At 69.1% G+C, this 48866-nt stretch carries 44 protein-coding genes and 9 pseudogenes; 33 read left to right on the top strand and 20 right to left on the bottom strand.

Annotated elements, in window-relative coordinates; translation table 11 throughout:
- The first annotated feature begins 204 nt into the window (after positions 1–204).
- Complete coding sequence (locus tag DTB53_RS07875; protein WP_069456231.1) at positions 205–519, top strand: helix-turn-helix domain-containing protein; 315 nt, start codon at positions 205–207, stop codon at positions 517–519.
- Positions 520–719: 200 nt separating this feature from the next.
- Here the strand turns inward: DTB53_RS07875 and DTB53_RS07870 are convergent, their stop codons facing one another.
- The 5 genes and pseudogenes from DTB53_RS07870 to DTB53_RS07850 all read right to left on the bottom strand — a co-directional run bounded on the left by DTB53_RS07870 (position 720) and on the right by DTB53_RS07850 (position 5865).
- Positions 720–1040 (bottom strand): STAS domain-containing protein, encoded by a 321-nt coding sequence (locus tag DTB53_RS07870; protein WP_079147528.1) that lies wholly within the window; start codon positions 1038–1040, stop codon positions 720–722.
- A gap of 429 nt (positions 1041–1469) precedes the next feature.
- Positions 1470–1664, bottom strand: a pseudogene (locus tag DTB53_RS07865) (IS256 family transposase); the annotation flags it as partial.
- Between the two features lie 579 nt (positions 1665–2243).
- Positions 2244–4544, bottom strand: a complete 2301-nt coding sequence (locus DTB53_RS07860; RefSeq protein WP_069455865.1) for an ABC transporter permease — start codon at positions 4542–4544, stop codon at positions 2244–2246.
- A 113-nt stretch (positions 4545–4657) separates the two neighbouring features.
- Entirely contained in the window at positions 4658–5398 is a 741-nt protein-coding gene (locus DTB53_RS07855) for an ABC transporter ATP-binding protein (protein WP_069455863.1), read from the bottom strand.
- Positions 5341–5865, bottom strand: a complete 525-nt coding sequence (locus DTB53_RS07850; protein WP_069455862.1) for a PadR family transcriptional regulator — start codon at positions 5863–5865, stop codon at positions 5341–5343. Before DTB53_RS07850 ends, DTB53_RS07855 begins: the two co-directional genes overlap by 58 nt.
- 568 nt (positions 5866–6433) lie before the next feature.
- Between DTB53_RS07850 and DTB53_RS37305 the strand changes: the two genes are divergently transcribed.
- Positions 6434–6739, top strand: coding sequence for an SDR family NAD(P)-dependent oxidoreductase (locus DTB53_RS37305; protein WP_308017996.1), 306 nt, complete (start codon positions 6434–6436; stop codon positions 6737–6739).
- Positions 6740–7254: 515 nt separating this feature from the next.
- Here the strand turns inward: DTB53_RS37305 and DTB53_RS07835 are convergent.
- Positions 7255–8385: a glutathione-independent formaldehyde dehydrogenase gene (locus DTB53_RS07835; protein WP_069455864.1), complete on the bottom strand. Its 1131-nt coding sequence runs from the start codon at positions 8383–8385 to the stop codon at positions 7255–7257.
- 275 nt (positions 8386–8660) lie between these two features.
- Here DTB53_RS07835 and DTB53_RS07830 point away from each other — a divergent pair, with 275 nt between their 5' ends.
- The 3 genes from DTB53_RS07830 (at position 8661) to DTB53_RS07820 (ending at position 10364) form a co-directional block, all read left to right on the top strand.
- Positions 8661–8900, top strand: a complete 240-nt coding sequence (locus DTB53_RS07830) for a DUF8825 domain-containing protein (protein ID WP_069455861.1) — start codon at positions 8661–8663, stop codon at positions 8898–8900.
- 282 nt (positions 8901–9182) lie between these two features.
- The gene (locus tag DTB53_RS37950) at positions 9183–9284 is read left to right on the top strand and encodes a DUF6233 domain-containing protein (RefSeq protein WP_219207110.1); all 102 of its coding nucleotides are present in this window, start codon (positions 9183–9185) and stop codon (positions 9282–9284) included.
- A gap of 228 nt (positions 9285–9512) precedes the next feature.
- A complete protein-coding gene (locus tag DTB53_RS07820; protein WP_236586273.1) occupies positions 9513–10364 on the top strand; it encodes an SGNH/GDSL hydrolase family protein in 852 nt (283 codons plus the stop codon).
- An 820-nt stretch (positions 10365–11184) separates the two neighbouring features.
- Here the strand turns inward: DTB53_RS07820 and DTB53_RS07815 are convergent.
- Positions 11185–11967 (bottom strand): sulfite exporter TauE/SafE family protein, encoded by a 783-nt coding sequence (locus DTB53_RS07815; RefSeq protein ID WP_069456211.1) that lies wholly within the window; start codon positions 11965–11967, stop codon positions 11185–11187.
- Between the two features lie 338 nt (positions 11968–12305).
- Complete coding sequence (locus tag DTB53_RS07810) at positions 12306–12821, bottom strand: MarR family winged helix-turn-helix transcriptional regulator (RefSeq protein ID WP_069456210.1); 516 nt, start codon at positions 12819–12821, stop codon at positions 12306–12308.
- Positions 12822–13122: 301 nt separating this feature from the next.
- On the opposite strand from DTB53_RS07810, the pseudogene DTB53_RS07805 reads away from it, so the two are divergent.
- From DTB53_RS07805 to DTB53_RS07795, 3 genes and pseudogenes are all read left to right on the top strand, one after another.
- Positions 13123–13905 (top strand): annotated as a pseudogene (locus tag DTB53_RS07805) (SDR family NAD(P)-dependent oxidoreductase).
- A gap of 189 nt (positions 13906–14094) precedes the next feature.
- Entirely contained in the window at positions 14095–15105 is a 1011-nt protein-coding gene (locus DTB53_RS07800; RefSeq protein WP_069456209.1) for an aldo/keto reductase, read from the top strand.
- 66 nt (positions 15106–15171) lie between these two features.
- Positions 15172–15591 carry an SRPBCC family protein gene (locus DTB53_RS07795; protein ID WP_069631185.1) on the top strand — a complete coding sequence of 140 codons (420 nt, stop codon included), beginning with the start codon at positions 15172–15174 and terminating at the stop codon, positions 15589–15591.
- Positions 15592–15915: 324 nt separating this feature from the next.
- Here DTB53_RS07795 and DTB53_RS37300 read toward each other — a convergent pair whose 3' ends face one another.
- From DTB53_RS37300 to DTB53_RS37290, 3 genes are all read right to left on the bottom strand, one after another.
- On the bottom strand, positions 15916–16188 hold the full coding sequence (locus tag DTB53_RS37300) for a transposase family protein (RefSeq protein ID WP_236586288.1): 273 nt from the start codon (positions 16186–16188) through the stop codon (positions 15916–15918).
- Between the two features lie 169 nt (positions 16189–16357).
- Positions 16358–16654: a hypothetical protein gene (locus DTB53_RS37295; RefSeq protein ID WP_069456076.1), complete on the bottom strand. Its 297-nt coding sequence runs from the start codon at positions 16652–16654 to the stop codon at positions 16358–16360.
- Between the two features lie 307 nt (positions 16655–16961).
- Positions 16962–17159, bottom strand: a complete 198-nt coding sequence (locus DTB53_RS37290) for a hypothetical protein (protein WP_075025152.1) — start codon at positions 17157–17159, stop codon at positions 16962–16964.
- A 623-nt stretch (positions 17160–17782) separates the two neighbouring features.
- On the opposite strand from DTB53_RS37290, the gene DTB53_RS07770 reads away from it, so the two are divergent.
- The gene (locus tag DTB53_RS07770; RefSeq protein WP_069456075.1) at positions 17783–18472 is read left to right on the top strand and encodes a GAF and ANTAR domain-containing protein; all 690 of its coding nucleotides are present in this window, start codon (positions 17783–17785) and stop codon (positions 18470–18472) included.
- 123 nt (positions 18473–18595) lie between these two features.
- On the opposite strand, the gene DTB53_RS07765 is transcribed toward DTB53_RS07770, so the two are convergent.
- The 5 genes from DTB53_RS07765 to DTB53_RS07750 form a co-directional block, all read right to left on the bottom strand.
- Complete coding sequence (locus DTB53_RS07765; RefSeq protein WP_079147529.1) at positions 18596–18916, bottom strand: STAS domain-containing protein; 321 nt, start codon at positions 18914–18916, stop codon at positions 18596–18598.
- Between the two features lie 362 nt (positions 18917–19278).
- Positions 19279–19659, bottom strand: coding sequence for a hypothetical protein (locus DTB53_RS07760; RefSeq protein WP_236586287.1), 381 nt, complete (start codon positions 19657–19659; stop codon positions 19279–19281).
- Complete coding sequence (locus DTB53_RS37285) at positions 19656–19787, bottom strand: hypothetical protein (protein WP_256090755.1); 132 nt, start codon at positions 19785–19787, stop codon at positions 19656–19658. Before DTB53_RS37285 ends, DTB53_RS07760 begins: the two co-directional genes overlap by 4 nt.
- Positions 19784–22498 (bottom strand): DEAD/DEAH box helicase, encoded by a 2715-nt coding sequence (locus DTB53_RS07755; protein ID WP_069456074.1) that lies wholly within the window; start codon positions 22496–22498, stop codon positions 19784–19786. Before DTB53_RS07755 ends, DTB53_RS37285 begins: the two co-directional genes overlap by 4 nt.
- Complete coding sequence (locus DTB53_RS07750) at positions 22495–23061, bottom strand: hypothetical protein (protein WP_236586286.1); 567 nt, start codon at positions 23059–23061, stop codon at positions 22495–22497. The genes DTB53_RS07755 and DTB53_RS07750 overlap by 4 nt, the downstream gene beginning before the upstream one ends.
- A 90-nt stretch (positions 23062–23151) precedes the next feature.
- Here DTB53_RS07750 and DTB53_RS07740 point away from each other — a divergent pair, with 90 nt between their 5' ends.
- From DTB53_RS07740 to DTB53_RS07695, 10 genes and pseudogenes are all read left to right on the top strand, one after another.
- On the top strand, positions 23152–24798 hold the full coding sequence (locus DTB53_RS07740) for a helix-turn-helix domain-containing protein (protein ID WP_075025151.1): 1647 nt from the start codon (positions 23152–23154) through the stop codon (positions 24796–24798).
- Positions 24798–25373, top strand: coding sequence for a hypothetical protein (locus tag DTB53_RS07735; RefSeq protein WP_069455707.1), 576 nt, complete (start codon positions 24798–24800; stop codon positions 25371–25373). Before DTB53_RS07740 ends, DTB53_RS07735 begins: the two co-directional genes overlap by 1 nt.
- A gap of 472 nt (positions 25374–25845) precedes the next feature.
- Positions 25846–26168: pseudogene (locus DTB53_RS37280) on the top strand (Tn3 family transposase); the annotation flags it as partial.
- Positions 26169–26335: 167 nt separating this feature from the next.
- A complete protein-coding gene (locus tag DTB53_RS07725; RefSeq protein ID WP_042497915.1) occupies positions 26336–27604 on the top strand; it encodes a sensor histidine kinase in 1269 nt (422 codons plus the stop codon).
- Entirely contained in the window at positions 27601–28275 is a 675-nt protein-coding gene (locus DTB53_RS07720; RefSeq protein ID WP_012382387.1) for a response regulator, read from the top strand. Before DTB53_RS07725 ends, DTB53_RS07720 begins: the two co-directional genes overlap by 4 nt.
- A gap of 224 nt (positions 28276–28499) precedes the next feature.
- Positions 28500–29699, top strand: coding sequence for an alpha/beta hydrolase (locus DTB53_RS07715; RefSeq protein WP_012382388.1), 1200 nt, complete (start codon positions 28500–28502; stop codon positions 29697–29699).
- A 35-nt stretch (positions 29700–29734) separates the two neighbouring features.
- Positions 29735–29896, top strand: a pseudogene (locus DTB53_RS37275) (DUF6192 family protein); the annotation flags it as partial.
- Between the two features lie 7 nt (positions 29897–29903).
- Positions 29904–30320 (top strand): annotated as a pseudogene (locus DTB53_RS07705) (RacP protein); the annotation flags it as partial.
- 77 nt (positions 30321–30397) lie between these two features.
- Positions 30398–30542: pseudogene (locus DTB53_RS07700) on the top strand (transposase); the annotation flags it as partial.
- Positions 30543–30589: 47 nt separating this feature from the next.
- Positions 30590–31195, top strand: coding sequence for a hypothetical protein (locus DTB53_RS07695; protein ID WP_012382390.1), 606 nt, complete (start codon positions 30590–30592; stop codon positions 31193–31195).
- Positions 31196–31510: 315 nt separating this feature from the next.
- On the opposite strand, the gene DTB53_RS07690 is transcribed toward DTB53_RS07695, so the two are convergent.
- Both DTB53_RS07690 and DTB53_RS07685 read right to left on the bottom strand, forming a co-directional pair.
- Entirely contained in the window at positions 31511–32101 is a 591-nt protein-coding gene (locus tag DTB53_RS07690; RefSeq protein ID WP_012382391.1) for a hypothetical protein, read from the bottom strand.
- Between the two features lie 186 nt (positions 32102–32287).
- On the bottom strand, positions 32288–33307 hold the full coding sequence (locus DTB53_RS07685) for an aldo/keto reductase (RefSeq protein ID WP_012382392.1): 1020 nt from the start codon (positions 33305–33307) through the stop codon (positions 32288–32290).
- A gap of 164 nt (positions 33308–33471) precedes the next feature.
- Between DTB53_RS07685 and DTB53_RS07680 the strand changes: the two genes are divergently transcribed.
- Complete coding sequence (locus tag DTB53_RS07680; protein ID WP_012382393.1) at positions 33472–34065, top strand: TetR/AcrR family transcriptional regulator; 594 nt, start codon at positions 33472–33474, stop codon at positions 34063–34065.
- Positions 34066–34536: 471 nt separating this feature from the next.
- Here the strand turns inward: DTB53_RS07680 and DTB53_RS07675 are convergent, their stop codons facing one another.
- Positions 34537–34890 (bottom strand): hypothetical protein, encoded by a 354-nt coding sequence (locus DTB53_RS07675; RefSeq protein ID WP_237528423.1) that lies wholly within the window; start codon positions 34888–34890, stop codon positions 34537–34539.
- A 671-nt stretch (positions 34891–35561) separates the two neighbouring features.
- On the opposite strand from DTB53_RS07675, the gene DTB53_RS07670 reads away from it, so the two are divergent.
- The 3 genes and pseudogenes from DTB53_RS07670 (at position 35562) to DTB53_RS07665 (ending at position 37399) form a co-directional block, all read left to right on the top strand.
- Positions 35562–36296: a hypothetical protein gene (locus tag DTB53_RS07670; RefSeq protein ID WP_075025150.1), complete on the top strand. Its 735-nt coding sequence runs from the start codon at positions 35562–35564 to the stop codon at positions 36294–36296.
- A gap of 114 nt (positions 36297–36410) precedes the next feature.
- Positions 36411–36542 (top strand): hypothetical protein, encoded by a 132-nt coding sequence (locus DTB53_RS37270; protein WP_256091023.1) that lies wholly within the window; start codon positions 36411–36413, stop codon positions 36540–36542.
- 169 nt (positions 36543–36711) lie between these two features.
- Positions 36712–37399 (top strand): annotated as a pseudogene (locus tag DTB53_RS07665) (HNH endonuclease).
- Between the two features lie 457 nt (positions 37400–37856).
- Here the strand turns inward: DTB53_RS07665 and DTB53_RS07655 are convergent.
- Positions 37857–39833: a heavy metal translocating P-type ATPase gene (locus tag DTB53_RS07655; protein WP_012382398.1), complete on the bottom strand. Its 1977-nt coding sequence runs from the start codon at positions 39831–39833 to the stop codon at positions 37857–37859.
- A gap of 95 nt (positions 39834–39928) precedes the next feature.
- On the opposite strand from DTB53_RS07655, the gene DTB53_RS07650 reads away from it, so the two are divergent.
- The 10 genes and pseudogenes from DTB53_RS07650 to DTB53_RS36815 form a co-directional block, all read left to right on the top strand.
- Positions 39929–40291 carry an ArsR/SmtB family transcription factor gene (locus DTB53_RS07650; RefSeq protein WP_012382399.1) on the top strand — a complete coding sequence of 121 codons (363 nt, stop codon included), beginning with the start codon at positions 39929–39931 and terminating at the stop codon, positions 40289–40291.
- An 825-nt stretch (positions 40292–41116) separates the two neighbouring features.
- A pseudogene (locus DTB53_RS07640) lies at positions 41117–41380 on the top strand (pyridoxal-5'-phosphate-dependent protein subunit beta); the annotation flags it as partial.
- Positions 41381–41726: 346 nt separating this feature from the next.
- Positions 41727–42884, top strand: coding sequence for an HNH endonuclease family protein (locus tag DTB53_RS36665; protein WP_012377542.1), 1158 nt, complete (start codon positions 41727–41729; stop codon positions 42882–42884).
- Positions 42885–43105: 221 nt separating this feature from the next.
- On the top strand, positions 43106–44056 hold the full coding sequence (locus DTB53_RS07635; protein WP_106431747.1) for a hypothetical protein: 951 nt from the start codon (positions 43106–43108) through the stop codon (positions 44054–44056).
- A gap of 80 nt (positions 44057–44136) precedes the next feature.
- Positions 44137–45045, top strand: coding sequence for a hypothetical protein (locus DTB53_RS07630; protein ID WP_106431661.1), 909 nt, complete (start codon positions 44137–44139; stop codon positions 45043–45045).
- Between the two features lie 24 nt (positions 45046–45069).
- Complete coding sequence (locus tag DTB53_RS37100; RefSeq protein WP_012377539.1) at positions 45070–46095, top strand: ImmA/IrrE family metallo-endopeptidase; 1026 nt, start codon at positions 45070–45072, stop codon at positions 46093–46095.
- A gap of 146 nt (positions 46096–46241) precedes the next feature.
- Positions 46242–46523, top strand: coding sequence for a DUF3892 domain-containing protein (locus tag DTB53_RS07620; RefSeq protein ID WP_012377538.1), 282 nt, complete (start codon positions 46242–46244; stop codon positions 46521–46523).
- 190 nt (positions 46524–46713) lie between these two features.
- A complete protein-coding gene (locus tag DTB53_RS07615; protein WP_146777717.1) occupies positions 46714–47418 on the top strand; it encodes a hypothetical protein in 705 nt (234 codons plus the stop codon).
- A gap of 116 nt (positions 47419–47534) precedes the next feature.
- Complete coding sequence (locus DTB53_RS07610) at positions 47535–47801, top strand: hypothetical protein (RefSeq protein WP_146777716.1); 267 nt, start codon at positions 47535–47537, stop codon at positions 47799–47801.
- An 862-nt stretch (positions 47802–48663) separates the two neighbouring features.
- A pseudogene (locus DTB53_RS36815) lies at positions 48664–48866 on the top strand (hypothetical protein); the annotation flags it as partial.

Genomic DNA, 48866 nt, shown 5'->3' with positions numbered 1-48866 from the left:
GGGTACCGCAGGACATCGATAGTGAGGTGGTCTCCGGTCAAGCAACCGCGATCCCCGCAGCCCTCGGCCTCTCCCGGGGCGGGCATGCGGAAACAGAAGGCCGGCACAGCCGATCATGGCCGGCCGATGGTGTAGCAGTTCCTTCGGGGCCCTGGTGCCATATGGCACCAGGGCCCCTCCAGCGTGTTCTACAGAGAGGTGCCAGTGACAGCAAACGACTCCTTCGGGCGACTCGACGACGACGACTACCCCGCCTACACCGTGGGCCGGGCCGCGGAAATACTCAACACCACACCCGGTTTCCTCCGCGCCCTCGGCGAAGCACGACTCATCACCCCCCTCCGCTCGGAGGGCGGCCACCGCCGCTACTCCCGCTACCAGCTGCGCATTGCCGCCCGCGCCCGCGAACTCGTCGACCAGGGCACCCCCATCGAGGCCGCCTGCCGCATCGTCATCCTCCAAGACCAGCTCGAAGAAGCCCGACGCATCAACGCCCAACACCACCGCAACGCCCGGTGACCCCACCTCGCGCAGCCTGAAGGGGAAGGCGTCCTACGAGCGTTGGCGGCCCCGACTGCTCGCCGGGACCGCCGCGGCTTCAGCGCCGGCGTGGCCCTGCGGCCTATTGCTTCCCCCCGGCGCAGCTGAAGTCGTCTGTCGTCCTTCGGCAGCAGCTGGTCCGGCTTCGTTGTCAAGGGGCCGGGGTCTCTGGCGGGCCTTCAGGCGGCGCGGGCCGCGTGGAGGGTGGGGTAGATGTGGAGGACTTGGTCCACGCCGTAGATGCTGAGGAGACGGGCGAGGCGGGGGGAGGGGTTCACGATGCGCAGAACGCTGCGCTGATGGGTTGCCAGGAGCATCGTGAGGAACATCGAATCGGTGAAGGTGATGTCCGATGCGTCCAGGATCAGGCCCTTGTGGGTCGCCACCGCAGCGTCGATCTGAGTCTGCAGGAGCGGCACTGTCCGGTAGTCGAACTCGCCGCGAGGTGTGATCACCGGCAGGGACCCGGGGCCGCTGTCCTGGAAGGCGGGGGACGTCATCCCCCGATTATGGTCCCTGCGGCCTGCTGGTATGACGGTCGGGCCGCAAGGGAAAACGGCCGGTTTTCGGGGAGGTTCGCGAAAGCCTTGCGACGCCCCGGCCGGGAGGGCAGGGGCCCGGGGTTTGAGCGCTGCGTTCCGAGAGACCTGAAGACCCGTCGGCATGTCCTCCCGCGCCGAAGGAGCCACGGCTTTGCTCGATAGGCTCAGGGGCGGACCGCGCCGTATGGGTGTGCGGGACAGGCCCGTGCCCCCGGAGTACGGCCCGGGCCCCTGGTGCCGGTGGCGGCCCTGCCACCGGCACCAGGCCCCCGGTATCAGTGACGGCACCTCAGGCGCAGCCGCCCGGCGAGCACGACCAGAAGCACGGGCACACCGCGGAGCCGGCCGCCCGGAGCGCGGCGCCTACTCGCCGCAGTGGCACCCCACGCTGACCACGGTCCTTGGCTTGCGGACCACGAGACGTTGGCCGTACTCGTCGGTCTCAGCCGACAACTCGGCTATGTACTGGTTGACTTCCGCTCCCAGCGCGGCGGCCGGCATCCGGCGGGCACCTTCCCGCACGATCTCGTCAGTCAGGGAGCCAGACTGTGTGGAGCCGTCGTCGGTGACTACGCTGAGCATGGGCGTACCTCCTCGGCCCGCGCTGCAACGCGGTCCTACTCGGAGATCTTAAGGATCAGCCGCACGCTTACGAAGCTGCGCACCTGCATGCTCACGCAGAAGTGACCCAACCGGTCTGTCACCCGGCGGCGGCGCGGGTGCTCGCGCCGGGTCCCGGATCATCAGGACGGGCACCCGGTCAGCCGGTCCCGACCTGGGGGCACCGGGCAACAAAGCGACGTCTGCGCGGCATTGTCCAGCCCTCCGCCGGTCAGGTCTATCGCCCTGCGGAGGTGACCGCCCGGAGCGCGTTGACACCCGCTCGGACGTCCGGACGCCCCTCCCGGTCGCCACGACGGCCGGGAGGGGCGTCCGGACGTCCGAGCCCGGCGGCTCTCCAGACGTTCGCTCCGCTTGGGCAGCGACGCGCCCCAGCCGTCGGGGCCGGTCTGCCGGGTGTCCCGGGTGCCGATGTCGACACCCTTCACGGTGACCCCGGAAGGGGGCTCGATCCGGCTTCGTTCCTCACCGCAGGCGTACTCCTCTGTGGCCTCCGCCTGAGCGGAGGTGAGCCGCCGTTCTCCGAGCCCCCGGCTCGGGCTACTCCGTGCGTAGGCCGTCCGGGCGCATCAGGCGGAGCAGCGGAGGGATGCTGAGAGCTGTCACGGCCAGGACTGCTGCTGCGCCGATGGCCGTCATGGCCAGCACGCTCGTCCAGTCCACCCGGATCGCGGTGTCCGTCATCTTCTGAAGGACGCCGCCCAGAGTGAGGCCCACGACCAGGGCCAGGGCCAGGCCCAGGGCGACGGGGATCGCGGTCTGCCAGAGCACCGAGAGGCCTAGTGTGCGGCGCCGGGTGCCGATGGCGACCAGCGCCGACAGCAGTTTCCTCCGTTCGCGCAGTTGCTCCAGTTGGGAGACCAGCAGGCTCGCTCCGATCAGTGCGAGGACGCAGGCCGCGCCGACGAACAGGCCGGTGCGGATGGTGTCGTAGTTTTGCGACCGTTCGTTCGGCGCGTGCATCGTGGGGATCGCGAGGGGGTGGATCTCCGCGACGGTGTTGCGCACCATCTCGAGCGCCTCCGGGACCGATGGGTCGAGTCCGGCGTAGATGATTCCGCTGATGTCGGAGGCGACCGAGGTGGGCAGCGCCTTCGTGGTCATCAGGAAGCCGTTCCGTTCCCAGCCCGTCGGGTCCTTGTACGGGACGGCCTTCTTGATGTCCTGCGGTACCGTCCATGCCGCCTCTGTACCCTTTCCGGAGCCTTCGAAGGTCGGGTTGACGAAGAGTTTCCGGCCGGGTTCGGCGAGCTTCACGGTCTCCCCGTCGGGCCAGGAGCCGTGGAGGGTGAACGCGTCTCCCTCGCGGCATGAGAGCAGTTTCGCGAGCTCGCGCAGGGCGGCGCAGTCGCCGACGGTGAGTCCCACGGACGACTCGGGGTTCTTCCGGCTCATACCGATCACGGTGGTGGACACCGCGACGGCGCGGCGCACTCCAGGGGTGCCGGCGAGCTTGCGCTGTGCGTCCGCGAGGGAGACGGGAGCCGGTAGGGAGACTTCTACCCGGGCGCGCGAGACGTCCTGGGCGGTGGGCTCCGTGAAGTCGTCCTGGACGCCGGAGAACAGCATCTGCAGAGCGATGGCTCCGGCCACCGCCACCGCGATGCCGTTGACCAGGCGGGCCGCGGTGCCGCTGCTCAGCTGGAGCCTGCGCACGGCCAGCTGCCAGGAGACCGGGCCCGAGTTCAGGCGGGCCACGACGTTCTCCACGACCCACGGCAGCAGCGCGGTGACACCGACGAGGAGCAGGGTGACACCGCCGGCGACCATGTACTCGTTGAACGTGCCGTTGCCGTTGCCCTGGCCGATCATCGGGGTGAGCAGGCCGAGACCGCCCAGCGGCAGCAGCAGCCGCCACCACAGTCGGCGTCGTGCCGGCTTGGCCGTGCGCACCACGCCGAGCGGCTCGATGACCACTCCGCGCAGGGCCAGCAGCGTCACCGCGACCGCGGCCGCAGGGACGGCGACGGTGATCAGGAGGGCGAGCACGGGCGCCGGGTCGAGGTAGCTCGGGAAGACGCTGATCCCGAAGAGCTCGACCGAGCCGGCGATCTGGCGGCCGATCAGGAAGAATCCGATGCCGAAGGCCAGCCCGAGGAAGGCGCCGCCGAGTGCCTCGCCCGCGGCGATCCGGCGGGTCATCCGGCTGTCGGCGCCGACGAGTCTGAGCGCGGCGAGCCTGCGGTCGCGTCGTTCGCCGCCGAAGCGCACGCCCGTGGCGATGAAGATGCCGACCGGCATGAGCAGCACCACGAAGACGAGGAGGACGAGCAGGAGAAGGACCGGGTCCGTCTCCTGGGAGGGCCCCTTCGTCGCCTGGAAGGTGTCGATGCGTGAGATGGCGGAATCGTCGACGAACTCGGCCAGGCTCTGGCCGCCCGTGTAGTAGGCGAGTTCGGCCGAGCCGATCAGACCGCTCTCACCGATGCTGCCGGTGATGCGGTAGGGGATCCGTTCGCGCAACAGTCCGGCGTCCTTGGACTCCAGCAGTCTTTTCAGCGCGGGGGACACGAACATCTCGCCGGGCGCGGGGAACTTGTCGATCCCCGGCGGCAGCGGTGCCCGCAGGCCCTCGGGCTCCAGCTGGCGGCCGCGTACTTCCCGGTCGCGAAACTCGGTGTCGACGTGCGCGACGAGCACCGTGTTGCCGGGCTTGGCCGGCTCGGCGTCGCCTATCGCAAAGTCCATGCGCGCGTACTCGCGGTCCTCCCGCGCCTGCATCGCGTTCGGGATGGCGGCGGTGAGCAGCAGCAGCGCCACCCCGAGCCCCACGCCGACACCGGTGAGCAGGACACGTATCCAGCCCTCGCGGCCGCCGCTGAACGCGAACTTGAGGCCCATGGCCAGGTTTTCGGGCCACTGCCGGAGCTTGGACGCCTTGTCACCGGGCCCCTCCCCGGCGCACAGCTCCGGGGGATCCTCGGGCGGGGCGGCCGTGGGCGATGCGGGGATGCTCATATGACGCGCTCCATGGTTTGGGACTTTCCGTCCCGCACGTGGATCTCGCGGTCGGAGTACGCGGCCACCCGGGTTTCATGCGTGACGAGGACGACGGCCGCGTTGGTGGACCGGGCGGCGTCCGTGAGCAGTTCCATCACGCGCTCGCCGTTGAGCGAGTCGAGTGCGCCTGTGGGCTCGTCCGCGAACAGCACCCGCGGGCTTGTGACCAGGGAGCGGGCCACGGCGACGCGCTGGCCCTCCCCGCCGGAGACCTCGCCGGGCCGCTTGCCCGCCAGGAGGTCGACCTCCAGGCGCTCCATCCAGGCCAGGGCGGTGCCCTCTGCCTCCTTGCGCCGGACGCCGTTCAGCCGCAGCGGCAGAGCCACGTTCTCGATACAGGTCAGCTCGGGCACCAACTGGCCGAACTGGAAAACGAACCCGAATTCCGAGCGCCGCAGCGCGCTGCGCTGGGACTCGTTCATGGCCGCCATCTCCCGGCCACCGTAGGTGATCGAGCCCGAGTCGGGCGTCGCGATGCCGGCGAGGCAGTGCAGGAGGGTCGACTTGCCGGAGCCCGAGGGGCCCATCACGGCGACGACCTCGCCCGGGTGGATGGAGAAGCCAGCGCCGTCGAGGGCGTTGGTGGGGCCGTACGCCTTCCGCAGGTCGTGGGCCACGAGCAGGGAGCCTGCGGGGGTCACCGGGTCACCGCCTCGGCGAGCTTGCCGAGGCGCGCGGCGGTGAGCTCGAGCCATCGCAGGTCTGCTTCGAGATGGAAGAGAGCGTGGTCGCAGATCAGCTGGTCTGCGAGATCGCCCTTCAGTTTGCGGTGGGTGAGGGTGCGCATCATGCGCAGGTGCTCGGAGCGCTGGGTGTCGAGGATCTCGGCCGCGTCGCGGTGCGTCAGGAGGGCGAGGACGACCTTTGTGTAGAGCGTCGACTGTAGGTAGAGGTCGGGCTTCTCCGGTGTGGCGAGCCACCGTTCGACGTCGGTGACGCCCTCCTCGGTGATCGCGTAACGCTTGCGCTCGGGGCCTCCGCCCGTCTCTATCCCGTCGACCTCAACGAGGCCGTTCTTCAGCAGCCGGGACATCGTCGAATAGACCTGGCCGTAGTGGAGCGGCCGGTCGTGACCGAACTTCTCGTCGAAGGCCCGCTTCAGGTCATAGCCGTGTCGGGGGCCGGACTCCAGGAGCCCTAGGAGGGTGTAAGCGATAGGCATACTCGAGGACTCTACACCGTGCGTATACACGTCATGTATACGCACGGTGCATACTTCCTTTCTGGGGTGCAGCTCTGACGGGCCGCTCGGTCATGGTCCGAACCAGCCTGGAACGGCTTCATGGTCGCCGTGCACAACCGGACTTCGGGGCGCCGAAGTCCCTGATCAAGGACTTCGGCCGCGATTGCGGTTTGTCCCGGCACACTTGCAGGAGTGCGTGGTCGCGCTGGAATGTCCGCTGTTGATCATGGCTAAGGACGGTGAGGCCACCCCCCCCCGGAGCCATCGAGAAGTCCGCCCCGCCGCTGGAGGCAGGCGGACAGGATGATCGACGGTGACAACGCCAACTTCACTGACACTCAGCGCCGCGAGAGCGTGGCCTGCATTTCGTCATCCTCCAGGACGACGCGAAGCAGAAGGGCATCACACACTGGACCGTGCAGACCGCCCTCGATCTCGCTTCCCCCGTCGCCGCCATCGTCATCACCGAGGCCGCCTTCACCCCCGTCACCTCTTCAGGACCGGGCTGCGCACGGCCAACTGGCTGCTGCCCGGCGGCCGTGCCTGAATTAGGTGCGGCGGAGCTGTTCATGAAGGATGCCAGGCAGGCCCCGCACGCCTCCGAGGTGATCGAGGCATCCCCGACGAGGGCTGGCTGCGGATCTTCGAGGTCAACGTGCTCTCTGACGTGCGCCTGGCCCGTCACTACGCGCCGCGGGTGATAGGGCGCGGGTGGGGCCGCGTGATCTTCGTCAGCAGTGGAGCCGGCGTTCAGGCGCCGTCTGACTGGATCCATTACGGGATGTCCAAGACGGCGCAGCTGGCTGGGTCGCGCGGCATGGCGCAGGAGGTCGCCGGCGCCGGGTCACGGTGACCTGCGTGTTGCCCGGACCGACCATGAGTGACGCCTTACTGGCCGTGCTCGACGAGCTGCCCCGGTCTCGGTCCCGTCGAGCAGGAGCGGCGCTACCCAGCCGCGAACTTCCGACCGACCGCCGCGGCGTCTACACCGACGTCACTGAAGCCGGCCTGAAGCTCGTTGGGGAGGCCGGCCGGCGAGCGACGCCGCCCTCCGGGGGAGCGTTCGACCAGGCCGCCGCGAACCCGGAGCTGGCATCGTGGTCGAGGCGGTGAAAGCGGTGAAGCCCCTGGCGCTCAGTTACTGACGACCCACTCTTCTCCCCCCACCCCCCTCCTGCGGTCACTCAGTCCCCGGCCCGCGACACCAACCAGGGCTGAGGCGGTTCTGAAGCGTCCTGCCGCGCCGAAATCCGAGCGTGCTTCTGAACCTCGGTGATCGGCAGGTTCGCCTTTCGAATTGAGGGTCGATCGTCAACAGGCGGGGTGCGGGAACGCCTGGTGGGGGCCGTGGCGCGGGTCTGGGGGAGTTCAGGGCTTGAGGACCACCTTGGTCCAGCCGGGGTCGCGGTTGTCAAAGTGGCGGTAGGCGTCGGCTGCCTCGGACAGCGGCAGTTCGTGCGACACGATGAAGGACGGTTCCGCCTTGCCGCGGTGGATGAGGTCACCGAGACGGCGGTTGTACGCTTTCACGTTGGCCTGCCCGGTTCCGATGCGTTGTCCCTTGAACCAGAACTGGCCGAAGTCGAAGGGGAGTTTGCCCTGCCGGGTCAGTTCGGTCGGGGCTCCATCGTCCTGCGGAAGGAAGACGCCGACGACGCCGATTGCGCCGGTCGCCTTCACGGAGGCGACGAGGTCGTTCATGGTCGCTTCCGGGCGCTCTTGGCCCTGCGGGTCGTGAGCCTGGTAGCCGACGCATTCACAGCCCTTGTCGGCCCCGCCGCCGGTGAGTTCAAGTATCTGCTCGACGTGGTCTCCCTGGGAGTCGTCGACCGCGGTGGCGCCGGCTTCCTCGGCCAGCCGCAGGCGGTCGCTCTGGCGGTCCACGACCAGGACCTGGCTCGCCCCGCGCAGGTTCGCCGAGTACGCGGCCATCAGCCCCACTGGACCGCCTCCGTAGACGACGACGGATTCGCCGGGTGATACGGCCGCCAGTTCGGTGGCGTGATAGCCGGTGGGGAAGATGTCCGCCAGCATCACGTAGTCGTTCTCCTTCTCCACTGCGTCCTCGGGCAGGACCAGGCAGTTGAAGTCGGCCCACGGCACCCGCAGATACTCCGCCTGACCGCCGGCGTACGTGCCCATTTCCGCGAAGCCGTAGGCCCCGCCAGGGGTATCGGAGTCGACCGAGAGGCAGAAGCCGGTGAACCCCCGCTCGCAGTTGGCACAAAATCCGCAGCCGACGTTGAACGGAAGGCAGACCCGGTCGCCGGCCTTCACCCGGTCCACCCCGTCACCGACCTCAACAACCTCACCGAGGTTCTCGTGACCGAGCGTCCGCCCGGTCTCCATCGTCGTGCGCCCTTCGAACATGTGCAGGTCGGACCCGCAGATGTTGGTCGACGTGACCTTAACGATCACGTCCGTGGGACGTTCGATCCTCGCGTCGGGCACGTCGAGGACTGCGACATCGTGCGGACCCTGGTAGACGAGCGCCTTCACGCAGCTCACAGCCTTCCGGTAGAGCGCCCCCGGCTAGGTGCAGCCAGAGGGCGAGGGAATCGAGCTCCTCTTCCACCATGCACGCCAGTCGTGGCACGCGCAGAACCACTGCTCGTGAGCCCTACCGTTGTCTACGCGGTCGCGGCAGCACAGCCACCCAGCCAATCAAACTCTCGTGAGACCGATCAACCTTCCGTACGACAGCAGACCGACAGCTGGGGCCCGGTGAACGCTCGGGCTGGCATCAAAATTCGAACAGAAGTTCTAATAGGGGGATGGAGTCCTTCCCCTTCCCCGACGACCTTGTCCGAGCCCAGCGGGACTGGCACGCCGCCTATCGTGCGCTCGCCGTGCCGCGACCGCGCGGTGTCACCGAGCTGCGCCGCCGCCTGCTGGCCCTGTCGGTCCGGATCGAGTGGCATCCGTTCTGGTCGACCCCGGACGGGTGGAGCCCTGCGGCCCGGGTGGAGCTGCGGCGGCTGGCCGGCGGGCAGCGGCGGTCGGACGCGGCGTGAGCCGGCTGACGGGAAGGGGCTGATCGGCATGGGCGATCTGCCGCCCGACGTGGACCGTCTCCGGACCCTGGAGACCTGGCTGGCCCTCTCATTGAAGCGGGTCCGGGAGGAGATCGCGGCGACCGAGCGCCCAGCACAGCCCTGGCGGGCACTGCGGCCTCCGGTCACCGCGCGGGCCGCTGCGCCGCGCCGTGAGCGGACGCCCGACTGGGGTATCTCCTCCGCCGGTATCGGGGCGCCCGTTGCTGAGGTCCACCGGGGCGACTGCTTCGCAGGGGGGCGATGCAGTCGCTCAGTGCTGAGCGGGCGCGTGCGGAGCTGGCCGACGGGGTTCAGGCGTGCGGCGTGTGCCGCCCGGACCGGGTGCTCAACCGGTTTCTGTGATCTTCACCCTCCTCGAAAGGCTACTTTAAGTAATCCATCCCGCGCATTCAGTTACTCTGTGTATATGGTCGATGTGGCTTTGTTCCACCTGACTCTGGAGTTGCTGTGGCTCGCTTCTGTACCCGTTTCGCTTTGCTCGGCTCTGCTGTTGCTCTGACCGCTGGGGTTGCCGTTCCCGTCCAGCTCGCCGGTGCCTCGTCCGCTTCCGCCGCTGCGGAGTACCAGTGGGTGGCTCTGGGGGATTCGTACACGGCCGGGGTGATCCAGGCTGCGGGTGACGTCTTCGAGGTACCGCGTGACGGCTGCGAGCGTACCGACCGGTCCTACCCCCAGGTCATCGACCGTGATCTGGGCGGCCTGTTCGACCTGACCAACATCAGTTGCGGTGCCGCCACCATCGCGAACGTCACCGACGCTGCCCAGGAGCCGATCGGCCGCAACCTGCCACCGATTTCGCAGGACCCGGACTACCCCTTCCCCGCCGTTCCCCCGCAGTCGCAGGCCGTGGACGCCGACACAGATGTGATCACGGTCGGCGTCGGCGGGAACACCTTCGGCTTCGCGGAGATCCTCACCCGGTGCCAGGAACTCGGCGGTGGGAGCGACGGCGAGGGCACCCCCTGCAAGGATGCCCTGGGCTCCGGTGTTCGGGCCCGGCTGAACAAGGTGAGCACCGAGTACGACCGGATGCTCGCCGTGCTCCACGAGCGTGCCCCGAAGGCCAAGATCCGGGCCGTCGGCTACCCCACGATCGTCCCCAACGACACCACGAAGTGCACCTACGGCGACGTGACGCAGTTCGGCAACATCACTCGGGGCGACCTGGCGTGGCTGCGGACCAGCGTCCTGGAGCCCCTGAACAAGACCATCGAGAGGTCGACCACCACGCAGGAGACGGCCGGCTTCGTCGACCTCTACACCTCGTCCCGGGCGCACAGCGTCTGCGATGAGAACAAGTGGGTCGAAGGCTTCATCACCCTTCCCGACCAGCTGTCCTTCGTCCACCCCAACGCGGCCGGGCACCGCAACGCCGCCGACCACGTCGAAGAGGCCCTGCTGAACGCCATCAGCGGAAGCTAGCCACCCGAACCCAGGTCGGCCGTACTGGCTGGCAGCGCACTCTCACGGGAGTTCCAGCGGACACTCCAAGGGGCCCCGGACCGATACGCGGTCCGGGGCCCCTTGGAGTGTCCATACGTGTGGATAGGGTCGGGGGCGGACCGCGCCGTATGGGTGTGCGGGACAGGCCCGTGCCCCCGGAGTACGGCTCGGGCCCCTGGTGCCGGTGGCGGCCCTGTCACCGGCACCAGGCCCCCGGTATCAGTGACGGCACCTCAGGCGCAGCCGCCCGGCGAGCACGACCAAGAGCACGGGCACGCCGCGGAGCCGGCCGCCCGGGGCGCGGCGCCTACTCGCCGCAGTGGCACTTTACGCACACCGTGCAGCACCGGCACGCAAAGCACTGCTCCCGCCTCGCATCCCCGCACGGCTGGTAGGCGTCGTCGGCGGGCGCATGGCAGTAGCCCTCACAAGACGAGCCGCACATGGTCGACGCGGCGGTCCTCCAGGACGAGACTGCCCCGGCCCCTGCAGTCCGGCAGCGGCGCGGCACCACCGGAGCAGGCTCCGGCAGCCTGGCTCTGTCCGCGAGAACGGGCTCTGGCTCAACTTCTGTGACCTGGCGTGGTCGCCTGGAACGGCCAACCTGAAGCGAGGGGAATCGGCAGCTCAGTGCGTCACGCGCACCCGAGCGGGCAAGCACCTGACCCGACAACCACAGAAGCTGGGCCAGAACTCGAGAACGGACAGCACTTCGACGCGCCAAGGGCTGACGTCGGGACCGGAATGTTCACGAGTCTCGACAGCGCGCGGTCCTTCGGCACGGCTGGACACCGCACGGTCAGTGAAGGATCTGGACTGCATAGAGGGCGCCGATGCCAGCGGCGAGGGTTCCGAGCAGGAGCCGGAGGGCTGTCTCGGGCAGGTGCGGCTGGAGGTGCGCGCCCAGGTATCCACCGAGGAGGCCGCCGGCACCGCAGGACAGGCCCAGCAGCCAGTCGGGGGCGACCTCGCCAGAAGCCGCCAGGGAAAGCAGCGCGTACGTGGCGGCGCCGACGACGGAAGTAACGAAGGTGGACGCCAGGGCGGCGGGCGCGACGGTGGCGACCGGTGCTCCCCTGCCGACGAGTATCGGGCCGAGAAGCGAGCCACCCCCGATTCCGTAGATGCCTCCGGCCACGCCGACGGCCAGGGCCAGCGCCGTCGTCGCGCGGGCCGACGGCAGGTCCCTGGCCCGGGGCGGGGTCGGGCGTACGGTCCGCAGCCACAGCCACACCCCGAGCGGCAGCAGCAGCACCGCGATGAGGAGGCGGAAGACCTGCGGGCCGGGAACGGCGAAGACGCGGATCACGGCGCCGACGATGACGCCAGGCACAGTGCCCGCGATCAGCAGCCGGGTCAGCGGCCCGGCCAGCCGTCCGGCCCTCCAGTAGCGCAGGAGGGCGCCGGGGCCGGCCACGACGTTGTAAAGCAGGTTCGTGGGTGTCACGGCCGGGCTCGGCACACCCAGCACACTGACCTGGACGGGCAGCAGGAAGACCGCTCCGGAGACGCCCACGGGCGCCGTGACGACGGATATCAGGAGCCCGGCGGTGAGCCCGAGCAATCCCATCGACCACTCCACGACGTCCCCCTCGGCACTCTCTATCCGGCACCCGGAACAGGCTCCGGATCAGGTGCCTCCCGTTCTCGTGAACATCGACCCCGCCCGATCCAACCGCCTCCCGAGACGATGAACAACTGCCGTCCATACTCGTGAACACAGCCACTGAGCCCCCACGAACTTGAAGCCGCAGGTCAAGGGGCTGGTGTGACTGGTTCTCGGAACACTCACGCTTGTCGTGGGCGGAGGTCTGGCGGGGGATTGCTTGACGGGACCCGGTCTCGGTCAGCGATCTGACACGGGAGCAGGGGGAGGACTGAGAGGCCGTGTCGATCAACGGCCCCTCGCGTCCTCCCCTTTCAGCAGGGGCTGGTGGAAGACCCGGGCGAAGGCTTCTCACTGTGCCGGAAGGGGAGAGGGATGCCGGAGGGCATCGCCTTGACTGCTGCGACCAGGGGGGCGAGGTCGGGGTTGACGGCAGCTTCGTCGAGAGCCTGTCTGAGGGCGGTGTCGTTGGTGGGCCGGGCTTCATCCAGGAGCTTCAGGCCGGTTTCGGTGACGTCGGTGTAGATGCCGCGGCGGTCGGTCGGGCACAGGTAGCGGGAGAGCAGGCCACGGCCCTCCAGGCGGGCGACCAGGCGGGTGGTGGCGCTCTGGCTGAGGACGACCGCGTCGGCGACCTGCTTCATCTGCAGATGCCCTCCCTCACTGTCGTGCTGGCGGCTGAGTACGTCGAGCAGCGAGAACTCCCGCACGCTCAGATCGTGCCTGGCTTGCAGGGCACGCTCGATGTGCGCCTCGATCCTGCCGTGCAGCAGGGAGAGGGCTGCCCATCCGTTGGCGAGGGCGGTCAACGCGGGATCCGTGGCGGTCATGGGTCCGGTCTCCTTCCGGATGAGACTGAAATCCAGGATAAGCCCTGAACGAAATTACCCGCTTACTCCTGTATCCGGCGTATGCAAGTAAAATGGCGGTCGATGGCTGGAAGTTGCGAGGTGCGAGCCCTGCCATTTCGCCGAAGAGTCTTGTCTGCCCTGGTTTACCCCGGAGGATTCGATGCTGGCAGCGCTTGACGGTGCGAGGCGGGCGGCTTCCCCGCGCCGGGAGGGCTGAGATGGCGACCGGACGCGGCCCGCTGCCCGGCGGGCCGCGTCACTTCTGGGAGGTGCTCGCTCGATGCGCATCTATATCAGTGGGCGTGCCGAACTGGTCACCGGGCCGACGGCTCAGGCGCTGGCCGATGCCGGGGCCGACGTGGTGGTCAACGGCCGCGACGCCGACCGGGTCGCCCAGGCGGTGGAGCGGCTCGGAGCGCGCGGCGGCGCGGCAGACGTCGGGACGGCGGGAGGAGTGGCCGAGCTGGTCCGGCAGGTGCCCGACGTCGATGTCTTGGTCAACAACACCGGCGTGTTCGGCCCCCGGCCTGTCTTCGAGATCCTCCACGGGGAGTGACTACGGTTCTTCGAGGTGAACGTGCTCTGCGGCGTGCGTCTGGCGCGCCATTACGCGCCCCGGATGGCGGGGCGCGGGTGGGGCCGGGTGATCTTCGTCAGCAGTGAGGCGGGTGTCCAGCCCTCGACGGGCATGGTCCATTACGGGATGGCCAAGACGGCGCAGCTCGCCGTGTCGCGAGGGATGGCCCGGGAGCTGGCCGGTAGTGGGGTCACGGTGAACTGCGTGCTGCCCGGGCCGACGGTGAGCGGCAGGGTGCTGGCCATGTTCGACGAACTGCATCCCGGGCTCGACCCGGCGGAGCAGGAGCGGCGCTATCTGGCGGAGAACCGCGCGGCCGCGTCTCTGCTCAAGTGGCTGATCCGGCGTCATGAGGTGGCCAGCATGATCACTTATGTGGCGTCGGAGCAGGCTTCGGCGACCACGGACCGGGCACTCGGCGCGTACGGCGGCCTGGTCCCCACGATTGTTCCCTGGCGGGCGAGTGGTAGCCCTTACTTGCATTAGCCCGCGTCTGCAATTATTGTCTTAGCATGTAAGGCGCTAGCACAAGTAAATGCGGGACCGCCTGCACCGCCCAGTCGGGTGACCCCCGCCCCGTGCCCCGGCCCTCGTTCAGGCGGGCCGCCGCACCGGGGGCATCTGATCTTCCACGCCTCATCTCATACCGAGGCATCGATCGAAAAGGCACCATCCATGTCTCTGAAGAACATCCTTCCCGGCCGTCTCGGCTTCGGCACCGCCCCGCTCGGCAACATGTTCCGCGCGATCCCCGACGAGGACGCCCGCGCCACCGTCGAAGCCGCCTGGGACCAGGGCATCCGCTACTACGACACCGCCCCCTTCTACGGCGCCGGCCTCGCCGAGGAGCGCCTGGGTCAGGTCCTGTCGGCCAAGCCCCGCGACTCCTACGTGCTGTCCAGCAAGGTCGGCCGGGTCATCCTCGACGAGATCGAGACCGACGTCCCCGACTTCGGCGAGAAGGGCGGCCTGTTCGAGCACGGCAACGCCAACAAGGTCCTCCACGAGTGGACCGCCGACGCCACCGAGCGCTCCATCGAGGGCACCCTGCGCCGCATGGGCGTCGACCGCCTGGACATCGTCTGGGTCCACGACATCGCCCAGGACTTCCACGGCGACGCCTGGGTCAACAAGTTCGAGGAGGCCCGCACCGGCGCCTTCCGCGTCCTGTCCCGCCTGCGCGACGAGGGCGTCATCCGGGCCTGGGGCCTGGGCGTCAACAAGACCGAGCCCATCGAGATGACCCTCGCCCTGGACGAGCCCAAGCCCGACGGCTTTCTCCTCGCCGGCCGCTACACCCTCCTCGACCACTCCCACGCCCTCCAGCGCCTGCTGCCACTGGCCCAGGATCAGAACGTCGACATGGTCGTCGGCGGCCCCTACAGCTCCGGCATCCTCGCCGGCGGCACAAACTTCGAGTACCAGCAGGCCCCGCCGGAGATCATCGAGAAGGTCAAGCGCATCAAGGCCCTCACCGACCAGCACGGCATCTCCATCAAGGCCGCTGCCCTCCAGTTCTCCCTGGCTCACCCCGTGACCGCAGCCGTCATCCCCGGCGCGACCCGTCCCAGCCGCATTGCCGAGGACACCGCCGCCCTGAGCGAGGACATCCCGGCCGCGTTCTGGACGGACCTGCGCGCCGCGGGCCTGGTCAGCCCGGCCGCCCCGCTGCCCCACGGCGCCTGACCAGCACCCTCACCCGAACCCCCACTCCCAAACCCCCACGCCAGTAACACCATCCGGAGAAACGCCATGGCCTCGACATCCGTCAGCCGCATCGTCCCCGCCTCCCCCGACAAGGTCTGGAGCCTCATCGGAGGCTTCGACGCCCTGCCCGACTGGCTCCCCTACATCCCCGAGAGCACCCCGCTCGAAGGCGGCCGAGTCCGCCGACTGAAGAACAGCGACGGCGAGGTCATCATCGAACGCCTCGTCGACTTCAACGAGACCGAACGCCACTACAGCTACGCCATCCTCCAGGCCCCCTTCCCCGTCAACGGTTACGTCTCCACCATCCGCGTCCACACCGTCCGCGAACAGGAGAACGCCACCGAGGTCCAGTGGTCGGGACGCTTCAACCCTGACGGCGCCACCGAGCAGGAGGTCGTCGACCTGTTCACCGGCATCTACGCCGACGGCCTCGACGCCCTCCACCAGACCCTCACCGCCTGACCGGCACCGGCCTCACCCCAGGGAACCGGTCCCCGCACGGCCCGGGCACGCACCCCGCGTACCCGGGCCGCGGCGCGCCCTGACACAAAGCCGCCCGTGAGCCGGACCATGTACGCGACCGGATCCACCCCCCGCCGCCCACCGCAGTGCCGTGTACCGTCGACGGATCCTGAACCCGCCCCGACACACCACCAGCTCCGAGGACGGGCTGCCGACGACAGCCTGAAGTCCGTCAGCGGTTGACTTCGAGATTCGTCAGGACGAGGAGGGCGCACAGTAGGTGGCTAGCGCGGGCGGGATCGGTGCGGGCTTGGTCAGGCTCCGTCAGCTATTGAGGTGGGCGAAGCCGTGCTCGACCGGGGCGCGTCCAACGACGAGGACGCGGCTTGCGGTCTTCTGGCCGACGGTGAGCTTGTGGGTGCGGGTGGCGTGGTAGCCGGTGACGATCACGGGTTCGAGTACGCCGATGTCCAGCCCGCGAAAGCCCAAGTCCGCCAAGGCCCTGAGGCCGGCGGCACGCAAGTGGGCCAGGACGTGATCGTCCCGGGCGGCGGTGCTGTCGTGGGTGCCGCCGTGCCGGGCGGCGGATATCCAGATCAGCTGACCCCGCTTGTCGGTCAGGGCGAGGAAGTGCAGGCCGTGCCAGTGGCGCTTGCCTCAGTAGTCGCGTCGGTCGGCCTTCCCGGTGCGGCGCTGGGCGGCAATGAGGGCGCTGTCGATCAAGACCACTTTCTCACCCTGCCCAGCGGCCTTCTCCAGGTGTGGTCTAGGCGCGGTGCCTGCACGGCGAACAGGCGATCAGCTCGTCGCGCCAGCGCCGCACAGTGGACTCGGACACGTTGTTGCCGTCGGCCATGTCAGCCCGGCGTCGGTCACGGCGCAGCACAGCCAGGACGATCACCGCGATCTTGCCAGGCGGCAGGATCCGCCACCTGGACCGGATCACTTTCAGGTGACCTCGCAGCAGATCGGCGAGGTGGTTGACGGTGCGCGTGGGCAGCGGTAGGCGGCACTGGTAGACAAGCAGGCCGATGTCCTCAGCATGCTTCTTGGCTTTCGTCACGCAATTCCAACAGCCACCGGGGGCAGCGCAGTTACGCCCGCGCCGCGAAGTCCCTACCGGCGGAGCAGATCACAAGCGGGTGGTCCACGGGCCGTCGGGCAGTTTGCGCAGCCAGCGGTCGACGAGTCTGACCAGCTTCCCGCGCAGCGGCTCCAGCTTGGACCGCACACTGACATCGATTCCCAGGCGTCGCCGACCTGCCGAGCCATGACCGGTCCGGCCGCCTGCCGCACGGTGGCCAGGATGCGCTGGTAGGCCGGCGGGAGCAAATCCTCCCGCATGTCCGGCGCGCGGTGCGGGATCAGCATCACCGCTCGCCCGCCCACCTGCCCGGGCGCAGCGCAGCTGCGGCGCGTTCGTTGGCGAGCTGTTCGCTCACCTGCTCAACAACCCGCTCCGCGACGGCGAGCTCGTCCCGCTCGTCCCGCACTTCCGCCAGTTCCTCACGTGCGTCCAGCTCCGCACGCCGCGCGGTGATCCGTTCCAGCAGCTTGGGTCCATGCATCGGATGGTAGAAGGCGCCTGACCCCAGCGAGCAGGAATCAGCGAACCGTCCGGCTCTGGCAAACGACCTACTGCGCAGACTGTCGCCGACGCCCAGCACGAGCACCCCGAGAGTCAGTCACACCAGCCCTTCAACCTGTTCTTTCAAGTTGACGGAGGCTCACTGCTGGGCACTCGCGGCCCTGGTGCGGTTTCTGCCCGCTGCGGCCCCCGGCCGCCGTCCGGCCCGCCTGACCGCGCCGTCCGTCGACGCGTGACGGGGGCATCTCTTCCTCCGGCATCGGGGCGCCCGTCGCTGAGATCCACCGGGGTGACTGCTCCGCCGGGGGCGTGATGCAGACGCTCAGCGCGGAGGGCGCGGGGCGAGCTGGCCGAAGGGGTCCAGGGCTGCGGGGTGTGCCGCCCGGACCGGGTGCTCAACCGGTCGTGAGCCCGGGGGCAGGTGGCTGCTGGTCCCGGTCGGGGTGGGCCGGCTGCCGGGTGATGGCTGGGCTGTACGGGGCGGTCTGTGCGGGAGGCCGGTGCGGCGTGCGCGCGGAAGCCGTTCTCGCCGAGATGCTGCGTGCCCGTAGGGGCCCTGGGAAGGCGTCTTGGTGCGGGGGCCGACGCAGAGGAGTGAAGGGTATGGACTGGCAGCGGTTCGCGGAGCGGATAGGTGTCATGGCGCATGATCTGCTGGAGCAGCCTTCGGTGGACGCGACGCTGGGGCGGATCACGGGTTCGGCGACCGAGCTGGTCGCGGGGTGCGATTTAGCGGGGATCCTCGTTCTGAGCGGGGCGGAATCCCACTCGCTGGCGCCCACGGATCCCCTGGCGGAGGAACTGGACCAGCTCCAGCGCAAGCTGGGGCAGGGCCCGTGCTTCGACGCCGCCCGCCGCTCGACGGGGGAGCGGGTCTTCCGGATCGCCGACCTCACCGAGGTGGAGCCGCGGTGGCCGGACTTCGTGCCCGAAGCCAGGGGGCTGGGGGCGGGCAGCATGATGGGTTTCCTGCTGTACACCGACGACGAGGACTTCGGCGCGCTGAACTTCTACTCCCGCAGCCCCGGAGCGTTCAGCGAGGAGAGCGAGCGGGCCGGTGTGCTGCTGGCCTCCCACGCCGCCGTCGCCCTGTCCGCCGCCCGCACCCACGCCCAGATGGAACAAGCCGTCGCCACCCGTCACCAGATCGGGCAGGCGATGGGCATCCTCATGGCCCGTCACCGCGTCCCCGAGAACGAGGCGTTCAACCGGCTGCGTGCCTACTCGCAGAACAAGAACGTCAAGCTCCGCGAGGTGGCTGTGCTGGTGTGTGAGCAGGGGGCCCTGCCGTAGTGCTGGCCCCAGGCCGCGGGGCCAGGACTACAACAACGGGCGGGCCCCCGGCAGCCGCTCTGTAACCGGGGCCGCCCCCGGGTCCGGCTTCGTTGTCAGGAGGCCGGGATCTCTGGCGGGCCTTCAGGCGGCGTGGGCCGCGTGGAGGGTGGGGTAGATGTGGAGGACTTGGTCCACGCCGTAGATGCTGAGGAGACGGGCGAGGCGGGGGGAGGGGTTCACGATGCGCAGAACGCTGCGCTGATGGGTTGCCAGGAGCATCGTGAGAAACATTGAATCGGTGAAGGTGATGTCCGATGCATCCAGGATCAGGCCCTTGTGGGTCGCCACCGCAGCGTCGATCTGAGTCTGCAGGAGCGGCACTGTCTGGTAGTCGAACTCGCCGCGCGGTGTGATCACTGGCAGGGACCCGGGGCCGCTGTCCTGGAAGGCGGGGGACGTCATCCCCCGATTATGGTCCCCGCGGCCTGCTGGTATGACGATCGGGCTGCAAGGGAAAACCGCCGGTTTTCGGGGAAGTTCGCGAAAGCCTTGCGACGCCCCGGCCGGGAGGGCAGGGGCGGGGGTTTGAGCGCTGCGTTCCGGGAGACCTGAAGACCCGTCGGCATGTCCTCCCGCGCCGACGGGGGCTGGCCGGCTGGCCGTGGCTCCTTCGGCGTGACGTAGCCCGCCGAAGGAGCCCTGGCTGTGCTCGATAGGGTCGGTGGCAGACCGCGCCGTATGGGTGTGCGGGACAGGCCCGGGTCCCTGGAGTACGGCTCGTTCCCCTGGTACCGGTGGCGGCCCTGCCACCGGCACCGGGCCGTTCAGTCGTCGTCGGGGGCGGAGCCGATCCAGGCCACCGGCCCGTCGGGGGTGATGCCCCAGTGCGAGGTGCGGGTCTCGTGGCCGGCGCTCTGTACGCAGATCCGGCCCCACCGCCCGTGTTTCCCCGGGCAGAGCACGGCGAGCGCGGCCACGTCGCCGGTCTGTACGGCGTGGTCGTACCGGTCCTGGAATGGCTGGAGTTCGTCGCGGAGGTCGCGGCCGGCCGCGACCTCCTCCTGCTCGATCAGGGCCTGGAGCCGCTGGACTTCCGGATCGGCCAGCACGGCGCTGATCGCTCTTTCCGCCTCGCGCCAGGCCCGTTGCCGGGCCCGCCCGGCGACTGTCGTGCGGATCTCCTCGGCCTTGCCGTCGGTGGTCACGGGGTGCCCTCCTGCTCGGATGGGGAGTTGGTGCGGTCGGCGGCCCAGTTCCCGAGCCGTTGCCAGGGGCGCCAGCGGCCGAGGAGGTACCCGGCCGCCAGCGCCACGGCGAGAGCCCGGGCGGTCATCCGGCTGCCCAGTCGATGCCGAGCGCGGCGAGCTGCTCGCGCTGCCCGGTGCTCAGCTTGTTCCGCCTACTGCGGGTGTTGCTGATCCAGTTGCCCAGCCGGATGGGTCCGCGGGGCGTCTCCTCAACGTGGGCTCGGGGCACGACGACACGGCCCTCCCGCGCTGCGTACTGGGTGAGCGCGGTGATACCCCGCTCGAACGCCGTGCCCTTCCCAGCCGTCGTTGTGGCGGCTGGAGCGGTGTCGGTCCGGGGAGTGAGTCCGAGACCCTCCAGCCGCTTCTGCTGTTCGTCGTTGAGGGTGTTCCAGACGGCGGGGTCGGTCTGGCGGGTGGTCCAGGTGCCGATGTCGACCCCGTTGACGGTGACGCCGGGCAGCAGCTCGATGCCGCTGTGTTCTTCGGCGAGGAGGTGGCGGGTGGCGGCGTAGTGGCGCTGCCAGTCGACCGGCCACCCGGGGTTCCACTCCGGATCGATTGCCTCCAGCGCGCGGCGGCGTTCGTCGGCGCGTACGGGGTCGGTGCCCAGCCCGCCGGGGCGGCGCAGATTGGAGAGCCACTGGCCGACGGGGACTCCGTCCCACTGCGTGTCCCTCGGGCAGGCCAGGCTGCCGTGTACGGCGTGGTAGTCGCGGGCGGCGCTGAGGTTCTTCCAGAACCCGGCGTCCGAGACGGACCAGACCATGCCCACCTCGTTGAGCAGGTCCACCCGCCAGGGCTTGAGCTTCCCGGCCTTGAAGCTGCGGCGCTGTTCGCTGACCCAGGTGCCGAGCCCGTAGGTGGCGCCGTCGCCGCCCAGCTCGACGCCGGTTTCGCTGGGGACCTGCGCGTGCCCGTGCTCGCGGACCCAGCCGCGCAGGGCGTTGTACCCGGTGAGCCAGATCTCGGAGTCCGGCCGCAGGACGCGGGTGCGCAGGAACAGGGCGACGGCCTGCGGGTCGCGGGGGAGGGAGAACCGCAGCAGCGGCACCCCGGTGCCCGCGATGCCCGGTGCCGCGTCGGCCTCCTCCTCGCCCTCGCCCTCGCCCGCTTGGCCCTCGTCCTCGCCCTCCTCCTCGCCCTGGTCCTGGTCCTGGTCCTGGTCGTCGGTCTCCTCGTCGCCCTGGTGCTCGTGGGCGTCCTGGTCGTCGTCGTGGCCGGCCGCCGTGCTCTCGTGCCCGTCGCCCTGGTCCTCGTCCTGGTCGGCCGGGGGCTGCTGCGGGTCGAGGGCGAGCACGGAGGTGATCTGCCCGCGAGCGGTCGTGGTGGGCAGCGCCATGCGCTCGATGACCCGGTCATCGTGTGCCCGCAGGCCCTGGAGGATCCCTACAAGCCCCCGGTAGCTGGAGGACGCCATCATGTCGCCGGGGTCCTCCCCGGGCTCCAGGAACACCGGCACCAGGATGCGGGAGACCTTGCCGTCGCCGGGCTCCTGCCGCAGGGCCCGCCCGATGATCTGCACGATCTCCACCGGTGACGAGCGGGTGTCGGCGAAGACGACCGCGCCGACACCGCGCTCGCCGCGGATGTCGACCCCTTCCCCGAGGACTCGGCAGGACGCGAGGAACGAGAGCTCGCACACCCACCCCTCCGCGTCGAGCCCGTCCGCGTACCGGCCGAGCACATCCCGCCGGTGGGTGGCGGGGTGTTCCCCGGACAGCCAGTCGGAGCCGACCCGGGCCGGGTAAGCGGCGGGGCCGGCCGCGTGGAGGCGGGCGGCGGTCTCCGGCATCGCCCGGCTGAACGCCATGGCGTCCAAGGTCCGCGAGTGGAACGTCATGTAGCTGCGGACGCCGGTCTCATCCGCGTGCTTGAGCAGCGCGGCCTGGAGCGCGGCGAGCCGGCGGCCCCGCCGCTCCTCCGGTGAGGCGTCGTCGGCGAGCGGTGCGGGGTCGCGGATCTCCAGTACGTCGATCTCGAACCGGGCGAGGATGCCCCGCTCCACCGCCTCCATCAGGCCGGTCTCGTGCAGGACCGGTCCATACAGGGTGGTGTCGTCCATCGAGGCCACCAGCCGGCCGCCCAGCGCCTCACCGCCGCCCTCGTCCGCCGTGGCGGGTCCGGCTGCCCACAGGCGCGGGGTCGCCGTCATGTACAGGCGGCGGGCGGCGGGGAAGCGCGCCTGGTCGTGGATGGCCGCCCAGGCTTTCGTGCGGTCGCCCGACGTCCTGTGCGCTTCGTCGATGACCACCAGGTCGAAGGGCGCCATGCGTTGCCCGTAGGAGCCGCGCAGTGCCGTCTCCAGCACGCCCAGGGACTCGTCATCGTCGTCCTGGTCCTGGTCGTCGGCGAGGCCCTGTCCGGCGAGGCTCGCGTAGGTCGCGAAGACCAGCATCGGCCCTGAGCCTGCCCACAGGGCGAGTTGGGTCGGGTTGGTGGTGCACCGCACTCCGAGGGCTTCCAGCAGCGGGTCGGCTCCGAGGGAGCACACGGCGACGGCGGGGCCGGTGTGCCCGGCCCGGCGCCATGCCTCGACCGTCTGCGTCAGCAGGTCCAGCGTCGGGACCAGGACGCCGATCACCCCGTTCGGGCACAGCTTGAGCGCGGCCATCGCCGCGGTGACCGTCTTGCCGGTGCCGGTGGCCATGTGGACCTGCCCGCGCAACCCGGCCATGGGCAGCGCCCCGTCCATGGGCAGGGACAGCCCCCGCACGATCGCGTCTACGGCCTCGACCTGATGCGGCCACAGCGTGATTCCCCGCCGCTCTGCCTGCGCCGCCTGCTGCACGTTCATCGCTCCTCACTCGTCACGGCTGTGCCGCCCGGGGTGAACGGGGCGACGGACACCGCCCCGCCATCATCGACGCTCACCCGCTCGGCCAGCTGGACCAAGACCTCGTTCGGGGTCAGCCCGGCCCGCGCCGCCACGGCACGGACCCGCCGCCCGGCCGCCGCGCCCAGCCAGAGCTCGGCATGCAGCTCGTCGCCCTTCTCCCGCTGCCGCTCCGCCCACGCTGCACGCTCCCGCAGCACCCTGGCGTGCCGCTCCTCCCGCTCCCACGCCCACGTGCTGCCGGTCTCGTCCAGAGCGGCGTTGTAGACGTCGGCCCCAGTGGCGGCGAGGTGGGCGGCGACCCGCCGCCATTCAGTGAGCAGGGCTGCCCATCGGTCGGCCAGTTCCCCGGGGTTCGGTGCAAACTCTCCGACCGCCGCCGCCGTGCGGGAGCGCAGTTCCTCGCGGGTCTCGCGCACCCGCACCACCGCCTCCTCCACCGCCCGCTGCACCTGCCGCACGGCCATGCCCGCCGCCTGCCGGCGCACCTGGTCACGCGCCACGTCCTCCGAGGTCCAGATCACCGCAGCGGCTCCAGTCTGAGTCTGTCACGAAATGCCAAATAGATGCCCAATGTAACACTCTTTAATGCCCAATTACTGTACGGTTGCTGTATGAGTGAAGCGAACAGCGTGGAAGCACTGTTGGAAGAGGCTCGTCTCGTCGCGGCGATGCCGCCGCCGGAGGAACGGTTGCGGCTGCGGGAGGCGGCCGGGTTCTCCCGCGCGCACTTCGCGGCCACGGTCGGCGTGGGCAGGCAGACGATCGCGAACTGGGAGACCGGCGTCTCCGACCCCACCCCGCCGGCCCGCTACCCGTACCTGCGGATCCTGAAGGGACTCGCGGAGATCTACCCCGCACCCCCCGCTCCGCATGCTCCCCCCGCCAACTCGGAGGAGATCGCAGCCCTCTACACCGGCACGCCCACGATGCCTCCGCAGCTACCCGGCCCGGTGCCTGCGGCGCTCGCCGGTCTGGAGACGCTGCGGGGTCCAGACGGCCGCGCGATCGAGGGCGACCCGGGCCCGTGCGTCCGGTGCGGGGTCGAGACGACCTACCAGTCCACTGACGGCCGCCCGCTCCATTCCGGGGCCCTGTGCCAGCCCATCACCCCCGCACCGCCCACCCGGGGCCCCGAAGCCACCGCCCCCGCCCCCGCCCCGGCCGCGCCCGCGCAGGCCGTGCCCGCGCCCGCCACCACGCCTGCCCCGGCTGTGGTGTCGCCGGTGGCGGCCCGGGTGCCGACCCGCCCGCAGCGCCGCTCCAAGAGCGCCGAGCGTGCCGAGGCCGACCTCATGGGCCTGATCCGGGGGGCGGTCGAGCACGAGGCGGAGCGTGCCGGCGGGGACGAGGACGCCACGCTCAAAGCGCTGATCGGCCGGGCGATCCCCGACGTCATGCACCTCTTCAACGAAACCAGGGCCACCGCCCGCTACGAGTACACCGCCTATCCGGCGTTGCCGGACATTCTGCACAAGCCGTCGAAGAAAGACCCGGACCAGATCTGGGAGGCCCGCCCCGCCTACAACAACCCCGCCTACTCGATGCGCGCCCCCGAGCGGGACATCAAGGTCACCGCTCTCGACGTCAACGCCGCCTACCTGAGCGCGTTGAAGGTGTGGCTGCCGATCGGGAAGCTGGAGCACTCCACCGGCATGGACGGCGTCGGCCCCAAGCGGTCCGGGGTCCACCTGATCACCCCCGCCGAGTGGGCCCACCCCCACCTGCCCGACCCGCTCGGGGACCGCGACACCCCCGGCGCCCTCTGGATCACCGACGCCACCCTCCGCCTCCTGCTGCGCCTGTCCGGCCCGAAGTGGGCCCTGACCGAGGCACCGACCGTGCATGAGTCCTGGACGTCCGGGGCGACCGAGAACTTCCTGGACGCCCTGCGCAAGCTCCTGGTGGCCGCCCGGTCGGAGGCGATCGCGGCCGGGGACCGGCTGACGCTGGAGTACGTCAAGGCGATGTACAGCAAGTTCGTGAGCACGATGGGGGAGTCGGTCCACAACCGGGAGATGGTCCGCCCCGACTGGATGCACCTGATCCACTCCCAGGCCTACGCACTGCACTGCGGCCGTGCCTACAAGGCCCACCAGGCCGGACTGGACATCGTCGCGCTCAAGCACACCGACGAACTCCACGTCACCGGGGACTGGCGGCAGGTGTTCACCGAGGGCCGTGGCGTCTCCGAACTGAAGGTCAAGCAGGGCGACGGCAAGACCGCCGGTGAGTACCTCGTGGGCAAGGTGGGCGGCTGATGGCCGGACGCTGGAAGGACTTCGGCCGCTACGGCGCGAACGGCGCACCAGGTGCCGAAGCCCTCGGCATCGCCATCGAGGGCATGGTCCACGGCATCAGCTCACCGGTCGACAGCGAGCGCGGTCTCTCCGCCCGCCTGAACTACCTCACCAAGTCGGACGCGGGCTATGAGGCGATGGACCGGGCCGGTATCCACGTCTCCCCCCGCACTCTGATGGCCTGGCTCGCCGAGGAGCGCAGCCCGAACAAGGCCAACCTGACCCGCCTGGACGCGGCGTACTGGGACCTGCGCCGCCGCAACGTCGCCACCGACCTCAAGCACCGGCTGAACAACAACGGCAGGGGGACCCGGGTGGAGATCAACCCGGTCAACCAGGCCGGCGTGGAGCAGAAGTACCAGCGCGACCTGGCCCCCCGCAGTATCAACGTGCGAGGGGTGTGGGACCGGGCTGTGGACGCGTGGATGAACGACGACCTGGCCGATCTGGACGCGGTCTGGGACGAGATCCTGGACCTGATCGGCTCGGACTACGACGGCTACAGCTACGTCTCCTCGATCGGCTGGGCCGCCTGACCCCGGCCCCACGGACTCTCGCCCCGGGACTGGGGGCTAGGTGTCCCCGATGCTAGGCCCTGTCGTCGAACTGCCGCCTGCCCCGCGGGGCCGTGCACGCGCTCTCGCCGCACCGGGCACCGGCCCGAGTACGTCCCGTACGAGGACCCGCACCCGGCACACCGAGAGCACGCACCTGACCCCGCAGGGCCGCCATCCGGCCGGCGACGGCAGTGTGACGACAGGGCCTAAGCCCGCACGGTCGCGCGCGGTGAAGCCGCGCCTGGACGTGAAGACGGCCAAAGCCACGGACGCCATGAGCTGGCCGGGGCTGTTCGTGGTGGACGCCCCTGCCCATGAGGGCATCGGGTAAGCCCGCTTCCGAGGGAGCTCTCCCACCACGACCGTGTGCGCCGCACGAGTTCGAGCACGTGCCTGACGAGTTCGTAAGGAGCCCGACTCCGCCCCGTCCGGTACACCCTCCTGCATGAAAGACACCTACCGGCGGCCGATGAACCGGCGGCTCACCGTGCAGGAGTCCCGCCACCGGCCCGCCCGCGTGATCTGCCACGGCGGCTGCGGACAGATCCGCCAGGCGTACCGTGAGCGCCAGGAGGACCAGCTCGCCGGTGGGTCAGGTCCTCAACGCGGTGGTGCTCTGGAACACCTGCTATCTGGACGCCGCCCGCCTCTCCCCGCTCAAGAACCGGCGGATCAACTCCTGGGCCGCTACCTGTTTCCAACGTCAGCGGCCCGGCCAGGGCCTGCGCCCCCCTCCACGACCCGGACGCGCCCGAGGACGGTGACGAGGAGGAACAGCCCCGGCCTGTCCTCGCCCGTATCGCGGCAGCGCACCCTCGGGGCTGCCGTGGAGGCCACCGACTGAGTGACCTGCCGGTCCGTTCCGTCCATGGAGGCCGCGGTGACGCACGTCCGCTGACCTGGCCGGCTGGCTCATGCCCGGACTGGACGATACTGATCACATGGACAAGGTTGGCAGAGGGTCGGTGCGCGGGGCGCTGACCGCCGTGCGTAGGGATCTGGTCCCGCTGGTCCCGCAGCCGATGCCGCCCATGACGGGGCCGGGGCCGCTGCGATGGCTGCCGCACCTCGCCGTCACCGTGTTGGCGGCCTTCGCGGCCGGGCCCGGTACGGAGGACATCTCCGTGAGACCCGTCGGGATAGTTCACGCGGGGCTGCTTGTGGTGGCGCTGCGGTGGCCGGTGCCTGCGTGGTGGCTGTCGCTGGTGATGCTGCCGGTGTTCGCGTTCCATTCGCCCTTCGGTCCGTACGAGGGATGGGCGTGGGCCGTGCACGCCGGGCTGCTGTTCCTGGTGGCGGTCCGCAACAGGCCGCGAGTGATGTGCGAGACCGTGCTGCTGAGTACCGCCACGCTGCTCGGGCTGCAGCTGGCGGGCGGTGGAATGTGGCCCTGGCGCTTCCTCTTGATCACGCTGACGGAGTTCGCGATCGTCGCGGGCGCCGCGCTCGGGGTGCGCAGGACGCGAGAGGTCCGCTCCCGGCTCGCGGCGCAGGAAACGGCCCTCGCCCAGGAGCGGGCGCACCGCACCGTGCTGGAGGAACGTGCCCGCATCGCACGTGAGCTGCACGACGTGGTCGCCCACCACATGTCCGTCATCTCCATTCAGGCCGATGCCGCCCCGTACCGCGTCGCGGATCCGCCGAGGGAGATGGTCACGGCGCTGACCGACATCCGCGCGGGCGCGCTGGAGGGCCTGGACGAGCTGCGCCGTCTCCTGGGGGTGCTGCGCTCGGAGGGCCACCCTGACGGCAGCACCCCGCAGGCTCCGCAGCCCACCCTGGAAGGGCTCGACGACCTACTCGCCGGTGTACGCAAGGCCGGGCTCGACGTGACAGCGGCAATCTCCGGAACACGCCGACCGCTGCCCGGCGGCGTGGAACTGTCGGCCTACCGGATCGTGCAGGAGGCGCTCAGCAACACGCTGCGCCATGCCCCCGGCGCCACGGTCCGTGTCGAACTCACCTACCGTCACGCGGCTCTTCACCTGCGCATCCTCAACGGCCCCGGACAACACGCCGCCCCGCTCTCACCAGGAGCCGGACACGGCGTTCTGGGCATGCGGGAACGTGCCGCGATGCTCGGCGGCGAGCTCACGGCAGCACCCCTGCCCGACGGCGGGTACGAGGTGACGGCTCTGCTGCCGGTGCCCGCCGCACCGGCCCTTCCGAACCTCTCGCCTGCTCGGACAGACAAGGAACAGACCGCATGACGATCCGAGTGATGATCGCCGATGACCATGCGATGGTCCGTGAAGCCTTCTCGGTACTTCTCAATGCCCAGCCCGGCATCGAAGTGATCACGACCGCCGTGGACGGCTTGGAAGCTGTGGCGAAAGCCAGAGAACTGCACCCCGACGTGATCGTCATGGACATCCGGATGCCCGGACTGAACGGCATCGACGCCACCCGCGAAATCACCCGGCAGACCGACCTGCCCACCAAGATCCTCGTCCTGACCACCTTCAACCTCGACGAGTACGTCTACGAAGCACTGCGTGCCGGTGCCAGTGGCTTCCTCCTCAAGAACGCCTCCGGAGTCGAACTGGCGGAAGCCGTACGCATTGTGGCCGCCGGCGAAGCTCTGCTGTCCCCGGAGATCACCAAGCGGCTCATCGCCGAGTTCTCCCGGCTGAGCACCTCGACGAAGCGTCCCACCCAGGTGCGGATCGATGAACTCACCCACCGCGAGACCGAGGTGCTGGCGCTCGTCGCCCAGGGGCTGTCCAACGCGGAGATCGCCGGTGAGCTCGTCGTCGCCGAGCAGACGGTCAAGACCCACATGGGCCGCATCCTGCAGAAACTCCAGCTGCGGGACCGTACGCAAGCGGCCGTCTTCGCCTACGAGACGGGCCTGGTCACCCCCGGCCGCACCAACCTGTGATCCGGTAGAACACGGCGGCTCACGGCACTTCCTGCGGACCCCCTACCCGAGAGCCACGTCCAGGAATGGCTCCGCAGCGTGATGCTGGCACGGACGCCCCGTTCCTAACCTTTCCTGTGTGAGCCGGTCCTCGCCGCCCCACCCCGGCCCCGAGGACTTCGCAGCTCACGGCACATTCCGTCGGCGGCCGAGCCCGCCCCGCGCACCCACGCAGGAGCACAGCCATGACCACCCCCAGAAACCCTGCCGGACCGGCCAGCTGGCCGACCCGGATCCTCCGTGGCATCTCCGCGGTCCTGGCCTCCTTCCTCGCATTCCTGGTTCTCGCCATCGTCCTGGGCGCGTACTTTCCGGCCATTCCCAAAGCAGGAGTGATCGGGCCGGTGCTCGGCGGCCAGTACCCGTTCCACATAGCCCTGATCGCTCTTGTGGCAGCTGTCCTCGCCGCGCTGGCCTGGCGCGGGGGTCTGGTGCGCTGGGGCCGCACAGTCACCGTCCTCACGACACTGTGCGCCGTGGGAGCGCTGGCCATCGGCGGCATCCAGTTCCGGGCCGCGCAGAACGCCGGAACGGACATCTCCTTCGGAGAGGCGTTCAGCGAACTCGGCTACCCAGCCGCGAAGCCGGACGCGACGAAGACGTACGCGAGCCCCGAGGGCAAGCCGCTGCAGGTGGACGCGTACCTCCCGGCGAATACCCCGGGCCAGAAGGCCCCGGCCGTCGTTCTCGCCCACGCCGGAGGCTTCCACACCTTCGACAAGAGCGACCTGCGCGGCACCGGCCGCTGGCTCGCGGACCACGGCGTCGCGGTCTTCGCCGTCGACTACCGCCTGGCCGCTCCCGACCGCCCCACCTGGGACAAGGCCCCGCAGGACCTCGTCTCCGCGCTGAGCTGGGTGCAGAAGAACGCCGACGCGTACGGCATCGACAGCTCGCGGATCTCGCTCGGCGGCATGTCGGCGGGCGGCACCCTGGCCATGAACACCGCCTACCGCCTCCACAACGGCACCATCAAGGCCGCCGACGGCGCCACCCCCCAGGCCCCGGCCTCCGTGATCGGCTTCTACCCCGGCACCGACGTCACGCAGATGTGGAAGGACGACGTGGCCGGAACGCGCGAAGCGGCCGAGATGTACACCGGCGGCACACCGAAGCAGTACCCGGACCGCTACCGCGAGGTGTCCCCGACCTCCGACATCCACGCCGGCCTGCCCCGCACCCTGCTCGTGGTCGGCGACCGCGACCGCAGCGCCCGCCCCGAGACCGTGACCGCCTTCGGCGACGCGCTCAAGAAGAAGGGTGTCCTCACCGAGGTGAAGGAACTTCCCTTCGCTGAGCACGCCTTCGACGACGCGTACGGCAGCCTCACCTCGCAGACCAGCCGCCAGATACTGCTCCACTTCCTCACGGAAGACAAGCACTGATCCGACCACACCGTATGGCTCGCCTTGATACACGACGAGGCGAGCCGAGTCTGCGCTACCCGACCCTGTCCGAGGACGAAGGCATCATCGTCCTTCAGAACATCGCGAAGGTCCGAGCGACGCTGGACTGGATCGAGACCACGGTGGACACCGGCAAGGTCGACATGGACGACGAGCACACGGCGATTCTGCGGGGCGGTCGTCGTGCCCCGCGCCTCCCGGCGCAGAGGGAACGCCGCCCGACGGCACGCGGACACTGTTCGCTTCGTCCTGTTCGAGGCCCCGCCGGCCGGCCTGGAGTTCCACCGGCTGGCCCGCGCCAGCGCACTGTCCCCGCACCAGGTCCGGTCCGGGCTGGCCGCGCTGAAGGACGAGGCCACGTCCAAGGGCTGGCCGCCGCTGATCTGCAATCGCGCCGACGGCTACCAGCTCGGCACGGAGCCGGCCGCGCTCGAAGCCTACGCACGGCAGGTCGTGTCCGAGAAGCTGACCCAGTTCCGCAGGTTCATCACCGGCACCGTCTCCCCACACGCCGCCGCCCACCCGAACGACAAGCGGATCCGGCACATCGTCGCCCAGCTCAACTCCATCGAATCCACCCTCGACCTCATCGCCTCAGCCCGACCCAACCCACCCGGCGGGGGCCGGACGGCTTCGCCGTCCGGCCCCCGCGCTCATGTCTGGAGGCTGCTGTCGTCATGCGCCGGCGCCGCAATCCCACCGACACCACCGACACCGAATGGGCGCTGATCGAACCGCTGTCACCCCTCCCGGCCTGCGACACCATGGTCGGGTGGCCGTCCGGAGAAACACCCGAGACGGGAGATCGTGAACGCGATCCGCTAAGTCGTGAGGTCCGACCCGCCGCAGGGAGGGTGAACAATGGGGTCATGCTGGAGTATCTACCGGGGATCGGCGTAGTCCTCCCGGGCGGGGCCGGGACGCTCAGGTTCGGCGCGGCCCCCGATGAGGTCCGCGTACTGCTGACGGCAGCAACCAGGGTCCACCAGGGAATGCAGTGCATGTCACTGACACGCGCCGACTACACAGAGCTCCGTCACGCCCATGACGCGTGGCTCTCCGGCATGCTTTTTGATCCCGTGTGGACCACCATCGCCACCTTCGATGACCTTGTGCTGACCGTCGCGGGCGGCGGACCCGGTCGCCCGGACCGCCTTGCCCGTATCGGCATAGACCTCCATCGCCCCGGGGGCGTGTCCACGACTCCGGTGGTGTGGGACGGTGTCGATCTGTTCGGGCACTCAGCCCAGGACGTCGTATCCGTGCTGCCGGCACCCACTCGCCCGTCCGCACAGTCGTCCTCAGATGTGACGGTGGAGCCGCTGGGGCTACGGCTTCTTAGGCCGCCGTCAGCAGCCGGCGAGCGCTGGTCACAACTGGTCCTGCTCGGTGCCCCCGACGGCTGGGAGCCATGCTGCGCGGGCACCTTCGAGTGTGCCAACGGTGGGGACGGCCTCGTGGGGATCTTCCGGTAGCACGAGCCGTCACAGCAAGGTACGCGGGATTCCGGTGGGCGCCGGGGGCACGTTCATCCGTACTCAGCTGGGGACGTTCAGGCGTACGCCGACATCACTCAATGTCACAGAAGGCAGGGACCGTCACTGGCTGGGCTTGAGAACGGGTTCTGAGCTTGAGTTTTAACCTCTGCGGGTGCGTTGCTCGACATGGCAGGCGCGATACTGGCTGGTCGGGCCTTCTTGCGGCCGATCGCGCCGTGAGCGGTGGACGAGTTGCGCAACACCAGTAGTGCAAGGGCCCGCCCTGCTGGTGTTGCGCAACCTCTCCGGTACTCAGCCGGAAAGCAAGCCTGGCTTGGGGCGCCGTCGTTTCCCCTCGGGGGAGAAGGTGAAGGCTTCATCAAAGGGTGTGTCTGCGAAGCGGACAGCAAGCAGAACCGGTTCGTCGAGCTCGTGCCGTGCGGACTCGGCTGCAGTTGTGCTGCCATTCCAGAGATGGAAGAAGACCATAGGCTCCTCGGGGTCCTCTCCCAGGTAGCCCAGCGTTTTGCTGTAAAGGGGGCTGGTCCCTCCGCACAGGATGGACGGGGGGCCGAACTCGGAGAGGACGTCTGCCCACGAGCGGTCCGTCTGCGCCCACGGGTGCACTCTCGCCCGCAGCGCGTGATGCTCGTCAGCCGGCAGAAGGCGATCGGGCCGGAGCCAGCCGCGGCGGTGCGCGAACTCGGCGTAGACCGAGGCGACGCAGTTCTGGTCGTAGCCTCCCGGCATCAACTCCTCGAACATGCCGCCCAAACCGGTGCTGCTCCCGGCCCCTCGGCTTGCCCAGGAACGCCGATCTTCAGCCCATACCTCGGGCTGGCGTTCCACGAACAGCAGGTGATCCACCAGCATCTGCAGCGCGGCGTCACGCTGCGAGAACATGCCGGGACGCCGGAGAGCAGAGTTCAACTGCTCAACGAGATAGGTGTGTGCCCCACCCCTTTACTGATAGTCCGCCAGGTGACGGAAGACCTATAAGCCGCCCATGAAGCGGAATTTGCTACCGCCATCCACTGCTGCAGCTTTGGGACGTCGCATAAGAGGATGTGGATGCTGTCGCTGGGAAGATCAGCGGCGCCGCAGGGACGGATGGAGTAGCGAGGGCGGGGTGTCGTTCTTCTCGTGTGCGGCGAGGTCGGCACCGGGGGTGACGATGGCGTCGATCGCGTCGAGTACGTCGGCGGAGAGCTTGGTCTCTGCGGCGGCGAGCTGCGAGTGCAGGTGGTCCAGCGTGCGGGGGCCGACGAGCGCGCTGGTCACGCCGGGGTGCGCGGTCACGAAGCCGAGCGCGAGCTGGATCATCGTCAGGCCGGCCTCGTCGGCGACTCCGGCCAGCCGTTCGACGGCGTCGAGCCTGGCCCGGTTGGAGGGGATGGTGGTGTCGAAGCGTTGCGGCATGAACGTTGAGCGGCTGGTGGTGATCTCCCTGTCCTCGCGGATCGCGCCCGACAGCCAGCCCGAGGCCAGTGGGCTCCATACCAGGACGCCGAGCCCGTACTGTTCGGTCACGGGCAGCACATGGGTCTCGATGCCGCGCTGCAGGATCGAGTAGCTGGGCTGTTCGGTGACGTAACGGCTCAAGTGGTGCTCCCGGGCGGCCCACTGGGCTTGCACGATGCGGTAGGCGGGAAAGGTCGAGGAGCCGAAGTAGCGGATTTTTCCCGCGCGCTGCAGGTCTGACAACGCTGACAGGGTCTCCTCATCGCTGGTGTCCGGGTCCCACCGGTGGATTTGGTAGAGGTCGACGTGGTCGACGCCGAGCCGACGCAGGCTGTCCTCCAGCGCGGTGACCAGCCAGCGGCGCGAGCCGCCCCGACGGTTGCGCTCGTCACCCATCGGCATGGTCGCCTTCGTGGCCAGCACGATGTCGTCGCGGCGGCCCGCGATCGCCTTGCCCACCATCTCCTCCGACTCGCCGCCGCTGTACACGTCGGCAGTGTCGATCAGGTTGATCCCCGCATCCAAGGCGGCGTCGACGATGGCGGTGACCTCGTCCTGGGTGGTGCGCCCGATCTTTCCGAAGTTCATCGCGCCGAGCGCGAGGGTGCTGACCTGCACACCGGTGCGGCCCAAAGTGCGGTGCTGCATGACCGTGTCTCCTTATTGCGGGTGAAGCGTGGTGCATGGCATGGCATGGCATGGCTTGGTTGCCGGGCCCCTGCTCTGGCATCATGAGCAAAACGGAACCCCGTTCCGAAACGATACGGAACGCGGTTCCGCTTTTGCAAGTGGCGAGCGGAAGGAGCAGTGCGGTGAACGACAGCGACGAGGGCGCAGGACAGGCAGCCCCGTCCAGGCGGAAGGACGCCCGGCGCAACCAGAAGACCCTGCTCGATGCGGCCGCCGCGGTCTTCGTCACGTCAGGCGTAGACGCGCCGGTACGCGACATCGCGGCCAAGGCCGGCGTCGGGCTGGGCACGATCTACCGCCACTTCCCGACGCGAGCGGACCTCATCATCGGTGTCTATCGGCACCAGGTCGACGCCTGCGCCGATGCCGGTCCGGCCCTGCTGGCGACTAGCCCGTCCCCGCACTCCGCACTAGGGCAGTGGATCAACCTCTTCGTCGATTTCCTGGTCACCAAACACGGACTCGCTGCCGTGCTGCAGGCCGACAACACCGGGTTCGAGGCGCTGCACGCCTACTTCCTCGACCGCCTCCTGCCTGTCTGCACCGAAATGCTCGAAGCCGCAGCCGTTGCTGGTGAGATCCGCCCCGACACCGACGCGTACCAGCTCATGCGCGGCGTCGGAAACCTCTGCATCGGCGCGGAGAGCGATCCCCGCTACGACGCACGCCGCATGGCCGAACTCCTCGTCGCAGGGCTACGCCGACCACACCACTGACCTCGGCGACCTCGCGCGTGCGGCTCTGCCAAAAGGTCGTGCGATCGCCGCCGCCCCGGATCGACCGCTCCTCCCGGCCACTTCGGCATCGTCGAGGAAGCCGCCGCCTCGGCACTCTTCCTCATCCACCACCTGGGCTCAGGCCTGAGCATGACGGCAGCGCGTGTGGAGGTCCTGGTGATCGCAGAGCGCCCACTCCGTGATCACCAGGACCTGTGCCCGCCTCGTCGCCAGGGACTCCCCACGCCGCCTATCTGCGCGACCTCTTACTCACGGGGCTGACTGATGTTCAAGGCCACAAGCTAAGGGCTGGCCCGTATTTTCCGCCGGGTGCCCGACGGCCTCGGCACGTTGTCGGAGCGTCCCCGTGCATTTAGCATGCGGATGCACCTTCGCCTTGCGATGCACCGCGTCTGGGCACCACACGCTTGATCCACTGAGAATTGCGGGACAGCCCTCACGCACCCCGCTTCAGGGCTCCGCCTGTGCTTCCCGGACCGACCTGAGGAAGTCCCTGTCGTTCAGCGACAGGGTGAAGCCGGATGCCTGTGCCTGGGCCCAGTTCTTCTCCGGTTCGGCGCTCGTCCTGGCCACCGCCTGGCCGCGTACGGTCGGGTAGTCCAGCACTCCGGACGGGTCGGAGAGGTCGCCGTTGTCGGGCCCGCCGTTCGGTGGGGAACCGGCGGTGCCGAAGGTGCCGTTGAAGGCGTCCAGCCCGGCTGCGGGCACGTTGGAGATGGTGAGGTCGGCCAGGACGCTGTTGGCCACATCACCGTCCGCGGCCCGGGCGCCCGGGCTGGCCATCGTGAAGCAGGCGCCTGTCACGGCCGCGGCTGTACAGACAGCCAGCGCGGCATGGACCGCGGAACGACGGATGTCACGGCGCATTCCGTGAGAGAGGCAGTGTGGTCGGCATGCACTAATGGGAACGGAACCACGCCGCAAGTCGAGGGATCAGCCGCCGAACAGGTGTGTTGCGTCTTCAAGGGAGTCCGTCAGCTGTTCTGGTGGGCAGCCGCGTCGAGGCGATGCTGGCCGGGGAGCAGGCCGTTCTTGCGCGGACCTGCTCGGGCGCCGTGAGTTGCCGTCACCCGCGCGGCGGAGAAGGTTCAACGCAGGAACGCTTCCGCTCGCCTGCCCAAGCGTTCGAGCGTGGCGCGCGGCCGTACGGAGCTGAGTCAGGCGGGCGATCTCAGCAGAAGATGACCGTCATCGACCGGCGACGCCCGGCCGAGACGGTCCAACACGGGCTTCCTCGTGCGACGGCATCAACGCGTGTTCCTGGACGTTGGCAGGGCAACCAACTCCCCTTCTGATAGGCGTATTTCGTGGCGCCGAAAGGGATGCTGCCGTACCGTCGGACCATGCGAATCGGACGGCACTTGTCGGCGGTGGCGGTCCTGGGCGGCCTACTGGTGAGCGGGTGCACCTCGTCGGGCGGGGCGGCGAGCCCTGCTGCTCCGAGTGCCTCCAGTGACGAATTCGAACCTTCCTACATGCAGCAGATCATGGACTCTCAGCTGGACCGGGGGGTATCCGAGCTGGGTGAGGGTGTCGTCCACCGCCCCGAGCCGGACCGCCCTCTGAGGATCTCACCCTGCCGGCTGGTGGAACTGGCCAGTGATGCGCGCATCACTGACGAGGGGGCGAAAACACGTAAGGCGGTAACCTTACCGGCCTTGTACGAACTGCGCTCGGAGCGCCACAACCCCGGATTCAACGTCAGTATTTATCTTCTGCCCCGGCAAACTGACACATCCAAACTGCTCGCCCAGGTGCTCGCCGCGGCCCGCGGCTGTGGCCCGCGAACCGCCAACGCCCCTGCGTCCACCGTTTCCCGCTCCAAGGCGCCGATTACTACCGCCGCGCAGATCACCACGGGTAAGCACGGCCCGGGTTTGGCTGTCCTCAGCGACGCCCGATACCAGGCAGGGTCGCCATCACCCGGGCCCGACTGGACCATCGGGCCGAACGGGAAGCTCACCCCCGTCCACAAGCTGCCCAGTGCCTCGCCTTCGCCGCTCACGCCGACCGACACGTCCCTGGAGTACGGCCAGGCGTTGGTCTACGGCACAAACGGCCGCTTCTTCGTCGAAGTGCTCATGGTCGCCGAGAACAGGCCGTCGGACCCAACCCCGGCGCCCGGCGCGCAGCCGAGCGGTGCGGCGTACACCAGGGCACAGGAAATCCTCGACACCCTACTGACTGGCTTTCAGGGCGTTCCCGAGTAGACACGACGACCGCACCGGCCGCCCCCGCCCCAGTGCTGCCACCGGCGCTGGAACTGGTTGCCAGCGTCGAGGCGGTCCGTGCACCTCTTTGCGGCCGCAGTCGCTGGTCTCGCGGTGACGGGTCTCCTGTACGTCCTGGTTGACCGCCTGCGCCTCCGGGAGCAGTTGGACGCCGCCGTGCAGATCACCGGCGCGGCATTCACCGCCGCCGGTGTCGGCTGGGGAGTCTTCCGGGCGAGCCGGTGACCAGCCGGGACGGAGCTGTGCCCGCGCCTCTGGCGGCCGTCGGCGTACATCACCTTGGCGACGAACCCGCCCGCTGTGAACTGCTAGCGCGGTTCGCGCGCGATCTCGACCGAGCGAACGGCCTCCGCAGCCCGTAACGGGAGCCCCCGGAGCGCTGGTTGAGGTGATCATGAACCGACGAATGATCACAGCAATCGCCCTTGCAGCCGCCGCTCTGGTCCCGGCCGTCCCCGCCAACGTGTTGCCCATGCCCTCGGCCGCGCAGGCAGCCTCGACGGCGGAGGTGACGACCCTGGCTGACGCGGTCGGTCTGGTACAGGTCACCGAAGAGGACCGAACCGGTTACACCCCTCGTCCTTCAAGCACTGGAATTTCGGGAAAGCTCCACCCGACAGGTGCAACACGGGCTGAGGTCCTCATCGCCGAGGCGGTCGTCGCACCGACCTTGGGCGCCGGCTGCAAGCTCACCGGCGGCGCCCTGGGTCAGCTACTACGACGGCCAGGAGGTCACCAGTGCCGGGGCCCTGGACATCGACGACATGGTCGCGGTCGCCGCAAGCTGTGATTCCGGCGCTTCCGCCTGGACCGCGGCCCGGCGGGAGGCGTACGCGAACGACCAGGGCGCGAACGTCTCGCTCATCGCGGTGACGGCCCGCTCCAACCGGCAGAGGTCGGGCCAGGACCTGGCCGACTGGATGCCGCCGTCCCCGGACGCCCAGTGCCGGTACGTCGCGGAACGGATGTCGACCAAGCTCCGCCGGCACCTCACCGCGGACGACTGAGTACTCGAAGCGCTGAAGATGTACGCCGACGGCCCGTGCGAGAACACCATCGTCCGCTACACCCCGGCCGCCTGACCCGCCCGCACACGGGAACGCCCGCTCGTACCGTCGAAAGACCGATGCCGGAGCGGCCGGGGCCGGTGAGCGAGCGGAGCGGGCACATGGGCGAGATCAACATGAGCAGCCGGTCTGGGGTGGCTTCTCACCGACAGCACCGGCACCCCGGCGCGCCCGTACCAGGAGGCGCTCGCCGATGTGGCCGGCACCTACCGGGGAAAGCCCGTCCTGAAGATCCTGCCGCTGCTGCGCCGGGCCGCGGATGAAGCGCCAGCCCCATGCATAACGCCTATGGTCAGCGTGGCCTTGCGGTAGCCCTGCTCGTGCACGAGGCTTCTGGCTTCGGGCCGGGTGCTGTCTCGGTCACGCACTCGGGATCTCAGACACTGACTCGAGCAGAGCAGCCGCGGCAGACGGTGACAGCGGGCCGTAGGGCCACCGCCCGGGGGAAGATCGGCACGGCGGGTTCGTTTGCTCACGCGGTGTTCTTGGTCAGGCGGGGCCAGGCTGCTTCGCGCAGCATGCGTAGGCCGTTGAGGCCGACGATGACGGTGGAGCCCTCGTGTCCGGCGACGCCGAGGGGCAGGGGCAGGGTGCCGACCAGGTCCCAGGCGACGAGGACGGTGATGAACGTCCCGGCGACGGCCAGGTTCTGGATGACGAGGCGGCGTGCAGTGCGGGAGAGCTGGACGATGGAGGGGATGGTGGCGAGTTCGTCGCGTACCACGATGGCGTCGGCGGTCTCCAGTGCGAGGTCGGAGCCGGCTTTGCCCATCGCGATTCCGGAGTGCGCGGCGGCCAGGGCGGGGGCGTCGTTGACGCCGTCGCCGACCACCAGCACCCGGCGACCCTCCGTCCTCCATGCATTGACCGCTGCGACTTTGTCCTGGGGGAGGAGTCCGGCGCGGACGTCGGTGATGCCGACTTCGGCGGCCAAGTGCCGGGCCGCGCGCTCGTTGTCGCCGGTGAGCAGGACGGGAGTGCGGCCGGTTAGCTCGGTCAGGGCGGCGACGGTCGCCGCAGCGTCGGGCCGCAGCCGGTCGGCGATGCCGAGGACACCGGCCACAGCACCGTTCCGCAGTACGGCCACCGCGGTCCGCCCGGCGTCCTCTAGCTCGGCCACGGCCTCCTTGCACGGCAGGTTGTCGGCGTCGGTGAGCAGCCGGGAGGGTGAGCCGACCTGGACGGTTTGGCCCTCGACGGTGGCGGTGACGCCTTCGCCGGGCGCGGAGGAGAAGCTGGTGGCCTCGGGCAGGTGAAGGCCGCGTTCGCGGGCGGCGTCGACGACGGCGCGGGCGAGGGGGTGTTCGCTGGGGTGCTCGGCAGCGGCTGCCAGGGTGAGCAGGCCGCCTTCGTCCAGGCCGGTGCCGGGCAGGGGGCGGATGCTGGTGACGCGAGGGGTGCCCTGGGTGAGGGTGCCGGTCTTGTCCAGGGCCACGAGGTCGATCTGGCCGAGGCGTTCCATGACGACGGCCGACTTGGCCAGGACACCGTGCCGTCCGGCGTTGGCGATGGCGGAGAGCAGCGGCGGCATGGTGGAGAGCACCACCGCGCAGGGTGAGGCCACGATCATGAAGGTCATCGCCCGTAGCAGCGCGGACTGGAGGCTGTCCCCGAGCGCGAGCGGGATACCGAAGACCGCGAGGGTGGCGATGACCATGGCGATCGAGTACCGCTGTTCGACCTTCTCGATGAACAGCTGGGTGGGGGCCTTGGTCTCGGAGGCTTCCTCGACCATCTTCACTATCCGGGCGATCACTGAGTCCGACGGGTCGCGCTCCACCCGCACGTGCAGGGCGCCGGTGCCGTTGACCGTGCCGGCGAACACCTCGTCGCCCGCCTGCTTGGCCACGGGCAGCGGCTCGCCGGTGATGGTGGCCTGGTCGACGTCGCTGGAGCCGTCGAGGACCTGCCCGTCCGCGCCGACCCGTTCTCCGGGCCGTACCAGGATCGTGTCTCCGGTCGCCAGTTGATCGGTCTCGGCCGTTTCTTCGGTGCCGTCGGGCAGGAGCCGGGTGGCGGTGGTCGGGGCGAGGTCGAGCAGTCCCCGCACGGAGTCGGCCGTCCGCGCGGTGGCGACGGCCTCCAACGCGCCGGAGGTGGCGAAGATGACGATCAGGAGCGCGCCGTCGAGGATCTGGCCGATCGCGGCCGCGCCGAGGGCGGCGACGACCATCAGCAGGTCCACGTCCAGCGTCTTCTCTTTGAGCGCCTTCAGACCCTCCCAGCCGGGCTCCCAGCCGCCGGTGGCATAGGTCGCGGCGAACAGAGTGCCCCACAGCCACGCCGGGCCGTCCAGCAGGTAGATGGGCAGGGCGAGGAGGAACAGCACCAGTGCTGTCAGAGCCCAGCGCGCCTCGGGCAGCGCGAGCAGGCGTGTGCGGCGCCGCGGCGGTGCAGGGCGCGCGGCGCCGGCGGACGGCGCGGGCCGCTGGTCCAGAACTGAAGGCATGACGAATTGACCCTTCGCGGGTAGGGGCGGGGCAGCACATCCACCGTACATGCATATATGAACAGGTCTTCAGTAGTTCTCGGTACGATGGAGGTATGGGCCACGGAAACGTCACGACCAGCAGCGCCAGCACCCGCGAGCGTCTCGACGCCGTCGGACCCGCCGACGTTGCCGCCACCCTCCAGGCGCTCGCGACCCCTTCCCGGCTCTACATCCTGGCCCGGCTCCAGGAGGGCCCCTGTGCGGTCGGCGATCTCGCCGACGCCGTCGGGATGGAAGCGTCAGCCTGCTCGCACCAGCTCCGCCTGCTGCGCAACCTCGGCCTGGTCGCCGGCGAACGACGCGGCCGCTCCATCGTCTACTCGCTCTACGACAACCACGTCGCGGAACTCCTCGGCCAGGCCCTCTACCACGTCGAGCACCTGCGTCTCGGCCTGCACGACACCCCGGCCGAGTGACGGAACAGGACAAGATTTGCGGGCCGCGACCCTGGGGAGCACCGAGCCTGCAGGCGTCGGCGCCCGGCCGCTCCGGCCTCGCGACGCCTCCCGAGCATGGTGCGGACATGGCCGCATCTGCATCCGATGGCAGCCCGGGCGTGCGCGGGAGACTTTGCGTACTGGCTGAATGCGAGCGCGCCACTGTGACTTCGAGTATCCAGTCCACTACTTTTTGCGCATGATCGTTCGGCGCCACAGGCTTCCGCTCCCCGTGAAGGGGTGGAGTCCCGTTGCCGCACTGATCGTTTTTGCCGTCGTGGTCCTCGCCCACCTCGTGGGCGGGCAGCACACGGCTGCCGCGCACTCCGATCTCCCTGCAGTGGCCGCTTCTACGTGGTCGTACGAGCAGCAGATGGCGTCGAACGTCTGCGAACCGCTGCACGAACACCCCGCCCACGAGGTTCACGGGCATCAGGTGGATCGGCCGCGGGCTGCCCCGTTCGGTCACCATGATCCCTCGGCATCGGACGATGTTCCGTCGCTGCCCGCGTCGTCGCACGCCGGAGTGCACTTCGACCGTTCCGGTCCCCGCGTCACCGCCGGCTGGCCATCCGCCGGGATGGCGGCCCCGACGCATGCGCTCCTGTGTATCTGGCGTCAGTGATCGTCACCGGGCCCCTCTGACCGCAGGCGACACGCCTGCGGAGAGCCGCCCAGCGTCCCGCCCGTGAGCCGCATCCGCGGCCGTGGCGAGACCGTGCCGCGATTCCCCTGACACCTCACCCACTCGCCGCCCCCGCGCCCTTTGGCGTGCCCGGGGGCGCGAAGGAGCCGTGCGTCCTGATGACCAGCTCGCTGCTCGATCACCTCCACTCCACAACTCCCGCCCCCGCCGGGGCGCTCGCCCCGGTCCCCCCTACTGCCCGTCGGCCGGCCCAACTGGTCGGCCGCACCCCGGTGCTCTGGATCGACGAGCCCTTCGCCCCCGCCGGGCTCGGCTTCCACGCGAAGCTGGAAGGGGCCAACCCGGGCGGTATCAAGGACCGGTCGGCGCTCCACATGATTCGCGAGGCCCGCCGCCGGGGCGATCTCACCTGTGGTGGCCCGGCTGAAGGTGAGCAGGCTAGGTAAGTCCGAGCTGGCCATTGCTCACTTTGGTGAGCGCAACCTCTAGTTAGGGGTGATCCGTTGCTGGTCTTAACTGGCCTTGGATCGATTTGCTCGTGGTGCCGTTGGCCTGCGTTCTGTGACCTGTGATCCGGCTCAGCCTGCGTTGCTCACAGAGGGCGGATGCTGCGCAGTTTTGCCGAGCCATCGGTGCGGTGGTCGAACCTGCCGCTTGGAGGTGCTGCTCTGGTGGGCCCCGGGGGCCGGCTTACGGCATCGACAGAGCCGCATTCGGTCTGTCCGTCCTGGGGGTCCGTTTGTCGGTGCCGCACCGTAGCGTTACGGCATGGTCAGACGATCACTGACGGACGCTGAAGCGCGGTGGGTGTTGGAGGTGGTGCAGTCCGGCCGGATGACTCAAACCGAGGCCGCGGCGGCGCTAGGGGGCACGTTGTCTCGGATCAATCAGTTGGTCAACGGGAGAACCTATAAGCACCTCCACGGCACAGCCGGAGTACGGGTAACTGATGGTGGCGAGCGGTACGGCATCACCGAGACGCCTGAGCGCCGTAAGTTTCGGGAAGCGAGTTTCTGGGACCGTGTCGACCACTCAGCTGGAGTGAACGCTTGCTGGCCCTTCAAGGGCGTCAAGGGCAACAAATACGGACACACCGCTGCTGGCCAAGCCATGACCGGCTCGGCGAGCGCACATGTCGTGGCCTTCACCCTTGCCAGCGGGCTACAGCAAGCCCTGCCGGGCAGCACGCTGCTCAGACACCTGTGCGACTTCAAGCCCTGTTGTAATCCCGCCCACCTGCTCCCCGGGACAAAGAGCGAAAACAATCGGGACACTTGGGTCGCCCGCAGAGAAGGCCGCACAGGAGCGAAGAAGGTGGCGGAGCCGGTCACGCCTCCACAGGGAGGGTGGAGCATCTCGACAGGAGATCTCGTCGAACTGGACCGCGAGGCCCGTGTATCGGAGTTCTGGGCTCGGATCGATCGCAGGGGCGGAGACGACGCTTGCTGGCCCTGGACGGCGAAGACGCGCAACCACTTCGGATACGGACAGCTCAGGTGGGAGGGCGTCCAGGCAGCCTTGACACATCGCATCGCGTATGCGCTCTCCCAAGGGGTGACGTACAAGGAGCTTGGGCCCGCGGTCATCCGCCACACGTGCCCTGAGAGTACTTACAGGAACAACTGCAATAACCCTCGGCACCTCAGAGCCGGTTCGCAGGCCGAGAACATTGCCGACAAGGCCTTCCACGGGACCAATGCCAGAGGCGAGCGCCACCCAATGGGGCGCAGGTTCCCAGACGCCCTGATCCGCGAGATGCGCATCCGCTTCTGGAGCGTTCCCCCAGAGCGGCGGCCGACGATCACTGCACTGGCGAAGGAAGCCGGAACATCGGTCACCGTCATGAGCCGATGGCTTCGAGGCGAGCAGCGAAACGATGCTGGCGGGCCGATCGCCGCCATGCCTGGCGACTTCCCGCGAGGTTGAGATCCGCTGGCCGAAGCAGTGTGCACCGTCGTGGTGGTAGCCGGTCAGCGAGACGGCGCCCTTACTTCACCGTTCTGGTGGGTGCCGCCTCTCGCAGAGGAGGGCTCGAACGGAGGGAGTATGCGCGTGTCGCATGCCAGGGGGATGAACGCTGGTGTATGCAGGCTTGAAACCTTGCGGCCGTAGACGTCCGCCGGGGAGCAGGGATCGGGGTGGGGCACGTGACACAGAGCGCGTACGAGGAGCTGCAGACCGGCGGGTTGGGGCCGGCCACGTTCGAACTACTGCGGAGGCTGGTTCACCAGGTGCGTCGTGGCACCGGCTTTCCGCCCCCCGAGGGCCACACGGCATGGAGCGATGACGCGGCTTACGACGTGATCAGCGCGATGCTGTCCCGGGAAGGAGCGGGACAACGGTTCGTGACCGCCTGCTTCACCCAGGCCGCCGACGAAGCCTCCCTGGAGCGACTGTTTCTCACGTCGATCAAGAACTTCCTCATTGACGAGGCGAAGAAGACACCGCGAGGCAAGCTCCGGCGCCGTATCGCCCGGCTGATGGGCGAAGACGCGGCCTACCGCAAGCTCAAGGGTTCCCCGCCGCGCTGGGCACTGGCCGACCATGTCGAAGGTGCCGTATGGCAGGGAGACCTCGACGATCTCATCGCCCAGGCCGCACAGGTGAAAGGCGTCGGCATCACCCGCTGGAACCATGCCGGCCCCACACCCCGGCAGACAGTCCACGCCCTGAAGACCGTCCTACTGTCCGTGCTCCGGTACGCACAGGGAGCGGTGCGGGAGGAAGACCTCGCCAAGGTCCTCGAAGCCCGGTTTGATCTTCTGGAACCGGCCCGTTTCACCGCCCTGTACGCCGATGAGGGGACCGTCGCCGAAACGGTCGAACAGCATGCGGCGGCCGCAGCCCCGGACCCGACCGGGGTTGAGGGGGTGGCCGAGGACATCTGGCAGCGCCTCACGCCCAACGACCGCCTGCTGCTTCCCTGCATCGACGAGGACGCCCACCACGCGGCGCAGCTGCTTGAGATCCGGCAAGGCCACGCAGCCGCGGTCCTGTCCAACCTCAAGACCATGCTCCGTAATGCTCTGTCCGCGGACATCGACCCCCATGCGGTCATGGCCGCCCTGCTGCGGCGCTGCAGTGAGACCGCCTCGTGAACAGCCCCAGTTACGTCGTCTGGACCCAGTGAGAAGAGAATGCGCTGATGGACCACAGCCGAGGAGACGGGGGAGACAGCATGAGCTCTGTCCACACCACTGCCTACCAGAGGCTCGTAGCCGCCGCAGCGGGCCTGAAAGTGCCCGATGCCGTCCACCAGGCGGCCACCGCACCACCTCAGGACCCCCGCCCCGGCCAGATCTGGCGCGCGGTATGGGACGACACCATCCAGCTGCTGCTGATCACCACGGCCGGAGACCAGGACACCGCCCGCGCCGTACCGGCCTCCTTCGAACGCTACGCGGACGCCGACACCCTGCTCCTGCCCGCCCCGGCCACGACCCTGGAGCAGCCCTTGGCGCTCTGGTGGGGCCTGGAAACCACTCTTCCGTGGTGCGTACTGGACCGGCCGGTCAGCGAGCTGACAAGCCGCCCCGACCCCCTTACCTCCCGCATGCTCGCCGACACCGTCACCGGCGCCCGATGGGGCAGCAGTACTCTCGTGCCCGCAGCAGCCGGCGAATACCGCGCCGCCCTCACCGACCACCTCGAGGTCCTCGCCTCGGCACAATGGGCCCCGCAAGGGTCAGGCGGCCTCTCCGAACTCCTTCGCGACCACGCCATCACCGTCCAGCAGCTCGCGGCCGAACTGAAACTGCCACCGCCCCTGGCCCTGGACATGTGGAGGGGGCAACAGCCCCTCAACGCCGAGCAGGCCGATACGCTCGCCGCACTCCTCGGCCAGCCCGCCGCCCGCTTCCTCGACACCAACCCAGCTCTGCCGCCCGCCGTCGTACACGAACTCAACCGGCCTCTGCGCCGAAGCCAGGTCAAGAAACTCGCCGCCCAGTACGACGAGACCGAACATGCCGCCCGTCTGCGTGCCGCCTACGGCGTCTACACGCTCGCGGCACGCGACGACAACCGCACCCAGCCGAACTGGAACGCACGCACTGACCGCTACTTCGAGCTCCTCCTGGACGAATAGAGAAGAAGGAGAGGTACGCCTGAGGTGGTCAACTACGTACGCGCCGGCGCCGCCCGCACCCAGGCCGCCGCCATGATCACGGAACTCGAAGCAGCCCGCCCCGGTGCCGCCGAACTCCTGGCGCAAGACGCCCTCGCAAAACTGCGGACCTGGCCCGAGCTCACCGTCAAAGACGTTCCCGAAAACGAGACGGCACAGGGCTGCAGCGTCGCCGGAGCATACGACTACGGCCCCCCGCCCCGCCTGTCCGTCGCCACCTCCGCCAGCCACGCACGGCGGGACTTCACCGCCCTGCACGAACTCGGTCACCACCTGCAGAAGAACAGCTTCGACCTCATGGAGCCCTTCAGCCGGGAACCCGACGGCGGTGTCCTCCTCGAAGACGCCGCCTGCGACGCGTTCGCCGCCCAGATCCTGCTCCCTGCACACCTCGTCGACCAGCACCTGGACGCCAAAGGACCCACCGCCTCAGCTATCACCCTCCTGTGGAAGACGAGCAACGCCTCCCGCATGGCCGTCTGCGTACGAGCAGCCCAGCACCTCCCCGCCCCCGGTCACGTCCTCCTCCTCGACCCCGACGGACACCTCGCCTTCGCCGCCTCCAACGGCCTGCCGCCCCTGCCGCGCGGCAGCTTCCAAGGCGACATCCCCGTCATCGACCGCGCCCTGACCGGCCCAGGCCGCGCACAAGGACGAACCCAGGTCCGCTACCGCGACGGCATCCTCGGACGCGAACTGCACACCGACACCGCCCCCATGGACGGCTACACCGTCGCTGTCCTCGTCACCGACTCCGCCCCCTGGCGCGCCTTCACCCCACCCACCGCCGACACCGGCCCCCGGTCGCGCGACTACATCTGCGCGAACTGCGACGAGAACTACCGCTCCTTCGAACCCGCCTGCCCGCGCTGCCACGTCCCTCACTGTCCCGAATGCGGCAGCTGCGCCTGCCCGCCCCGCACCCCCGGCCGCTCCTGCCCCGGCTGCTTCCTCAAGCACCCGCCCGCGATGTTCGCCCCGGACAGCGACCGCTGCCTCGACTGCTCCTGACACCCCGCCAGCCACACGCGTCCTCCTACCCGCGAGTTACGTCGTCTGTCCCAGGCGAAGCACCCCACCCGGGGTGCTCACGGAAACCGGGCGCCGGCCGCGGGAACCCGTCAGAATGCCGCCGGCAGAACTGCAGGACAGCAACGATGGCCATCCAGATCACCGCGGTACGCCTGACAGCCGGCGGTACCACCCATGAACACATCACCCACCTGTGGTGGACCAACCAGGCCTCCGGCAACAGCGGCAACAACACCCGGGCTCAGCTCGTCGACTGGATCGACAACCAGTCCGGCGAGGCCTACACCGACGCAGCCGGACACCGCACGAAGGTCGTCGTCGTGACGCCCACTCGGGGCGAGAAGTACCTGCGGACCCACGCCGACGGCGTGTGGACCAACAACCTCCTCGCCCTCCCCAGGCGCTGACCCGCCACACTCACCCGGGCCGTCGAACGCGCCGCCCCTCCGGCGGCGCGCCAGACCCCCAATCCGAACACACGATTCCCACTTACCGACTGAGGTGTTGCGTGTGAGTAAACCGGTGTCGCACCAGTGGGATGGGAAGGAAGAAGCGGACGGACGAGGCAGTGTCAGTGCCGCTTCTTACGATCTGGGCATGGCCTACGAATCTGCTCGTGATCTTCCTTCCTATCTGGAGCTCGAACGGCAACTGAAGGTGGTGAGGTTCCTCGGGAGAAGCAATCGGAAGCTGGCCGATGCGATCCGGCTTCAGCTGCGAGAGTTCGGCGACACGGTCGACGCCTTCTATGACCTGTTCGGGGGAAAGCACTGGATCTTCCACGACCGGCTGCCCCTGGAACCGGTGCGGGCCATTGTCGCCAACGCAGGAGAGGATGTGGACGGGGCGGAACGGAAGCTCATCGAGCTCTACCACGACGCCGAGAGTCTGCCGTTCATGATCCTTCCGCTGCGGAAGCTGCCGGCCATGCGCCGCAGGCTCACCCTGGTGGAACGGGCCCGGCAGGACTACTTCGCAGGCCGCTACTACGCCACTGTCCAGGTGCTGCTGAGCGTCATGACGGCTTCGTCAACGGAGTTCGAGAGCGTGCGCCGTGGGCTGCACGCACGCGCTCCGAGGAACTGCAAGCCTGGGACAGCGTCGTCGGCCACCATCGCGGCCTCCAGCACGCCCACAAGACGTTCACCAAAGGGCGCACGGCCACACTGGAAGAACCCGTCTACGAGCCTCTACCGCAACGGCATCGTGCACGGCAGCATTCTCACTACGACAACCTCACAGTCGCGACCAAAGCCTGGAACCGGCTGTTCGCCGTCGCTGACTGGGCCGCCGCGCGCCTGAAGCAACAGGAACACCAGTCCAAAGAACCAGTCACACTCTCCCAGCGTGGGACGCCAGCTCAAAGAACTCACCAGCACAGCCCTGCGACAAGCCGAGATCAACCGCGTCAACGAGAAGTGGAACCCCGGCAGGCATCTCCCCGGAGCGAGACCTTCAACAGCCACCCCGCCCACACTCATACCCGCGAACTGCTGAACTGCTGGATGCGCCGCAACTACGGCTCCCTGAGCGACCTGCTTACCTACGACCTGCACACCCGGCACGGCAAGGCGGTACGCAGCGAGGTCCGGCGGGTCTACGACCCCTTCGTGCTCTCCGCATTCGAGATCCTCTCCATCCATCACGACATGGCAGCAGCCTGCACGGTCACCGCAAACGCTTGATCATGGAAGCAGCGCCACGACTGAGGTTGAGCTGCGATGGGTCAGAGAGGACGCCCAGTCTATCCCACGCCTGAACCCTGGCCAGGGAACTGGCGGCTGGTGACCTGGGATCCTCGCTGCTACTTGGGCCGGATCGCCCCCTCCTCGTCCCGGTAAAGCCCCTTCAGTAACGGTTCCGCTCACGACTTCCCAGGCCGACCCGCTCTCCCGCTTCGCTCTCACTTGCGCCGCTGGAACCCGACCCCCGTACCGAGGCGGCTGGCGGCGCAGACACCCGCACCTTCTGCGGGCCAGCGGTGGTCGCCGGTTAACCCGGCCGAGAGGCCGGTGAGGCACATCACGTCCCCGGCGGCGGAACTCCTGCCGCCGAGAGGCGGATACCGCCCTGACGCGGACGCAGGCCAGCTGCTGGGCTTCCCCTTCCCTGTTGTCCTGCTGATCCAGGGAGGAAGCAAGACCTCACCGGTCCCAGTGAGGCTGCCTGGGGCTGCCGCCGTCCGGTCGAGTGTCAGTGCCGGGTGGTAGAGCTGATAGCGAGAGAAGAGCCAGCAGTTCACTGGGCGGGGCGTCCGCGCCGGTCCGCAGTGGCGAAGCGGTCCGCACACGGGTCCGGCCCCAGCGCACCACACCCGACCGACTCCGCCCGGACCCCAACGGCCCTATCGCCCGCATGACAGGAAGATCCGATGGCCCCTACACCTGACCTGGTCAGGGAGATAGCAGCGATAAGAAGGATGCTCGCTGACAGCGAGCCGGCCCCCGTGCGCTCAAGCTACCTTGCCGACCCCTCACAAGGCCGCCTGTCCATCAAGGTTCAACAGCTCCAGCTCTCGTTCCGGAATGGCACCAACACCCCAGCGGTTTGCTGGTTCCCGCATCGTCGGCGCAGAGCCCTGCCCCCATCGACCTGATGGCCGTCTACCTCACCGCAGAAGAGATCTTCGGGTTCGTACCGCCCAGCGACTACACAGAGCGACAGCTGGAACGGATCCCCCTGGAGGACGTGCTCCGGTTCTGCGCCTGGGCACTCACCGCTCTCGCGATGCCTGATGCCTCAGCGCGAGA

The sequence above is a fragment of the Streptomyces griseus genome, from assembly GCF_900460065.1.
Lineage (GTDB): Bacteria > Actinomycetota > Actinomycetes > Streptomycetales > Streptomycetaceae > Streptomyces > Streptomyces griseus.
Note: the sequence above shows the minus strand (reverse complement) of the source record. Positions and strands in the feature narration are given on the sequence as shown.

Coding starts and splice junctions, on each gene's coding strand:
- DTB53_RS07870 (WP_079147528.1), bottom strand. CDS start 1,040: ATGACGTCCCCCGCCTTCCAGGACAGCGGCCCCGGGTCCCTGCCGGTG.
- DTB53_RS07860 (WP_069455865.1), bottom strand. CDS start 4,544: ATGGGCCTCAAGTTCGCGTTCAGCGGCGGCCGCGAGGGCTGGATACGT.
- DTB53_RS07855 (WP_069455863.1), bottom strand. CDS start 5,398: ATGGCTCGAGCTCACCGCCGCGCGCCTCGGCAAGCTCGCCGAGGCGGT.
- DTB53_RS07850 (WP_069455862.1), bottom strand. CDS start 5,865: ATGCCTATCGCTTACACCCTCCTAGGGCTCCTGGAGTCCGGCCCCCGA.
- DTB53_RS07830 (WP_069455861.1), top strand. CDS start 8,661: ATGGAGTCCTTCCCCTTCCCCGACGACCTTGTCCGAGCCCAGCGGGAC.
- DTB53_RS37950 (WP_219207110.1), top strand. CDS start 9,183: ATGCAGTCGCTCAGTGCTGAGCGGGCGCGTGCGGAGCTGGCCGACGGG.
- DTB53_RS07810 (WP_069456210.1), bottom strand. CDS start 12,821: ATGACCGCCACGGATCCCGCGTTGACCGCCCTCGCCAACGGATGGGCA.
- DTB53_RS07800 (WP_069456209.1), top strand. CDS start 14,095: ATGTCTCTGAAGAACATCCTTCCCGGCCGTCTCGGCTTCGGCACCGCC.
- DTB53_RS07795 (WP_069631185.1), top strand. CDS start 15,172: ATGGCCTCGACATCCGTCAGCCGCATCGTCCCCGCCTCCCCCGACAAG.
- DTB53_RS37290 (WP_075025152.1), bottom strand. CDS start 17,159: ATGCATGGACCCAAGCTGCTGGAACGGATCACCGCGCGGCGTGCGGAG.
- DTB53_RS07770 (WP_069456075.1), top strand. CDS start 17,783: ATGGACTGGCAGCGGTTCGCGGAGCGGATAGGTGTCATGGCGCATGAT.
- DTB53_RS07765 (WP_079147529.1), bottom strand. CDS start 18,916: ATGACGTCCCCCGCCTTCCAGGACAGCGGCCCCGGGTCCCTGCCAGTG.
- DTB53_RS37285 (WP_256090755.1), bottom strand. CDS start 19,787: ATGACCGCCCGGGCTCTCGCCGTGGCGCTGGCGGCCGGGTACCTCCTC.
- DTB53_RS07755 (WP_069456074.1), bottom strand. CDS start 22,498: ATGAACGTGCAGCAGGCGGCGCAGGCAGAGCGGCGGGGAATCACGCTG.
- DTB53_RS07740 (WP_075025151.1), top strand. CDS start 23,152: ATGAGTGAAGCGAACAGCGTGGAAGCACTGTTGGAAGAGGCTCGTCTC.
- DTB53_RS07735 (WP_069455707.1), top strand. CDS start 24,798: ATGGCCGGACGCTGGAAGGACTTCGGCCGCTACGGCGCGAACGGCGCA.
- DTB53_RS07725 (WP_042497915.1), top strand. CDS start 26,336: ATGGACAAGGTTGGCAGAGGGTCGGTGCGCGGGGCGCTGACCGCCGTG.
- DTB53_RS07720 (WP_012382387.1), top strand. CDS start 27,601: ATGACGATCCGAGTGATGATCGCCGATGACCATGCGATGGTCCGTGAA.
- DTB53_RS07715 (WP_012382388.1), top strand. CDS start 28,500: ATGACCACCCCCAGAAACCCTGCCGGACCGGCCAGCTGGCCGACCCGG.
- DTB53_RS07695 (WP_012382390.1), top strand. CDS start 30,590: ATGCTGGAGTATCTACCGGGGATCGGCGTAGTCCTCCCGGGCGGGGCC.
- DTB53_RS07690 (WP_012382391.1), bottom strand. CDS start 32,101: ATGTTCTCGCAGCGTGACGCCGCGCTGCAGATGCTGGTGGATCACCTG.
- DTB53_RS07685 (WP_012382392.1), bottom strand. CDS start 33,307: ATGCAGCACCGCACTTTGGGCCGCACCGGTGTGCAGGTCAGCACCCTC.
- DTB53_RS07670 (WP_075025150.1), top strand. CDS start 35,562: ATGCAGCAGATCATGGACTCTCAGCTGGACCGGGGGGTATCCGAGCTG.
- DTB53_RS07655 (WP_012382398.1), bottom strand. CDS start 39,833: ATGCCTTCAGTTCTGGACCAGCGGCCCGCGCCGTCCGCCGGCGCCGCG.
- DTB53_RS07650 (WP_012382399.1), top strand. CDS start 39,929: ATGGGCCACGGAAACGTCACGACCAGCAGCGCCAGCACCCGCGAGCGT.
- DTB53_RS36665 (WP_012377542.1), top strand. CDS start 41,727: ATGGTCAGACGATCACTGACGGACGCTGAAGCGCGGTGGGTGTTGGAG.
- DTB53_RS07630 (WP_106431661.1), top strand. CDS start 44,137: ATGAGCTCTGTCCACACCACTGCCTACCAGAGGCTCGTAGCCGCCGCA.
- DTB53_RS07620 (WP_012377538.1), top strand. CDS start 46,242: ATGGCCATCCAGATCACCGCGGTACGCCTGACAGCCGGCGGTACCACC.
- DTB53_RS07615 (WP_146777717.1), top strand. CDS start 46,714: ATGGCCTACGAATCTGCTCGTGATCTTCCTTCCTATCTGGAGCTCGAA.